Origin of the sequence: Haloferax gibbonsii ATCC 33959 (genome assembly GCF_000336775.1) — an archaeon.
Taxonomy (GTDB): Archaea; Halobacteriota; Halobacteria; order Halobacteriales; family Haloferacaceae; genus Haloferax; species Haloferax gibbonsii.
The window spans coordinates 115344-172696 of the sequence record NZ_AOLJ01000005.1 but is presented as its reverse complement, the minus strand read 5'-3'; the positions used below and the strand labels follow the sequence as shown (position 1 = coordinate 172696).

Sequence of the window (57353 nt, the reverse complement as noted above, 5' to 3'; positions counted from 1 at the left end):
GTTCGGAGCGTCGCGCTCGCGGCGAACGCCGAGGTGACGCCGGGGACGAGATACGTCGGAACGCCCGCCTCGGCCAGCGCGTCCATCTGCTCCAAGGCGGCCCCGTAAATCGCCGGGTCGCCGCTGTGGAGTCGGACGACGGTTCGGCCCGACTCGTAGGCGTCGGCCATCAGCGGAATCAGCTCTTCGAGGTCCTTGCCGACGCTGTTGACTCGCTCGGCGTCGGCGCAGAACTCGTCTAAGAGTTCGCTGTTGACGAGCGACCCCGCGTGAACCACGAGGTCGGCGTCCTCGACGAGCTTTCTTCCGGCGACGGTGAGCAGGTCCGGGTCGCCCGGTCCCGCGCCGACGAAGGGAATCCCCTCCTCGTCGGTGAAGCCGGTGTCCGCGTCGCCGTCGGCGCTCACGCCGACCCCCCCGATTCGACGCCGTCGAACGCGGCGGTCGCCACGTCGCGCTCGACGCCCTCGCGCTCCGCGTAGGCCAGCGTGTAGTAGTCGCGCTCCGCGAGTTCGTCGGGGTCGTCGGTGACGACCGTCTCGCCCTGCTCCATGAACAGGCGGCGGCCGAACCGAACGTCGTAGCCCGCCTCGGTCAGTTTCTCGTGGGTCGCCGGCGCGTCGGTGACCTTGAACAGCACCATGCGGTCGGGGCCGGTCGGCGCGGAGCCGTTCGCGGCCTCGCGGAGCGCGAGCCCGGTTCCGGACTCGATTTCGACGCCGAGCGCGGTCGTGAAGGCTGTCATCGCGCTCACGCCGGGGACGACTTCGAGGTCCACCTCGGGGTGGAACGCGTCGAGGGTGCGGCGGAGGTGTCCGAACGTCGAGTAGACGTTGGGGTCGCCGAGGGTCACGAACGCCACGTCCTCCGTGTCGGCGCGGGCGGCCACCTCGGCGGCGGCCTCCTTCCACGCGCGGCGGAGTTCGTCGGGGTCGCGCGTCATCGGGAAGTCGAGGTCGCCGATGCGCTCCTCGGGGACGTGGTTCAGCGCGACCGTCCGCGAGAGTCGGCCGGGCGAGTAGACCACCGCCGCCGATTCGAGCAGGCGTTTCCCCTTGACGGTCACGAGGTCGGCGTCGCCGGGGCCGAGGCCGATGCCGTAGACGGTCATAGCCCCTCCGCGCCCCGCCGACCGACGACGACGTAGACCGGGTTGTTCGACCGGAAACTCGTCGCGCCGGCGAGTTCGTAGCCGTGGCTCACCTGCAACTGGACGACCTCCGAGAGCAGGTCGCGCTCGCGGAACGCCTCGATGGCGTCGCCGGCTGGTTCGACCCGCGAGACGTTCATCACGACTCGGTCCACGCCGGTCTCGACGGCGTGGTCGAGGACGGCCTCGAAGTTCCGGCTCCCGCCGACGAACATCGCGTCGGCGTCGGCCGGAAGCCCCTCGGGGGCCTCCGCCTCGCGGAGCGTCACGTCGGCGTCGTAGTCGTTCGCCCCGAGGTTCTTCCGCGTCACGTCCAGCCGCTTCGGTTTCCGTTCGACGGCGGTCACGCGCTCGGCCCGCCGGGCCGCCTCGATGGTGACCGAGCCGGTACAGGAGCCGACGTCGACGAAGTGGTCCGTCGGCCGCAAGCCGAGTTTGTCGAGCGTGACCGCTCTCACCTCCGGTTTCGTGGGTCCCGCCTTGGCGTCGTGCGGGAGCGTTACCTGTGACATTCGACTCGACAATCCGGGCGCGGTTTGAAAACAATTGTGCTTGGAGTACAGCAAATCAACTTTCATAAAATCGACCCGCCGAGTTATTAAATTTCAGTTGCTGAAACACAATCTGGCTTGTCTTCGAAAGTTTTACAATCAAACTTGGTTTTCATCAATCTGAGTTTACCATGGCTACGGCGAACACCGTCAACGGTCGAATCGAACGCGCCCGAACCGAACTGGCTCCCACGCAGATGGCCGCGGGAGCCCTCTTCATCGCCGCGCTGGGCTTTACGCTCCTGTTCGTGCAGGACCCGCTCGTCCACGACTCGCTGCACAACTTCCGCCACGCGGCCGGTATCGCCTGCCACTGACGATGTTCGCCGAGTACCTGACGCGGGGAGTGAAGGCGGGGCTGGTCGCCGGACTGGTGTTCGGCCTGTTCATGGCCGTCGTCGCCAACCCCCTCGTCGCCTACGCGGACGAACTGAACCACGCCGCCGTCGAGGAGAGCGGTCACGGTCACGAGGCGGAGAGCGCCCACAGCCACGATTCGGAGGGGGCTCACAGCCACGAGACCGACGGCGCTCACAGCCACGACTCCGGTGACTCGCACGCCGGCGAAGGCGGCGGCCATCACGACACCGCGGTGTCGATGGCGGTCACGAAGGCCGTGAGCGTCGCGGCCGGCGGGCTGTGGGGCGTCGTGCTCGGCGGCGCGTTCTTCGGGGTCGCGTTCTTCTTCCTCGAACCGGCGATTCCCGGTCCAGACGCCACGAGGAGCTACCTGATGGGGCTCGCGGGGTTCGTCACCGTCTCGGGCGCGCCGTGGCTGGTCCTCCCGCCGGCCGCGCCGGGCGCGGAGCAGTCGCTTTCGGTGGCGACGCGGCTCCCGCTCTACGCCGGGATGATGCTCGCCGGGGCGCTCGCCTGTCTCTCGGCCGGTTACGCCTACGCCCGCCTGCGCGAGTCGAGCGGCCTCGTCGCGGCCGTCGTCGGTGCGGTCGTTCCGTTCGGTCTGCTCGCGGCCGTCGCCGTCGTCGCCCCCGAAAACGCGGTTCACGGGGCGCTGTCGCCGACGCTCGAAACCGGACTCGCCGGACTGTTCGCGTTCGGACAGCTCCTCCTGTGGCTGGTTCTCGCGGCGGCGCACGCCCAGTTTCGGTCGGCGGGCGAGTCCGAGTCGGCGACCCCGATTGCGGGCCGGGACTCGGCTCCCGCGGCCGACTGATGCGCGACCGAACCGACGAGGTCCGCGAGCACGGCTTCACCGACCACGTGCTGGTCTGCACGAACAGCCGAGAGTCCGACTACGCCGACTGCGCCGAGGCCGACGGCACGGCGGTGTACGACGCGGTGACCTCGTGGTTGCGCGACCGTGGCGTCTTCTGGTCGCGGGTCCACGTCGCCGAAACGAGTTGTCTCGGACTCTGTAGCGCCGAGGGGGCCGCGGTCGCCATCCACCCGCGAAACCGGTGGTACTCGGACGTTCGTCCGGACGACGTACCGGCGCTGTTGGCCGACGAGTTCGGTCCCGACGCGTCGAACCTCGGCGTTCGACCCGACCGCTGACCGCCTCGGCGACGACCTCCGGCGTCTGCGCCGCGCCCTTCTCACCGCCGTCTTGCCGCTATCTCCGTGACGAAGCGGGGATTGGACGCAGAACAATAATATCGTTGCACTTCTGATTACGGTTCATGGACGAGAAGGACCTTCGAATCCTCAAGGCCATCGGGACGCTCGAATCGGGGAGTCCCGACCGGATAACCGAGGAGACCGGCATCCCGAAGTCGACCGTTCACTACCGCCTCGAACGGCTCCAAGAACAGGGCATCATCAAGAACGACATCTTCGACATCGACTTCGAGAAGGCCGGGCTGAACCTCACGCTCATCACCGAGGTCTGGGCGGAGTACGGCTCGGAGTACCACAAGGAGGTCGGCGACAAACTCGGCGAGGTGCCCGGCGTCAACCAGGTGTACTTCACGCTCGGCGACACCGACTTCGTCCTGATTTCGCACCTCGCCTCGCGCGGGATGGTCGAGGACCTCATCTCGGAGTTCGAGGAGATAGACGAGATTTCGCGGACGAGTTCGACGTTCGTCATCACGACCATCAAAGACGAGCCGAACCCGCTGAACGACTACGAACTCGAAGAACTGAAAGACGCGCTGCTTCCCGACGTGTCGTAACGCGGTTCTCGTCGGCTCCGCGAACGGATTAGTCTTCGAGCTGCTGGGCGCTCAGGTGCGCTTTCGCCTCCGTCCGGGTCGGGAGCCCGCCGGCGACGGCCAGCAGGACGACGCCGAGCAGGCACCAGCCGCCGACCATCGCCCACTCGTAGGGCCACGCCAGCGCCGAGGGCGAACCGGGGAGGTAGAGCCCGACGAAGAACACCGTCAGCAGTAGGCCGAGCGCGCCGACCGCGTATCCCGCCGGGAGCTTGAACGGCCGGTCGAAGTCGGGGTCGCGGTACCGGAGCACGAGGAACGAGACGACGACGAGGAGCCACGCCGTCACCATGCCGAGGCCGCCGGCGTTGACGACCCACACGAGCATCTGCTCGCCGAACAGGGGTGCGAGCGCCGCGAGGCCGCCGACGAGCACGATTGCGGTCGACGGCGTGTCGTGGTCGTCGTGAATCGTCGCGAGCGTCTCGGGGAGCATGTTCGAGTCGGCCATCGCGTAGATGGCGCGACTGGCTCCGAGGACGAAGCCGTTCCAGCTCGTGAGGATGCCCGCGAGGCCGGCCAGCGCCATGATGCGGCCGATGGTCACGCTGTCGAACGCGATTTCCATCGCCGTCGCCGCGGGGAGCGAGCTCTCGACGAGCGTCGCGCCCGTGGCGACCTGTCCGGCCGCCCAGATGACGGCGATGTAGAACGCGGCGGCGCAGGCGACCGAGAGCCCGATGAGTCCGCCGAGGACCTTCGGCGACACGTCGGCCTCGCCCGCGGCCTGCGGAATCACGTCGAAGCCCACGAACATGAACGGCGTCATGATGGCGACCGTGAACACGCCGCCGATGCCGGCTCCCGCGAGCGGCGGCGACGACGGCGAGGTGCCGTTGAACAGCGCGCCGAGGAGGAGCGTCAGGCCGGACAGCGTGATGACGAGCGCGAGAATCGCCTGGAACTGCGCGGCCGGGCGGACCCCCCGGTAATTGAGGTACGTGATGACCACGGAGCCGATGACGCCCGTCGCCACCCACGTGCCGTAGACCGGCTGGCCGGCGACCGTCCAGAGTTCGAACACGTTGAAGCCGGGGACGATGTACGCGAGGGCGCTCGGGAGCGCAACCGCCTCGAACGCGACGACGCTGATGTAGCCGAAGATTATCGCCCACGTGCAGACGAACGAGCCGGCCGGCCCCAACGCCCGCATGCTGTAGACGTGTTCGCCGCCGACGAAGGGCATCGCCGAGGCGAGTTCGCCGTAGATGAGCGAGACGACGGACACCATGAACCCGCCGAGGATGAACGCCGAAATCGCGCCGGTGACCCCGCTCTGGTCGATGAAGTACCCCGTCTGTACGATCCAACCCCATCCGATCATCGCCCCGAGTGCGAGCACGAACACGTCGCGCTTCGAGAGGACGCGTGAGAGTTCTCCTGTCATGGTTATGATTGACATCACCACATTCTAACTTACCCACTATATATCTTACTGTGTTCAATTTTTAGAGGAAATAAGGAACACAGTTCAATAAGGAATCATGGTCTGGGACGACAAACTGGCCGCCGATTCACCGGAAAATCGCCAAACGGCCGGCGGTTCGAACGGTAGTCAACTCGCAGAACCGAAAAAAAGCGTCCGCGCTCGATTCGCCTTCCGGGTATCGTCGCAGGTGTCGTCGCGGTCGTTGCGCCGGGGACTGGGCCGGTTACTCGTCGGCGGGCGCGTCCTCGACCCAGACCGTCTTCGTGTTGACGAACTCCCGAATCCCGTGTCGGGAGAGTTCCGTCCCGTAGCCCGAATCTTTCGTCCCGCTGAAGGGGACTCGCGGGTCCGACGCGACGATGTGGTTGACGGCGACGTTACCCGCGGTGAGCTTCGTCGTGAGCGCCTCGCCGCGTTCGGCGTCGGCCGTCCAGACGCTCGCGCCGAGGCCGTAGGGCGTGTCGTTCGCCACGCGAATCGCCTCCGTCTCGTCTTCGACTTCGATGACGGTGGCGACGGGACCGAACAGTTCCTCGGTCCTCGCGGGCGCGTCGTCGGGCACGTCGGTCAGCACCGTCGGCGGGTAGTAGTGGCCGGGTCGGTCCAGCGGTTCGCCGCCGAGTCGGAGCGTCGCGCCGGCCTCGACGGACGCCGTGACCTGCTCGTGGAGCGTCTCCATGAGGTCCGCCCGCGCCTGTGGCCCCACGTCAGTTCCGGGGTCCGTCGGGTCGCCGACGGTCAGCGCGCGCATCTCCTCGGTGAAGCGTTCGACGAACTCGTCGTAGACTCCCTCGTGGACGAGAAAGCGCTTCGCGGCGATGCAGGACTGGCCGTTGTTCTGCGTTCGCGCCCGCGCGGCCTGCTTCGCGGTCGCTTCGAGCGGCGCGTCGTCGAGGACGATGAACGGGTCGCTCCCGCCGAGTTCGAGCACCGTCGGCTTGAGTTCGCGGCCGCTCGTCTCCGCGACGGCCCGTCCAGCGCGGGTGCTTCCGGTCAGACTCACGCCCCGAACCCGGTCGTCTTCGATGACGCCGGCGACGCGCTCGGCGGGAATCTGCAGCGAGGTGAACACGTCGTCGGGATAGCCCGCCCGCTCGAAGACGGAGGCGATGGCGTCGGCACAGCCGAAGACGTTCGGCGCGTGCTTGAGCACGGCGACGTTGCCGGCGGTGATGTGCGGGGCCGCGAACCGGAACACCTGCCAGAACGGGAAGTTCCACGGCATCACCGCGAGCACCGGGCCGATGGGCTCGTAGGAGACGTACGTTTTCGACCCCGGCACGGTGCCGATGTGCTCGTCCTGCAGGAACTCCGAGGCGTGTTCGGCGTAGTAGTCGCAGACCCACGCGCACTTTTCGACCTCGGAGACCGCCTGCTCTATGGGCTTGCCCATCTCTTCTGTCATCAGGCTCGCGTACTCCTCGCTGTGCTCGCGCAGCACGTCGGCCGCGGACGCGAGCAACTTCTCGCGCCGCGAAATCGGGGTCTCGCGCCACGATTCGAACCGGTCCCACGCGGCGTCCAAGCGCGCGTCGACCGTCGCCTCGTCGTGTTCCTCGTGCGTCTCGATGACTTCCTCGGTTGCGGGGTTGATGGATTTCATGGTCGGCTCTCGGGAGCGCGGCGGTCGCTCGCGACTCCCGCTTGCCCCGACTGTCGTCCCAGATGTTGATAAATGTTCCAGTAGGGTGAGATTATTTGGACTGTGTTCAACACGCCATCGGTGGCGAACGGAGTCGAGTACGAGGTATCCAGCCACGTTCGAGTTCCGTGCGACCGTCTTGCGACCGAAGATGATGTCTAAATTTGGACTTTGTCCTACACAGTATAATTTATTAGGATTCAGTTTAGAACTTGTGTTCATGAGAGAACGGACGACGAACTCGTCGGTCGAGGCGGCGTACGACGACTACCTCATGCCGATTTGGAAATCGCTGAACGTCCCGGTCGAACGGGCGTCCGGTTGCACCCTCGAGGACTTCGACGGCAACGAGTACCTCGACGTGTTCTCCGGCATCTCGGTGACGAACGTCGGACACAACAACGAGGCCGTCGTCGAGGCCGCGACCGAGCAGTTAGAGGAGTTCGTCCACGGCTGTTCGTACGTCCACCCCAACCGGCCGGTGGCCGACCTCGCGGAGACCATCGCCGAGGTGACGCCGGGCGACCTCCAGAAGTCCTTCTTCTGTAACTCCGGCACCGAGGCGGTCGAGGGGGCCATCAAGCTCGCCCGGAAGTACACCGGCTCCAAGGAGGTCATCTCGCTGGAGATGGGCTTCCACGGCCGCACCCTCGGAAGCCTCGCGCTCACCGGCAACAGGGCCTACAAGCAGGACATGGCCCCGACGATTAACGACGTGGCTCACACCGCGCCGCCGTACGCTTACCGCTGTCCCCGCTGCGACGGCGACACCTGCGGCGCGGACTGCGCTGACGCGCTCGAACGGGTCATCGGCTCGCACACCAGCGGCGACCTCGCGGCGGTCGTCGTCGAACCCGTCATGGGCGAGGCCGGCATCGTCGTCCCCTCGGAGGCGTGGCTCAAGCGCGTCCGGGACATCGCCCACGACCACGGCGCGCTCCTCATCGCCGACGAGGTCCAGACCGGCTACGGCCGCACCGGCGAACTGTTTGCCAGCGAGCACTTCGGCGTCGAACCGGACATCCTGACGCAGGCGAAGGGCATCGCCAACGGACTACCCCTCGGCGCGTTCACGGCCCCCGCGGAAATCGCCGACGCGTTTGGTTCCGGCGACCACCTCTCGACGTTCGGCGGCAACCCCGTCGCCTGCGCGGCCGCACTGGCGACTATCGAGGAACTGCAGAACGGTATCATCGACAACGCCCGCGAGAACGGCGAGTGGCTCTCGGCCGAACTCGCCACGCTCGAATCCGACTACGACGTGGTCGGTGAGGCCCGCGGCCTCGGACTGATGCAGGGAATCGAACTCGTCGACCCGGGGACGACCGGCCCGCAGCACGTCGCCCCCGCGCCCGACAAGGAACTCGCGGCCGCGGTCGGCGAGCACCTCCGCGAGGAGTCCAACGTCGTCATGGGCGTCGGCGGCTACTACAAGAACGTCATGCGCTTCCAGCCGCCGCTGACGATTTCGCAGGCGCAACTCGGCGAGGCCGTCGACGCGCTCCGAGTCGCGCTGGACGACCTGACCTGAACAGGAGTCCTCCTTACCGCGCACTCGACCGATTCAGGGGCGGTCCAGCTCTTTGTCCCACGCCTTCCACGTCTTCAGAAGCGGGATGATGGTGTAGTCGTCGACGATTTCCTCGCCGTCGAAGAGGTCCCAGATGTACTCCTTCAGCGCGTTCAGGTCGGTGTGCCACGCGCTGAAGACGAGGTCGTACTCGCCGAGACAGGAACTCGTGTTGTAGACGAGTCCCTCGTCGATGAGCATCGTGATGAACTCGGTCCGCACGTCGGAAGAGACGTGCTGATTGAACGAGACGAGCACCTGCGCGTCGGCGAGGTCGGCCTCCTGGAGGACGATGACCGCGAGGATTTCGAGCACGTCGCTCTCCTGAAGCTTCTCGCGGCGGCGACGAACCGCGGTCCGGGAGAGACCGACGCGCTCGGCGAGCTCCGTGTCTGAGATGCGGCCGTTCTCGTTGAGCGCGCGGAATATCTCGTAGTCGTGCTCGTCGAGGTAGTTTTCGAGGACCGCCTCCGGCGTGTTCGGGTCGGACGGGGCGTCGGCGGACGTGAGGTCGGGGTTTTCCATGGTCGGATGTATTCGGGGGTTCGATTTGAAACTGCTGGTGACGTAAACGAATCAAAACGACACGTGAATTGTGCCGAATTGGCTAGTCAACGCGTCGGGGCGGGGTGGTGGTACGAGTTGGTTCGGTCGCGGGACGCCGCGCGAAACGCGGCGCCGAGGGCGATTCAGCGGTTAGGGCGGCGGTGGGACCGCGGCGACCGCGGCGTCACCACCCGGTCTCGTCCCGCGGGAGCGGGTCGTAGGGGATGTCGTAGCCGAACGCTTCGGGGCCGATGACGTCGAGCGCCTCGGGCGTCGTGAGCAGTTCGGGCGCGGGCACGCCGAGGACGCGGACGCGCTGGCCGTACCGCAGGGCGTCGGTCATGACCGGCGCGCCGGTGTCGGTGTCGACGAGGCAGATGAGGTCGGGGACGGTCGTGAGAAGCTCGCCGTCGTCGTCCCGCGCGACGAGGAACTCGTTTTGGAACTCGATTTCGAGAGTCGCGTCCTCGTCCAACCCAGTGAGCGTGACGCTCCCGAGAGCGAAGCCGTCGCGGTTGCGCCGGTGTACGTCCACGATTTTGCCGGCGAACAGCTCCTCGCCGCCGAGGAGTTCGCGGCCGGCGTCGACGGGGTCGGTGCCGGCGTCGCGGGCGCGTTCGACCGCCCGCCCGAGTTCGGTGGCGAGCGAGACGGTGTGGGGGACCGCGTACTCCGAGACGAACTCGCCGGTCATGAGCGGGAAGGCGTAGCCCGAGCGGCCGCCCATCTGGACGGTGATGGCCCGCGCGAGGTCTTCGAGGCGCTTGGCCGAGTCGATGTCCCGGTAGACGACCTGATTGCCGCGCTCGTCGGTCGTCGCCGCGTAGTTCACGGGCGTGCCGTAGATGAAGAACGTGTCCATCTGCAGCTCGGGGAACGCCCGACCCATGCCGTCGGCGTCGACCACGGGGAGGTCGGTCATCGCCGCCACGCACAGCGGGGCCATGCTGTTCGCGCCGCCGATTTCGCCGGGGATGAGCGCGTCGACCGTCTCGCCGGAGAGCTCCTCGATGGCCCGAAGCGACTGCACCTCCTCGTCGCCGCCGGCGAACTTCTCGACGCTGATGGTGGGCGCGCCCATCCCGCCGACGCTCGCCACGGTGGCGTCGGCCGGCAGGTCCCGCGGGTCGACCAGTTCGACCGAGTCGGGGTAGGCGTCGTCTTCGAGGAGCGTCTGGAGTCGCAGGCGGCCGAGGCGGGGGTTGCCGCCCCCGCCGGTGCCGAGGATTCCCGCGCCGGTGCCGAGCGCTTCGAGGTCGTCGAGCGTTACCTCCGTCAGGTGTGGGATGTCGAAACTCATGTGTGGTCCGCGAGTGGTTCGTAGGTCGCTTCGAGGCCGAACGACGCCGGCCCCCACACGTCGAGCGCGGCCGGCGTCCGCATTATCTCGGGCGTCCGGATGCCGAGCACGCGGACCCGCGCCCCGTACCGGAGGCTCTCGGTCGGAATCGGACCGCCCGTCTCGCGGTCGAGGACGGTGATGAGGTCGGGGACGGTCGCCACGTAGCTCCCGTCGACCGCCGCGCCGAGGTTCTCGTTTTGGAACTCGATGCGCATCGTCGAGCCCTCGTCGCCGTCGAGGCCGTCGATATCGACGTGGCCGAAGACGAACCCGCGCTCGGTGCGGCGCTGGACGTCCACGATTTTCCCCTCGAACAGCGACCGCGCCTCGCCGTAAATCGACTCGCGGGTCACCTCGCGGATGGCGCTCATCGCGTCGTCCTCGGCGAGTCGGAGCGCGCGGCCGAGGTTCTTCGCGAGCGACATCGTGCCGGGGATGGCGGTCTCTTTGACCTGCGTCCCGGTCATCGGGTAGTCCGAGACGTAGGCGACGCCGCCCATCCTGACGGTGACGCCGCGGGCCAGCCACTCCAACTGGTCGTTGTCCTCGGTCTCGATGAGGCAGGTGCTCCCCTGCTCGTCGCTGACGGCCGCGGGCGTCCCGCTGACGCCGTAGATGTTGAACGTCTCGTGTTGGAGTTCGGGGAAGGCGCGTCCCATGCCGTCGGCGTCCACCACGGGAAGGCCGCGGCGGGCCGCGACGGCGAAGGGGAACGTCGAGTTGATGCCGCCGCACTCGATCGGCATCGTCGCGTCGGCGGTCTTCCCGAGTTCGCGCTCGATTCGCTCCATCGAAGTGACGGCTTCCCGCCCGCTGGGGAGCTTCTCGACCGAGACGGTCGGCGCGCCCATCTGGGCGGTCGGGATGACGAAGTCGTCCGCGTCCAGTTCGTCCGGGGGGAGAAGTTCGACGGGGCCGAACTCCTCGATGGCCTGCTTCGCCACGAGCTTGCCGACGTGGGGGTCGCCCCCGCCGCCGGTCCCGAGGACGGTCGCGCCGAGCGCGATGTCCTCTATCTCCTCGACGCCGATTTCGACCGTCATCAGTGGTCGAGCGCCCCGGCGGCCTTCACCTTGATTCGCACCGCGTTGCCGGGCAGGTACGAAAGCGGGACCTCCTCGACGTCGACGATGTCAACGCTGTCGGGGTCCGCACCGGCCGCAAGCGCGTTGTCGGTGGCCTCGTCTTTCGCGTGCTGGATGGCCTCCTCGCGGTCCATCTCGTCGAGGCTGTAGATGCGGTCGACCTCGCCGGAGACCTGCGCGATGGCGACGCCGACGGCGTTCGCGACCTCGTAGTGGTCGGGCTTGTGGACCTCGCTCGCGCCCGCGATGTCGTCGGGGACGAGGATGCTCCCGCCGCCGACGATGACCACGGGGACCGGCTCGGCGCTCGTCTTCATTCGGTCGACCTCGCGCTCGACGCGCTCTCTGACGTACTCGCGGGCGGCCTCGACGATTTCACCGTCGACGTCCGGCGTCTCGGAGCCGATGTCGATGGTGCCCGCGGCGACTTCGAGGTCGGTCGCGGTCAGCGTCTCCCCGCCGAAACACTTCGCCTCCTCGGTCAGCTTGTAGCCGACGCTCTGGGGGCCGACGGTGACGCCGCCGTCGGTCGAGACGATGGAGCCGCCGCCGATGCCGATGGCGATGATGTCGGGCATGCGGAAGTTGGTCTTCACCTCGCCGATTTCGACGGCGACGCTGCTCTCGCGGGGGAAGCCCTCGGTGACCGCGCCCACGTCGGTGGTCGTGCCGCCGACGTCGACGATGATGCCGTTTTCGACCGCCGAAAGGTACGCCGCGCCGCGAACCGAGTTCGAGGGGCCGCTGGCGACCGTGAAGATGGGGTAGCGGATGGCGTAGTCGACGCTCATCAGCGTCCCGTCGTTCTGGCCGAAGTAGAGGTTCGCGTCGATGCCGCGTTCGTTCATCGCGTCGACGAAGGCGTTCGCGGCCTCCGAGGCGACGCTGGTGAGCGCGGCGTTGAGCGCCGTCGCGTTCTCGCGTTCGAGCAGGCCGACGCTCCCGATTTCGTTCGAGACGGAGATGGGCACGTCGTCGCCGACCTCCTCGCGGATGAGTTCGGCGACCCGCGTCTCGTGGTCGTCGCGGACGGGCGAGAAGACGCTCGTCACGGCGAAGGCGTCCACGTCGGCGAACTCGCGAACCTGCGCTCTGACCTGCTCCTCGTCGAGGTCGTTGAGGAGTCGGCCGTCGAACTCGTGGCCGCCGTCGAGGATGGCGACGTTGTTGCCGATTGCCTCGGCGAGGTCGTCGGGCCACTCGAGGAGCGGGCGGATGCTCTGGGTCGCGGGCGCGCCGATGCGGATGACGCCGACCTCGTTGAGGCCGCGGCGCTCCGTGATGGCGTTCGTCGCGTGGGTGGTGCCGAGCATCACGTAGTCGAGTTCGTCCTCGGAGACGCCGCTGTCGTCGAGGACCACGTCGAGGGCGTTGAGGATGCCCGACGTGATGTCTTCCGTGGTGGGGGTCTTCGTCTTCGCGAGGAGGTTGTCGTCGCCGTCCATGACGACGGCGTCCGTGTTGGTGCCGCCGACGTCGATTCCGATTCGGTAGTCAGTCATGTTTGGGTTGCTGGAGAGTTTCGATTGGTTCGTAGTCGATGCTGTAGTCGAAGTACCCCGGCCCGACGAGGTCGAGTCCCTCGTCGGTTCGCCACTTCGGCGAACACGGCATCCCGATGACCCGCACCCGGTGGCCGTAGGCGAGTCGCTCGGTGGTGACGGGGTCGCCCGTCTCGGCGTCCAGGACGGTAATCAGGTCGGGGGTGCTCGCCACGACGCCGCGCTCCGAGTCGCGGGCGACGAGGTTCTCGTTCTGGAAGTCGAGGGTGAACGTCCGGCCCTCGCAGTCGTCGATGCCGTCGAGGGTCGCCTCCCCGACCGCGAAGCCGCCTTCGGTTCGGCGCTCCACGTCGGTTATCTTCCCCGCGAACAGCTCGTAGCCGTCGGTGAGGTCGAGAACCGCCTCGACGGGGTCCTGCGAGCGGTGCTTGGCGGTGCGAATCGACTCGCCGATGTCGTGGGCGAGGGACATCGAGTCGAGAATCGCGTGCTCGCGGACCTCCGAGCCGGAGAGCGCGTAGGTGCCTATCATGCACGCACCGCCCATCTCGATGCTCGTCACGCGGGCGAACGCCTCGGCGTACTCGTTGCTGACGGTGTTCACGAGAAGCGAGTTGCCCTTCTCGTCGGCGATGCTCATCGGGGTGGCGCTGACGCCGCCCATCGTGAGCGTCACCATCTGCACCTCGGGGAACGCCCGGCCCATGCCGTCGGCGTCCACGAGGGGGAGTCCGAGCGCGGCGGCGACGGCGATGGGGACGGTGCTGTTCAGCCCGCCCGCCTCGATGCTCATCGTCGCGTAGGCCTCCTGTCCGAGGTGCGTTTCGAGCGCCTCGAAGGCGGAAAGCGCCTCGGTTCCCTTCGGCATCTTCTCGACCATCACGGTCGGCGCGCCGAGCATCGCGCTCGGGATGACGAGCGCGTCGTCGGGAACGTCGCGCGGGTCGATGAGGTCGACGGGGCCGTGCTCTTCGATTGCCTGCTGTGCCATCAGCTTCCCGATGTAGGGGTCGCCCCCGCCGCCGGTCCCGAGGACGGTCGCGCCGGTGGCGAAGTCGTCGATGTTGTCTGTGGTTATCTTCATGGTTCGTGGGTGTTCGATGCGACTGTCTCGTCGGCGACCGCCGCGACGGCCACCTCGGGCACGTCGTCGAACGCGTCGGCGTACGCCTCGTCGTAGATGTGACACCGGACGCTGGGGCCGGCGTCGACCGCGACGAACTGCGGTTCGTCGGTCGAACACGCGTCCGTCGCGTAGGGACACCGCGTGTGGAACCGACAGCCCGCGGGCACGTCCCGCGGGCTCGGAATTTCGCCCCGGAGCGGTTCGTGCCGCGGCTTGTACGCCTCTTCCTCGTCGGTCGTGACGGGAATCGCGGAGAGAAGCGCCCGCGAGTAGGGGTGTCGCGGCCGCTGGAAGACCTCCTCCGTGGGGCCGCGTTCCTGAATCTCGCCGAGGTACATCACGGCCGTCTCGTCGGCGAAGTTGCGGACCAACGAGAGGTCGTGGGTGATAAAGAGGTAGGTGAGCCCGAACTCCTCCTGTAAGTCCTCGAGGAGCGCGATAATCTTCGCCTGCACGCTCACGTCGAGGGCGCTCGTCGGCTCGTCGAGCAAGAGCAGTTCCGGCTCGACCGCGAGCGCGCGGGCGATGTTCACCCGCTGTTTCTGGCCGCCGGAGAGCTCGTGGGGGTACTTGTTCCAGTACTCGTCGTTCAACTCGACGCGTTCGAGCAGGTCGACCACGCGTTCCCGGAGGTCGGACTTCGCCACGCCGCGGGCCTTCAGCGGGACCGCGAGCGACTTGCCGATGGTCCGCCGTGGGTTCAGACTCGACGTGGGGTCCTGAAACACCATCTGGACGCGCGACCGGAGGCGAGCCAGTTGCTCGTCGGTCGCGTTCGTGATGTCCTCGCCGTCGAACCTGACGGTCCCGCCGGTCGCGCCGGTCAGACCGATAATCGTCCGGGCGACGGTGCTCTTTCCGGACCCGGACTCGCCGATGAGCGCGAGGGTTTCGCCGCGCTCGATGTCGAACGAGACGCCGTCGACCGCCTTCACGTAGTCTGACGTGCGCTTGATGATGCCGCTTTTGACGGGGAAGTACTTCTCGAGGTCGTCGACTTCGAGCAGGGGTTCGGACACGTCAGTCACCCCCCGTCTGCTTGCCCGGTCGCCGGGTCATGTGGCTCCGGGTCTCTTCGACGGTCGGCCGCTCGGACGCCGGGACGGCCTCGTCGTAGAGGACGCACTCGACGCCGGTCTGCGGGCCGCGCTCGTACATCTCCGGGCGGGCCTGCTCGCACTCGGCGGTGGCGTAGGGACACCGCGGCGCGAACCGACAGCCCGGCGGCGGGTCGAGGTACTCGGGAATCGAGCCGTCGATACCGGTCGCCATCTCGTCGCCCGTCAGGCGCGGAATGGACGCGATGAGCCCCTGCGTGTAGGGGTGTTTCGGATTCTCGAACAGCTCGTCTGTCGGCGCGGTTTCGACGATGCGGCCGCCGTACATGACGTACACGCGGTCGCTCACCTGTCGGGCGACGCCGAGGTTGTGGGTGATCATCAGGACGCTCAGGTCGTGGTTCTCGATGAGGTCCTTCAGCAGGTCGAGAATCTGGTCGTGAATCGTCACGTCCAGCGCGGTGCCGATCTCGTCGGCGATGAGCAGGTCCGGCTCGTTCAGCAGGGCCTGCGCGATGAGCGCGCGCTGACGCATCCCGCCGGACAGCTGCGACGGGTACGAGTCCATGATGTTCTCGGGGTCCGGCATCTGGACCTCGCGGAGCATCTCCAAGACGCGCTCGCGCGCCTCGTCGCGCTCGCCGCTGAAGCGGCGGCGGAAGAACTCCACGACGCCCGTGTCGCTGTCGCCGCCGAACTGCGCGGTGTCGGTGAGCTGTTCCCCGATGGTGAACGTCGGGTTCAGACTCGACATCGGGTCCTGGAAGACGAGGCTCATCCGCTGGCCCTTGACGCGCTCGAACTCGCGGTCCGAAAGCGACAGCAGCTCCGTCCCGTCGAACGTGATTTCGCCGTTCACGCGGGCGGGCGGCTGGTTGAGCAGGCGGAGGATGGACTTCATCGTCACCGACTTACCGCAGCCGGTCTCGCCGGCGATGGTGACGACCTCGCCCTTGCCGATAGAGAGGTTGACGCCGTCGATGACCTCCGCGAAGCCGTCGAACGACTCGAAGCCGACTTCGAGGTTCTCGACGGTCAAAAGCGGGTTCTCGGCGACCGGCTCGTCGAGTTTCATCGGTTCACCTCCACGTCGAAGAGGTCGCGAAGCCCGTCGCCGAGCATGTTGAACCCCATCACGAGGACGAAGATGGCGAGCCCGGCGAAGACGCTCACCCACCACGAGTCGGGCAGGTAAGACGTTCCTTGACTGACCATCGTGCCGAGGCCGGGCTGGGGCGGCTGGACGCCGACGCCGATGAACGACAGGCCCGCGCCGATGAGGATGACGAAGCCCGCGTCGAGGGTCACCTTGACCAGAATCGGCGACAGCGTGTTCGGGAGAATCTCCCGGAAGAGGATGTGCGGCGTGCTCGCACCGGCGAGCTTCGCGGCCTGCACGTACTCCTCGCCGCGCTCGCTGGCGACGATGCTCTGGACGAGGCGGGCGTGCCACGTCCACCACAGCGCCGCGATGGCTATCATCGCGTTCGTCAGCGTCGGCTCTAAGGCCGAGGTGATTGCCAACGCCATCACGAGCGGCGGTAAGGCGAGCGCCGTGTCGGTCGCCCGCATGATAATCGTCTCAGTCCAGCCGCCGTAGTAGCCGGCGACGAGGCCGAGTAGCACGCCAACGGGGACGCCGAAGCCGAGGACGACGCCCACGAGCATGAGCGACAGTCGGTAGCCGAAGAGGATGCGCGAGAGCACGTCGCGGCCGACGTGGTCGGTCCCCAGCGGGTGGTCGAGGCTCGGCGGCTGGAGCGTGTTCGAGAAGTCGGTGAACTTCCCGGCGTGTTCGGGGTACGGCGCGACGACGGGTGCGAAGACGGCGAGCAAGATGATGGCGATGATGATTCCGAGACCGATGACGCTCATCGGCCTACTCGTAAAGCGCTTCCACGACCGCTGCCAGAGTTCGCGGCGCTCGGCCGAGACGAACCGGTCGAGGACGCCCGCTGACTCGGCGCTCATGTCGCCTCCTCCATCGCCAGTCTGATGCGCGGGTCAACGCGACCCAAGAGCACGTCGACGAGGAAGTTGATGCTCACGAACGCGACGCCGATGGTCATCGTGACGCCGACGACGGCGTTGAAGTCGTTGTTCAGCACCGCGGTGACGCCGTAGGACGCGAGGCCGGGCCACGAGTAGACGAGTTCGATGAGGAACGCGTTCCCCAGAAGCGAGGCGTACAGCAGCCCCAGAATCGTGAGCGTCGGAATGAACGCGTTCTTGAGCGTGTACTTGTACGTGACGAGCCACGAGGGGAGGCCGAAGCCGCGCTCGGCCTCGACGTAGTCCTGGTCTTTCACGTCAATCATGCTCGACCGGGTGATGCGCATCACCTGTCCGATGCCGGCGAGCGAGAGCGCGAGCGCCGGGAGGATGATGTGCGCCCACGCGTCGACGTGGGCCGCGAGGTTCCCGGACAGCAGGGTGTCCACGAGCAGGAAGCCCGTGAACCGCGAGACGCCCGAGCCGAACTCCGAGCCGAGCCGCCCCGTGATGGGGAGCCACTCGAGGAGGTAGCCGAACAGCAGCTGGAACATGATTGCGATGAAGAAGCCGGGCACGCTCACGCTGAAGAACGCGACGAGTCGCGTCGCGTTGTCGGTGAGCCCGTCTTTGTTCTGCGCGGCGACGACGCCGAGCGGAATTCCGATGACGACGGTGAGGAACATCGACACCGTGATGAGTTCGAGCGTCGCCGGCAGGTAGTAGACGATGTCGGTGCTGACCGCGCGCTTGGTCTCGAGACTCGTCCCGAGGTCGCCGACGAGCAGCCCCCGCATGTAGTCGAGGTACTGCAGGGGAATCGGCTTGTTCAGTCCCATCTCGGCGGCGAGCGCCTGCACCTGTTCTTCCGACGCGAGCGCGCCGAGGGCCATCCGCGCGGGGTTCCCGGGGAGCACTCGTGACGTGGTGAAGATGATTATCGACAGGCCGATGAGACTCACGAGGATGCCCGCGAGCCGGCGCACGAGGTACTGCCAGTACTTCATTCTTGGTAGAAGTCGGGGAACCAGTAGTCGAAACTCATCGACGGCCGGAACGTGTAGCCCTTCACGTCGTCCGCGAAGGCGTGTTTCTTCGACTGGACGAAGATGAACAGGGCGGGGAACTGGTTCGCGATGCGCTCTTGGACTTCGGCGTACAGTTCGGCGCGGGCGTCGGCGTCGACCGTCGAGCGCGCCTCGTCGATGAGGGAGTCGACCGCCTCGTCTTCGAGGTGTTCCATGCTCATCCACGTCGAGGCGGCTTCAGAGTGGTACTGGTTGTAGAACACCGTGTCCGGCGAGGGATACACCGGGCCGTAGAACACCTGGTTGATGTGCGGCGTCCCCTCGACGCTCGTCGCGAGCTCGGTCATCGTCCCCCACGTCTGGGGGTTCAACTCGACGTTGATGCCGATTTCGTCCATGTTCTGCTGGAAGAGCAGGCCCATCTTCTCTTCGAGGCCGTAGTCCTTCACGTAGGTGTTCTGGACGGTGATGTCGCCCTCCTCGTAGCCGGCGTCGGCGAGAATCTGCCGCGCCTTCTCGGGGTCGTAGGTCGGCTGGACGATGTCGTCGTTGTGGACGCCGAACGAGGTCGGGAGCGGCCCCTGCGCGGGGAGCGACCCCGGCGCGATTTCGTTGCGCGCCGTCTCGTAGTCGAAGCCGTAGGCCATCGCCTCGCGGACGGCGGGGTCGTCGGTCGGGGCCTTCTGGGTGTTGATTTTGAAGTAGAACGTCGTCACCGTCGGGACCGACTCGACGCGGATGTCGTCTTCGGCCGCGAGGGCCTCGTAGGTCTCCTCGCTTTGGTACTGGCTCGACATGTCGAGTTCGCCCGTCTTCATCAGCGAGCGAACCGTCGGGTCGTTGGTGATGATCTGGACGACGACGTTGTCGTACGCGCCGTCTTTGAACGAGCCCCAGTAGTCGGCGTAGCGGCTGAACGAAATCTGCGCCTGCCGCTCGAAGCCCGCGAGCTCGTACGGGCCGGAGCCGGCGTCGTTGTCGTTGAGGAACGACTGGGCGTAGTCGCCGCGGTCGCCGAAGTCGCCGTCCTCGGCGTTGTCGAGGACCTGCTGTTTGTCGACGACGAACAGTAACACGAGCGTCGCGAGGAACGGCGAGTGGACGCGGTCGAGCGTGAACGACACGGTCCGCTCGTCCTCGACGGTCACGTTCTCCTTCGAGAGCACGTTCCCGAGCAGCGACGAGTAACCCTGGTTGATATCGAGGAACCGCTCGGCAGAGAACTGCACGTCCTCCGCCGTGACGGGGTTGCCGCTGTGGAACGTCGCGCCCTCGCGGAGCGTGAACGTGTAGGTCTGGTTGTCGTCCGAGACGGTCCAGTCCTCGGCGAGGTGTCCCTGTAGGTTCCCCTCCGTGTCGGGGAACACGAGCGGGTCGTAGAGGTTGACCAGCGCGAGCACCTGCGTGTAGTCCGTCCCCTTCGCGGGGTCGACCGTCCCGAAGCGCTGGGTCGCGCTCATGCGGAGCGTCGAACTCCCGGAGTCGCCGCCGGACGACGTCTCCGTCTCCGTCCCCTCGCCGTCGCCGCCCGAGGCCGTCGTCTGCTCTTCACCGTTGTAGCTCTCACCGCCGCCGGAACAGCCGGCGAGACCGGCGATGCCGGCCGTCCCGAGGACCTTGAGGAAGTTCCGACGACTCGCCGCGTCTCCGAACCGAGCGCGGATTGACTCCGATTTCGACCCCACCTGCGACCGCGTCTGTGTGATGTCTTTTCTCGACATACGTTACTCATTCTCACAGAGTTGCAATGGCACATAAAGATACCGTATAGTAACCTAAAACAATATTCTCGGTTCAAAGTGGAATGCTGTATGAACAATATGGAACAACGTGGTTGTGTGTCTTCTAGCACACCACTCGGTTTGCAGTGGTAATCGACCGACGCCGCCCTCCTCTACGGAACCACGTCCTGTCGCGGGTAACGACCGGGGTCGGTTTCTCCGCCGTCGACTGCTCTCTCACGCGCGCATCCGCGACTCATCGTTTGTCTCCGCGACGAGTCGCGATTCCCGGGGATACCGTTATCGGTTGGTTTCTCACGAAGAGTTATCAAAATAGTATATATAAATTCTAGTTGATATTTCTAAACGAGATATACCTGAATTAGAATAAATACTTGAAAAACAGTACATTTAGAATCTATATCCGACTAAATATGGACAAAATTATTCAATTAGGGTATGTATTTGAGCAAAGTATTCTAAAATATATTCTTCTCGGAAACTCAATATGACATTTCGAACGTTGCTTACTCAAACTATCAAAATAATTTTATACTTCTTCTCGGATTCTGTTCTGTGCCGAGTCCGTAATTCGGACAGTGCTGTGTCGCTTCCGTTGGACAACGTCCCTCCCTATCTTGTTTCTAAAATTGGAATTGCAATTGACAAAACGGAATCTCACGACCGAGCGACCGACTCCGAGCCCGTCGGACGACGTTTAAGTCCCCGTGGAAAGAACGACCACTCGATGGCATGGGAGTTCGAGCGAGTCGCGGGTCCGTTCCGGGCGACTGAGGGCCCGATTTGGACCGGCGACGCGGTTCGATTCACGGAGATAACGGAGCATCGGGTCCTCGAATACGACCCCGAGACGGGGGAGACCGGCGTCTACATCGACTCGACCGCCGGCGCGGTCGGGCTTCACGAGGGCCTCGACGGCGAGCTGTACGCCTGTGAGGCCGAGGGCCACCGCATCGCCGCGCTCACCCCGGACGAGCCCGCGTCGGTCGTCGTCGACGAGTTCGAGGGGACGCCGCTCAACGGGCCGAACGACCTCGAAATCGACCGAGACGGCGACGTCTGGTTCACCGACCCCGACGACAAGGACCGGGGGTTGCTCGGCCACACCTCCGTCTTCCGGGCCGAGCGAGCGGACCCGAGAGACGACTGGCGACTCGTCCAGCTCACCGACGAGATGGACCGGCCGAACGGCATCCTCCTCTCGCCGGACGAGACGCGACTGTACGTCGCGGAATGCACCTACGGCCCGGACCAAGAGACCGACCTGCGAGCCTACCCAATTCGGGACGACGGGTCGCTCGGCCCCCGCGAGATACTGCACGACTTCGGCGACCACCGCGGCATCGACGGCATGACGCTCACGGAGTCGGGCGAAATCGTCGCCTGCGCCGGGTGGGAAAAGGGCGGACCGGGGCCGTCGATTTACGTCTTCTCCCCGTCGGGCGAGGTGCTGGAACGCCACCCGTTCCCCGAGAACCGCCCGACGAACTGCACGCTCGGCGGGCCGGACGGCTCGACGCTCTACGTCGCGGACATGACGGGGTGCCTCTACGCGGCCGAGACCGACCGCTCGGCGTACGTCCGCTTCTGACCGAAAAGGGACCGTGAGGACAGGTACGCTGGATTGGGTGTCGTCGGAACCGAACCCGAACTCGGCGACTCCGACGCGGGCGTCTCAGCGGAGCGGTTCGAACGCCTCGAGCCCCGCCTGGGACGCTTCCATGTCCTCGGACACCGCGCCGCCGCTCGCGCCGACCGCGCCGACGACGACGCCGTCGTGTTCGACCGGGAACCCGCCGCCGAAGACGACGACGCGACCGTTGTCGGTGGTGTGGAGGCCGTACACGTCGCCGCCGGGTTCGGCTCCTTCCTTCAGTTCGTGGGTCGGCTTCTTGACCGCGGCCGCGGTGTAGGCCTTGTTCTGTGCGATGTTGCTCGCGACGAGCTTCGCGCCGTCCATCCGGCGGAACCCGAGGAGGTTCCCCTCGCTGTTCGTCACCGCGAGGTTCAGCGGGACGCCGAGTTCTTCGGCTTTCTCCTCCGCCGCGTCGAGAATCGTCTTGGCTTCGGCTAGCGTTAGCTCTTGAACCATCGACTCGACCGTCGACCGCTCGGGAGAAAAAACCACCGTTCACGGGGAGAACAGCCGTCTTAGCGGACATAGCCGGCGATACGGCTATCCGAACCGAATCGAACGCCGCGCGCTCGACTGCGCGTTTTCGCGTTCGTCTGTCGTTGTCGCGTCGGCTTGAACGTACGGGTTACCGCGGGAGGGCGTTCCCCGACCGCTCGAACGACTCCACGTCGCCGGCGTCGGCGGCGTCGATGAGGTCGTTGTTCACGAACAGGCGTTCGCCGTCCGTGTTCGAAAGCGAGAGGAACGTCCCCGTGCCCGCTGTCGCCCGGGAGTTCCGAACCGTGATGTCCGTCGTGTCGACGAGCGAAATCGCCGCCGCGTCGTCGTCCCGGTGGGCCTGTCGGCCGACGAAGCCGTCGACGAGCAGGCCGTCAACGTCCTCGCAGGCCAGTCCGCTCCGGTAGTAGTCTGGCAGGTCGTCGGTGTCGTCCCACTCGACGGTCACGTCGCGCATCGTCACGTCGCGGGCGTTCTCGACGTGGACGCCGGCGATGTCGTTGGCGAAGATGGGCGTGACGACCGAACTCGGCTGGAGGTCGAAGTTGCCGCCCACCTCGTCGGCGTGCTCGCTCCCGGTGAGTTCGATGCGGACGTTGTCGAACTCCACGGTCTCGATGTCGGAGTCCTCGGAGCCGTAGACGAGCGCCCCGTTCTCGCTGCGCGCGACGATGTTCGAAAAGCGCACGTTCCGAATCCCGCCGAGGTCGGTGTCGTCGTCCCGCGGGACCGACGTGACGTAGATGGGTTCGCCCTTGCCCCACCACGGGCCGGGGAGCATGTTGGAGTTGACGACGATGTCGGTGAAAAGCACGTTCTCGACGACGCCCGAGTCGCGGTGCTGGATGCCGAGGCCGCGGTTCGACTCCTGGACGACGATATTCTGGAACAGGCAGTCGCGAATCGTGTCGTCGGTGCCCGAGCCGAACTTGATTGCGCAGGCGCTCGACCGGAGCGTGCAGTTCGTCACGACGATGCCCTCGCAGGTCACCGGCTCGTCGGGTCGCGCGCCGAAGGTGATGCTGTCGTCGCACGACTGGATGGTGCAGTCGGAGATGTGGACGTTCTTCGTGTCGCCGAGCGCGATGCCGTCGCAGTTCGGGATGAGCAGGTGGTTGAGGATGTCGACCCCGCGGATGTCGACCTCCTCGGTCCCGTGGAACGACAGCGTCCACGCGGGCATGTCGCGGATGGTCACGTCGCGGATGCGGACGTTCGTACAGTTGTTGAACCGGAACATCGGACCGGGGCGGAAGTCGGGCTTCGCGACGGGCCAGCCCTCGGTCCCCTTCGTCCGCGAGAGGTAGGCGTCGCCCTGTCGCGCCTCGTGGGGGCCGTTCGAGATGAGCGGGTGCGACGCGCTCTCGTTGGAGTGGCCCTGAATGGGCGTGTCCATCCGCATGAACTCGGTTCCGAGGCCGTCGAACTCGCCCTCGCCGGCGATGGTGACGTTCTCGACGTCCTCGGCGAGGAAGAAGATGCGCTCGTTGTCGGGGCCGATGAACTTGTCCGTGTACTCGGCTTCGTCCTTCGCGGGGCTGACGACCGCGCCGGCCTCCAGATAGAGCGTCACGTTACTTCGGAGATGGACGGTTCCGACGGTGTACGTCCCGCTGGGGACGGTGACGGTTCCGCCGCCGGACTCCGAGCAGTCGTCGATGGCCGTCTGGAACGCCTCGGTCTGGAGGTCGTCGGTCGAGTCGGCGTAGGCTGTCACGTCGAAGGCACTCGCTGCGGGTGGCATGTACCCGTACCGTCGCGGTGGCCTATCTTTATACTACTGGTGGTCGGAGTTCGGCCGTGAGTGATGCTCGCCCAAACGTCCTGTTCGTGATGACTGACCAGCAACGGTCGGACACGATTCAGGCGCTCGGAAACAGTCGAATCCACACCCCGAACATCGACCGACTCGTCGACCGCGGCGTCTCCTTCACCAACGCCTACTCGCCCGACCCAATCTGCATTCCGGCGCGACACACCATCCGAACCGGCTGCGAGGCCGTCTCGACGGGCTACCTCGGGAACGAAAAGCGCGACGCGCGACATCTCGAAGACCGGTGCGGCCCCTTCCTCGCTCGGAGCATGCGCGAGCGTGGCTACCGGACGTTCCTCGTCGGGAAGTATCACGCCCACCCCCGCGACATCGACCTCGGCTACGACCACCACCTGAGCTTCGAGGCGTTCCGCGAGGAGACCGGCCACGAGGTCAAGACGACCGCCCGGCAGGGCGCGATGGTCCACCTCCCCCAACAGAACCGACTCCCGCCGGACGACAACTACGAGGCGTGGATGACCGACCGCGCGGTCGACCTCGTCGGCCGCGACACCGACGAGCCGTTTTTCGGCCTCGTCTCGTACGAACCGCCGCACCCGCCGTTCGCGCCGTCACCGCCCTTCGACCGGATGTACGACCCCGAGCGGCTCGGAAACCCGGTGAAAGGCGACATCGAAACCGACCACATGGACGAGAAGATACCCGCCCAGAACCACCACTTCTGGACGACCCGCGAGGGCGGAATCGACGACACCACCGTCCGGGTCATCAAGGCGTACTACTACGGGATGATTTCGGAGGTCGACCGGCGCATCGGTCGCCTGCTCGACGCGGTCGAGGCCCGCGACGACGCCGACAACACCCTCATCTGTTTCTTTTCGGACCACGGCGAACTCCTCGGCGACCACCGAGGCTGGGAGAAGTCGTCGTTCTTCGAGTCGTCGTGTCGCGTCCCGTTCCTCGTGAGCTGGCCCGCGGAGCTTCCGGAGGGCGACCGCCGCGACGACCTCGTGGCGCTGACCGACCTGTTCGGCATCGCGACGACCGCCGCGGGCGACCAGGAGCTCCGCGACGGCGTCGACGTGCTCGGGACGATTCGGGGCGACGCGGAGCCCCGCGAGCGGCTGTTCGGCTACCACCGGACGCCGCGGCTCCCGCCGAACTTCACCGGGATGGTCCGCGAGGGCCGCTGGAAGTACGTGTTCATGCGCAACAGCGGCCGCGAACAGCTGTTCGACCTCGCGGCCGACCCGAACGAACTCGACGAGTGCGCCGCCGACAACCCCGAGGTCGTCGCCGAACTCCGCGACGCGCTGGCGGAGAAGCTGACCGACGCGGGAGCGGACGAGTTCGTCGAGAACGGGACGCTCCGGCGCGCGCCGTACCAGGAAATCGACATGGGTCGGCTCGTCCGCGAGCCGTACCCCGAGGAGCCGGCCGACGTGCTGGACTGACCGACCGGCGTCACCGGGTTCTTTCCCCCGCTCTCCCCGGGTTCTCTCCCCCGCACTCCTCGCCGTCCGGTCCCCGAAATCGCCGGTCCCGCCGTACTTTTATGAGCGTTCCGCGTAACCGACTACCACGAATGGAGATCAGCGACATCCGTACCATCCGGTTCAGCTGTGAGTCCCACATCGACCCCGACGAGAAGGGCCACGGCCACCCCGGCGAGCCGAGGGAGTCGACGCGGACCATCACGCACGTCGTCGTCGACGGCGGCCCCGACGGCTACTGCCGCGGCGGTCACGAGGCGGCCAACGAGTTCGCGAAAAAGCACCTCGTCGGCGAGAACCCGCTGTACCGCGAGAAGCTCTGGCAACTGCTCTGTCGGGCCGAGCGACTGAACAAGGGAACGCTCACAGACAAGCGCGTCGCCCCCATCGACTGCGCGCTCTGGGACGTCGCCGGCAAGGACGCCGGCCTCCCGGTCTACCAACTCATCGGCGCGGCCCGGGACTCGGTCCCGGCCTACGGCAGCACGATGGTCGGCGACGACGACCCCGACGGACTCGGCTCGCCCGAGGCGTACGCCGATTTCGCCGAGGAACTCGTCGAGGAGGGCTATCAGGCCGTCAAGCTCCACACGTGGATGCCGCCGTTCGGCGACGACCCCGAACAGGACATCGCCGCCTGCCGGGCGGTCCGCGAGCGCGTCGGCGACGACATCGACCTCATGCTCGACGCCCACCACTTCTACAGCCGAAGCGAGGCCAAGAAAATCGGGAAGGCGCTCGAAGACCTCGACTTCCGCTGGATTGAGGAGCCGATGGACGAACACTCGATGTCCTCCTACGAGTGGCTCTCGAACGAACTCGACATCGCCGTCGTCGGCCCCGAGACCGCCGAGGGTCGGATGCACACCCGCGCCGAGTGGATAAAGCGGGACATCGCCGACATCATCCGCGTCGGCGTCTACGACGTGGGCGGCATCACGCCGGCGCTGAAGGCGGTCGGCCTCTGCGAGTCGTTCAACATCGAGTGCGAGATTCACGGCCGCGACGCGCCCAACCTCCAACTGCTCGGGACGATGGCGTTCCCCGGCCGGTACTACGAGCGCGGCCTCCTGCACCCGAAACACGACTACGAGACGTACTTCCCCGGCCTCGAACACCCGCCGGACGAAATCGACGAGAACGGCGTGGTCGAACTCCCGCAGACGCCCGGCCTCGGCTACGCGTTCGACTGGGACTACATCGACGCCAACCGCGTCGAGTAACCGCGCGAGAACGCGCGGCGAAACGGAGTACGGAACAACTGACGAGGGCCGCTACGAAACAGAATCGACTGCGGTCGCTGGCGCGGCGTTGCGCGCTGCTTTTCGGTTCGGTGTGTTAGTTCGACGTTCGGTGCCGGTGACTGAGCTCCGCGGTCAATTGTACGAGCCCCAGAGTCGGAGCAGCAGGTAGCCGCCGATGCCGACGCCGACGAGCGAGATGCCCCAGACGCCGAACATGCCCGCGAGCGTCCCGCCGAGGACGAAGCGCGCGAGCAGAATCATGAAGACGCCGGAGAGCACGGTCATGATGAAGTTCCGGTTCGACGACGCGGCCTTCCGGAGCGAAGGCACGCGCGATGCGTTGACTGACATACGTACTCACACGGTAGCTCTCCGCACACAAATAGATACTGTTCGCGGGCACGTCGTTCGACCGGCTCGAACGGCTCTGCGGGTCGAAAACGGATAGTTGAAAACTGGGTCTGGGTCGCGGCGTCCCGAGCGGCTGGCTCAGTCGTCGACGATGCTCGGACTGTCCCAGTACTCGTGGGTGTCGTCGGCGCGGAAGCACCGCGCGGCGTGGCCGTCCTCGTCTTCGAACGCGCCCGGGTCGTCGGTCTCACAGACCTCACGCGCCTTCGGACAGCGCGGGTGGAAGTGACAGCCGCTCGGCCGGTTCGTCGGGTCGGGGATGTCGATTTTCCGAATCGGGAGGTCGTCGTCTCCCTCTCCCTCGTAGAGGTTCGGCGTCGCCCACTTCAGCGCCTGCGTGTAGGGGTGCTGGGGGTTGCCGATGACCTGCTCTATCGGCCCGACTTCGACGATGCGGCCGAGGTACATGACGGCGATGCGGCCGCCGGACTTCTCGGCGATGTACCGGGCGTTCGAGAGGTCGTGGCTGATGAAGACGTAGGAGGTGTTGAACAGGTCCTGCAGTTCGAGCATCAGGTCCATCATCTCCACCCGGAGGCTCACGTCGAGGGCGCTGATGGCCTCGTCGGCGAGGATGACGTCCGGGTTCAAGAGCAGCGACCGAACGAGTACGACGCGCTGTTTCTCGCCGCCCGAGAGCTGGTGGGGGAACCGCTCGACGAAGTCCTCGGCGGGCGTGAGCCCGACGCGTTCGAGGAGCGCGTAGACGCGCTTTCTGCGCTCTTCCTCGCCGAGGTTCGGGTTCCACTTCTTCAGCGGGAGCATCAGCGAGGTGAGGATGCGCTGGTTCGGGTTCAGCGCGCTGCCGGGGTCCTGGTGAATAATCTGGAGGGACCGCCGAATCTCCGAGAACGGGATGTCCGGGTCGCGGCTGTTTTTCGCCTCCCAGATGTCCTGTCCTCGGAAGGTAATCGACCCGTGAGTCGGCTCTTGTGCGCCGATGATGGTCTTTCCGAGCGTCGACTTGCCGCAGCCGGACTCGCCGATGAGCGTGACCACGTCGTTCTCGCCGATGTCGAGCGAGATGCCGTCGACGGCGCGGACCGTCTGCCGCTCGCCGAACAGGCCGAGGAAGCCGCTGCTGTCGGTGAAGTGGACCGACACGTCGTCCACCGAGAGGATGGAGTTATCGACGCTCATTCGCCCTCACCGCCCTCTTCGGCCGCTTCCATCGCGGGAATCGGGATTTCGTCGGACACGTCGTCGTGGTAGAAACACGCGGTTCGGTGGCCGTTGCCGCGGTCCGCCATCGGCGGTTCCGCCTCCGCGCAGGACTCGTCGGCCATCGGGCACCGCGGCCGGTACGAACAGCCGGGGATGTTGGTCACCGGGTCGGGCTTCGAGCCCGAAATCGACTGCATCTCCTCGATGGGCGCGTTCAGGTCCGGGGTCGCGTTGAGGAGCGACCGCGTGTACGGGTGCGCCGCGTCGTAGAGAATCTCTTCGGTCGAGCCGACCTCGACGATGTCGAACGCGTACATCACGACGAGCCGGTCCGCGAGCTTAGTGAGAAGCGGCAGGTCGTGCGTGATGAAGATGATGGTCAGGTCGTACTCCTCTTTGAGGTCCTTGAGCAGCGACACGATAGAGCGCTGCATCAGGAGGTCGAGCGCGGCGGTCGGCTCGTCCATCACGAGCACCTCCGGTTCGAGGATGAGCGCGAGCGCGACGAGCGCGCGCTGTTTCATCCCGCCGGACAGCTCGTAGGGATACGAGTCGAGGACGCGGTCGGGGTCCAAGTAGAGGTCGCCCAGAATCTGGTGAGCCCGTTCGAGCCCCGCCTCGACGTCGCGGTTGTGGTCTTCGAGGGTCTCCTTGAAGTGGCCGCGGACCTTCTTGACGGGGTTGAACGAACTCATCGCGCCCTGGAACACCATGGCGACTTCGCCCCAGCGGAACTTCCGAAGCTCCTCTTCGTCGAGTTCGAGCACGGAAATCGGCTCGCCGCCGTCGGGCGGGTAGTAGGTGACCTCACCAGAGGTCTCGCCCGGGCTGACGACCGCGTTCATCAACGCGGACGAGGTCATCGACTTCCCGCTGCCGCTTTCGCCGACCATGCCGAGCGTCTCGTTGCGGTAGATGTCGAAGTCGACGTTGCGGACGACTCTCGATTCGCCTCGGTTGGTCCCGAAGGTGACCTCCAGGTCGCGGACTTCGAACACGACGTCTTGGTCCGGGTTCGAGTCGTTCTGATTCGACGTTCGCATTGTTTGGTTGGTAGTCATCGTCTGGTAATAGGTGTTGGCACGGGGTCAGTCCCCGCCGGTCGCCTGCGATTGGTTGTTCTTCGAGGTGCCTTTCTTCTTCGAGGTTTTCGCGTGGCGTGCCCGGAGACGGACGTTGAACAGGCTGTCGAGCCCCTGCGATAGCAGGACGAGTCCGAACGACAGCAGGAAGATACAGACCATGGGCGCGACCATCCACGGGAGCATGTCCGGTCGGGTGAGTGCGTTGCCCTCGTACGCGAGGTTCATCATCACGCCCCAGTTGAACGTGGTGAAGGGCAGGATGCCGAGGAAGTACAGACCCACGGACTCGAAGATGATGCGTCGAGAGGTGAGCGCCCCGTTAATCATCACGTACGGCATGAGCTGCGAGAGGATGTCCCGCCGGAGAATCGACGACAGCGGGATGCCCATGATTTCGGACGCCTCGACGTAGGACTCCTCGCGGATGCTCAGCACCTGCGAGCGGACGGTCCGCGCCAGTCCCGGCCAGTTGTCGATGCCGAGGAACACCCCGACGATGTAGGGGTTCTCGGGCTGGAAGATAGCCGTGATGACGATGATGAGCGGCAGCCCCGGAATCGTGATGACGACGTCGGTGATGGTCATCAGGAACGAGTCGATGCGAGTGCCGTGTTCGAAGCCGGCGACGACGCCCACGAGGGCGGCGAAGCCGACGCTCACGACCGCGCCCGCGAAGATCATCTTGAACATGCCCGGCGTCGCGTGGATGAGTTGGGCGTGAATCGGCTGGCCGAACACGTCGGTGCCGAGCGGGTACGCGAGCGATTCGAACGGCGCGGCGAGGACGGGGGCGTCACCGCTTGTCGGCCGCTCGACGAGCCAGACGCCGACGGTTCCCATGAGGAGGAAGAACGCGAGAATCGCGCCGCCGACGAGCGCGCGCCAGTCGTCGACCGCGATGCGCGCGGGGGCGACGATATTCATTTCGAGGAATCGCTTTGCGCGGTCGGCCCGCGATTCCGGGTCCGGGTCGATGTCTTCGTCGTAGAGGTCCTTCAGGTCGAACGAGTCGGAATGTGCTTCGCTCATAGTTACTCCTCACCCACCGAGATGCGCGGGTCGATGAGCGTGTACGTGAGGTCGGCGATGAAGATGGCGGTCAGCGAAATCGCCGTGAACACGATGAGCGTGCCCATCAACAGCGGGTAGTCTTGCGTCTTGACCGCCTCGAACATCAGGAGACCCATGCCCGGGTACGCGAAGACCTCCTCGACGATGACGGCGCTGCTGAAGACGCCGGCGATGCCGATCATGAACTGCGTGTACATCGGGAGGATGGAGTTGTGCCCGAGGTACTGCGTGGCGATGCGGGTCTCGCGGAGCCCGCGGAGCTGCGCCACGCGGATGTAGTCCTCGCCGAGGACGCGAATCGCGTTGCCGCGCATGGCGAGCGCCCCGGAGGTCGCGAGCGCGCCCATCGAAATCGCCGGGAGCGCCGCGTGCTTCACGAGGCTGAGCATGAACTCGGGGTTGTACCCCGCCACGATTCCCGAGCCGATGCGGCCGCCCGTCGGGAAGTAGTTGTTCTGGATGGCGAGGAAGTAGATGAGCACGACACCGACGATGTAGTACGGAATCGAGTTGAGTCCGATGATGAGAGATGACACCGTGGAGTCGAACCGCGACTTCTCGCGGTAGGCCGTCATCACGCCGAGGAAGATACTCAGCGAGTAGCCCAGCGCGAGCGCGTAGACGCTGATGAACATCGACCACGGGATGCGCTGCATGATGAGCGTCGTGACCTTCTCGTTCTTGAAGAACGAAGTGCCCAGGTCCTGCCGGAGAATCACGTCAGACGCGTAGTTGAAGTACTGTACGTGCATCGGCTGGTCCGGATTCACGTTCGTGTAGAGCTGTATCATCCTGTTCAGTCGGTCGATGTCGACGCTCCCGCCGCTCTGCGAGAGAATCACGCTCCGCATCGCCTCCGTCGGACCACCCGGCATGGCTTGGTACAGCAGAAACGAGACCGTCATCGTGACGAGAAACGTCAGTATCGCTTGCCCGAGACGTTTCAACAAATACTTTGGTGTCATTATTAATAGTTTGGCTTCTAGCGTGAGAGGGCTTAATTGTGGTGGTTAAGCCCGTTGGGGGTGCCGTCTGACCTTACTCCGAGTTCGAGCTAATCCATCCGTTCTTGAACGAGAACTCGCCCGGCCGGTTCGTGTTGAGTTCGTAGTCGTCGCCCGTCGGCATGGAGAAGTCCTGCGTGTCGCCCCAGTAGCCGGAGTCTTCCTCGACGAAGACGAAGTCCGGAAGCGCGTAGTTGAACCACTGGACGAGGTCGCGGGTCCGCTCTTTGACCTGTTCTGCCGACTCGGAGTTCGGCAGGTCGTTCATGAGCTGTGCGGGCTGGATCTCCTTGCCGCTGCCCGAAACCTCGGTCGCGCCGACCTCGCTCGGGATGGTCGTCGTGAAGGGCTTGCCCGTCGGGCCGGTCTCGTTCCCGCTGGACGGGTCGCCGACCTCGATGCCGTAGAAGTTGTTCGAGAAGTACGCCGTCGGGTGCCAAAGCGCCTTCGCGACGTGCCATATCCAGAAGATGTCCGCCTCGTACGTTTGGAGGCGCTGGTAGTAGTCGGTCGAGCTGACCGTGCTAATCTTCGTCTGGATGCCGAACGCGTTGAGCTGGTCGTTGAAGACCTTCGTCGCCTGCACCTGGGTGTTGTTGTTCTGCGTGAGGACGGTGAACGTGAAGGACTCGCCGTCGGGGTCGACCCACGTCCCGTTCTCCTTGGTGTAGCCGGCGTCTTCGAGCAGCTGCGTCGCGGTTTCGAGGTCCTTGCCGACCGGGTAGTCGATGAGCTGGTCGACGAAGTCCGAACCGAGGTACTCCTCGTGAATCGTCGAGCGCAGCGCCGTCTGGTTCTCGGCGGGCGCGCCGACGGTTCCGGCCTGCCGCATCGCGGCGACCATCGATTCGAAGTCCACCGCGTTGACGATGGCGCGTCGGACGGGGAGCCTCGCGATGTGCTCGTTCTTGAAGTTGAACGTGAACTTCTGGGTGCGGAACCAGTTGAGCCGGTAGACGTTCTCGATGTTGTCCGGGTACCGGGACTGCTGGGACTCCGACATGAGCACGTCGGGGTTCATGTCGAGTTGGTCGTTCACCGACAGCGACTCCACGTCGGAGGTCGTCTCGGGGATGATGCGGACGTTCGGGATGTCCGTGCGACTCGCGTACGGGTGGTCTTCGAACTTCTCGAGGATGGTCTCCGAGGAGTTGAAGCCGGTGACGCGGTACAGCGCGTTGCCGAGTCCCTCGTCGATGAGCTGTTGGGTCGTGATGCTCATGTCGAGGAGGTCGCTCGTCACGCTCTCGCGCTCGCTGTCACTCGATGCTTCCTCGTAGCGCGTGAGGTATTCGCGGTAGACCGACCGCGGGGTGTTGACGAACGTCTCGGCGACGTTCGCCTTCATGAGGTTGGGCGAGACGGCCGTCTTGAACGTCCGCTCGATGGTGTAGTCGTCCACGAGCGTGTTGCTCTCGATGGGCGACTGCTCGGGCGACTGCAGGCGGTCGATTTCGAGGCCGATGTAGTAGTCCTCGGCCGTCAGGTCGTCGCCGTTCCACCACTTGAACCCCTCGGGGAACGTCAGCGTGAGGGTCCGCCCGTCGACGGTCATGTCTTCGAGCAGGTCGGGTCGGACCGTCCCGTCGGCGTAGCCGCGCGCGACTTCCTCGAACAGTTGGTCCTGCAGGGTGTGCGCGTAGTTGCCGAGACTGTAACGGTTGAACTGCACGTCCGTCGCGGGTCGGCCCGCGGGGTAGTCGAGGGTGTCGTCGGCGATGGTCGCGCCGCCCTCGGTGCTCGTACCGCCGTCCGTGCCGCCTTCGGTGCCCTCTTCCGTCGTCGTCTGCCCCGAGCTATCGAAACAGCCTGCCAGACCCGCTGTGCCAGCGACTGCCCCGTATTTGATAAGGTCTCGTCTACTCCAGTTGGTTGAACGCTTTCCAGCCATGCGGTATCATCTATCATGATACTCCCGGTTAATATAGATACTGGATTTGTCCATACTGGCCGTGCCAGAGAAAATAACTATCATAGTTGTGATTCCTGACTGTCAGGGTTCGATGAACGTCTCTCACGCGCTTCTGGCCGTCCACAGGAGGAGTCCGAGCATCAGGACCGCCAACCCGCCGAACGTCGTCAGCTGGAGGTAGACGAGCGCGTGGGTCGTCGTTCCCGGCTCGATAGACGGGAGCGAGATGAGTAGCAGGACGATAGAGGCCAGCGAGATGACGAGGACGAACTTCATCCGGGTCTCGTAGTCGCGGAGCACGTCGGCGAGACTCGTTTCGGGCATGCCTACGTAGAGTACCGCGGTGTATTTCAGTATACTGCCCCGCCGGGCGACGAGTCGCGCGTCGCACGCGAGTGAGAAGAGCGCGGTCCGGTGGCTCGCACTCCCGCCGACCCCGCCCGCGCCGTCCGTTCCTGCGGTAGACTTAGATAAGACGAGACGAAATGCAGGTGCATGGACAGAGGATTAGTACTCATCGAGAACACCGACTTACACGCGGACCTCCTCCGGGAGGCCAGAGAACACGCGCTCGGCGCGGACGCCGACCTCGTCCTCCTCGTCACGCTCACCGAAGACGAGTTCGAGGAGACTCAGGAGGTCCTCGACACCATCGGCGACGTCGAGCACACGTCGTACACGGAACAGGACGCGTTCAAGGGCGCGATGAACGACGCCGAGGAAGTCGCCCGAGAGGTCTTCGGGACCGACGACGAGGTGTCCTACGAAATCGTCCCGCGAATCGCCAGTGAGAAAGAGCGCGCCGAGACGGTCATCGAAGTCGCAGAAGAGGAGGGCGCAGACCACGTGTTCATCCTCGGTCGGAACCGCTCGCCGACCGGGAAGGCGCTGTTCGGCGACCTCGCGCAGTTCGTGATTCTCAACTTCGACGGCTACGTGACGCTTCACACCGAGTGAGCGTCGCCGCGGCGGTCTGAACCGTCACCTGTTTTTCGGACTCATCGACCGCGCAGTCGTTCGTCATCAGCCGTCGGCAATCGTCCACGTCGGCAGTCGTCCACGTCGGCCGTCAGCCGCCGGGTGCGACGGCCGCTTCAGCGCGTCTTGTCCACGACGTAGTCGAGCGGCACGTCGACGCCGGGGTCGGTGCGCCACTCGAAGACGAGGTCCCAACTCCCGGCGGAGCCGTTCCATTCCACGTAGCTCTCCCACGCGTACGTCTCCGACGACCCCGTGGTCGCGGGCTTCGCGCGGACCGAGAGCGCCGACGCCTCGAAGTCCTCCGGTTCGTCGACGCTCCCCGGGATGGTCACGTCGGGGAACTCGCTGATTCCCTCGACGCGGGCCGCGGGCGACTCGCCGGCCGAGAGCGTCACCTCGCCGTCGGCGAAGCCGCCGCCGACGTTGTCCCGCACGACCGTGGTGTTCGAGAAAATCCCGATGTTCCGGGTCGTTCCGCCGCCCCGCACGTCGTTGTTGACGATGCGGTTGTGGTTGCACGCCGGGCCGGTTTCGAGGATTCCCCACGTCTGTTTCGGCTCGTCGCGGTCGTCGTAGACCCGGAGGTTGCTGATGGAGATGCCCTCCGCGGGAAGCTGTTCGCCGTCGTTCCGCGAGTCGATGCGGACGCCGTCGCCGTTCGTGTTCTTGACGACGCCGCCCTGCACGGTGAAGTCCCGGCAGTTCTGGATGAGAATACCCTGGTCCTCCGCGCCCTCGATGTTGACGTGGCCGATGGTGATGTCGTAACACTCGGAGACGCCGAAGACGCCTCGATTGCCGCCGCGGCTGACGACCTCGCCGACCGTCACGTCGTGCGCGCCGTTGGCGACGCGGAACGTCGCGTAGCCCGCGGGGCCGCCGGGTTCGAGGCCGACGACGCTGTTCACCGTCGCGTCGACGGTGTCGTTGAGGAGGACGACGCAGCTCGCGGGGTCGTTGCCGACGACCTGCTCGATTTGGATGCGGTCGACGCCGTAGGTCTCGACGCCGTGGTGGCCGTTCCCCTCGATGTATATCTGTCCCATCTGGATGTCGGTCGACCGGGGCGCGTCGCCCCGCCCGTCGATGCGGATGCCGTCGCTCGTCACGCCCGTGATGCGGATGTCGCCGAGACGGACGTTCGAACAACTGGTGAGCCGGACACCCATCGCCGCGGGCCCGTCGACGACGAGGGACTCTACCTCGACGTGTTCCGCGCCGACGGCCCGGACGACCGGCGGCACCGACTCCCCGTCCGGAATCGAGAGCGTCACCGGCGCGTCGAGAGTCGTGTAACTCGGGAGTTCGAGGTTGCCGTCCGCGCCGGTAATCTCGCCGGGCGAGGCGATGAGCACCTTCTCGTTCCACGTCCGCCCCTCGGTGAGGCTGTCGACGGCCGCCTGCGCGACCGGTACGACGCCGTCGCCCGACGCGACTTCGCCGTCCGCGCCGTCCGCGTGGAACGTCCCGTCGTCGTCCTTCCAGACGATGACGTCGGCGTCGCGCGCCGAGGTGTAGAGGTGGTCCACGTCGAGCGACGCGAGGTTATACAGGCTGTTCCCGTTCGCGTCGACGTCTCGATTCCACGGCTTTCCGTCGGTTCCGCGACCGTTCCCGCGACTCTCGTCGCCCTCGCGTTCGTCGTCGGACTGGGCGGCCGCGGTGCCGGACAGCGCCGCGACACCCGTGCCCCCGAGGAGCGCGAGCGCGGTTCGTCTGGTGAGCGAGGCTCGGTTCGAATCGCTGGCTGTGGGTGTGTCTTTCATACCCACGAACCCGTTTTTAACAAATACACATAAAGTTAATTGCAGAATCAGGTCGGCTTGCGTCAGCGACGACGCGTCGGCAGAAGAATCGAAAATGGGACAGACGGGACAGACAGCGGGACGTGGCTCGGACGTTCGGGACTACTCCGGCGGGCTATCCCACTCCTCGCCGTCGTCCTGCGGGTGGTACCCGATCTGCGAGCGGGCGTGTTCGAGGTCGTACCACCGGCGCTGGTTGTCGCTCACGCCGCTGAAGATACCGAACTCGACGTTGTCGTCCTGCAGACAGCAGTCGATTTCGTGGGCGAAGTCGCGGCGGGACTGCCACATCGCCTTCATGCGCCCGACGGTCTCTTCGTACTCGGCGCTCCCGCGCTCGAACTCGCCGTTCTCGACGGCCTGCTCGGCGTCGCCGTAGGGGTGGTCGTACTCCGGCATCCGGACGCTGCATACCCGGAGGGCGTAGAACTGCTTGGGGTATTCGTAGTTCTCGACGTAGTATCGGCCCATGTCCTCGCCGTAGGCCTTCGACGCGCCGTAGAACGAGTCGGGGCGGACGGGGTCGTCGTGGCCGACGACGAGGCCGTGACCCGGCTCGTAAATCTCGGGGGAGAACTCGTCCTCGTAGCCGCCCATGACGTGGTTGGTCGAGAGGAAGACGAACGACTCGATTTCGTTCTCGCGGGCGACTTCGAGCGCGTTGTACATCCCGATGATGTTGGGCTCGAAGATGTCCTCCCACGTGCCGTCGGTGTAGGGGTACGCCGCCATGTGGATCATGGCGTCCTGTCCCTCCGCGGCGTCGTTGAGGGCGTCGTAGTCGGACACGTCGCCGACGACGGTGTCGTAGCCACCGTAGGGGTGGTCGTCGGGACGGTCGGAGCGGTTGAAGTACGTGAAGTCGTAGTCGTCGTCGTCGTGCAGGTGGTCTATGACTGCGGTGCCGCACCGGCCATAGACGCCGGTCATCAAGACGTCCATACGAATCCACTCTGACCAAATCGTAATAAATTGATGGGTGACCGCGAAATCCGACTTCGCGCCGGCGTCGCTCGTCGGCCGGGAATCGACCCCCCGACCGTTTCGATAGTTCACAAAGCCTGACTGTTGATTCGCGGATGGGCCACTCGCGGGCGCTCTCGCGCGCGAACACCGGATTCAGGGGTTGACGATGCCTTTATCACGGTTGACTCAGATTGACTGTACCATGCCACTCGCAGACGACCGTGTACGTAGTCGTCTCCGTGGCGTCGCCGTCGGCTTGCTCACGCCGTTCGACGACGACCTGGAGATCGAACACGACAAACTCGAAGCTAACGCGAAGTCGCTTTCCGGCGACGGTATCTCGTCGTTCCTCGCGGCCGCGAACATCAGCGAATATCACTCGCTGACCCAACAGGAGCGCGTCGACGTGACGGAGACGAGCGTCGAAGCGCTCCCCGACAGCGCCTGCGTCCTCGCCGGCGTCGGCGGGTCGACGAAGGCCGCGACCGACCTGATGGAAGCCTACGACCGCATCGGCGTGGACGCGATGATGGTCATGCCGCCGGACCACACCTACGTCCACGAGCGCGGACTGCTCCGCTACTACGAGAAGCTCGACGCCGCGACCGACACGCCGCTCGTTCCCTACGTCCGCGGCTTCGACCCCTCGGTCTCCTTCCTCCGCGACCTCTCGCGCATCGAGGGCGTCGTCGGCGTCAAGTACGCCATCGAGGACCCGGTCAAACTCGGCTCCGCCGTCGCCGCCGCGGACGACGACGTGGTCTGGGTGGACGGCCTCGCCGAACCCTTCGCCGTCTCGTTCTGGAACGAGGGTATCGAGGGATTCTCCGCGGGCGTCAGTAACTTCCGCCCGGAAATCGGCCTCGCGCTGTTCGAGGCGCTCACCGAGGAGAACTGGGAGCACGCCCGCGAGATTCGCGACCTGACGCTTCCCTTCCAGGACTTCCGCGGCGAGACGGGCGAGGACAACGACCTGCCCGGCGCGATCAGCGTCTCCGCGGTGAAGAAAGGCCTCGAACTGGCCGGCCTGCACGGCGGGAACGTCCGCGAGCCGATTCGGTCGCTGTCGGCCGCCGACGAGCGCCGCGCCGAGGAACTGTACGAGGAACTCGACGACGGCATCGCCCGCGTCATCGACTGAACCGACGACTGCGACCGGAGCGCGAACCGACGGCTCCGACCGCAGCGACACCGACTGACCACGCTCACCACACCTGTCTGACGCCACCCGGCCGCATCGGTCGGACGCGCCCCACCACCGCTTTTCGTCGTCTCGCCGTCCTCACTCCGTTGCCGAGCCGTTGTCTCATCGGTCCGTTTGTAACCCATCGGCTCTCGACCCGTGACAACTGCGTTACTCCTCACTTCGGGCAGCCGAGCGGACAGCCCTCCGGAGACTGAGCGCCGCGCGGTCCGCGTACCACCCGATTTTGTTCGCCACTAGCGAACGAACAATCGCCGAATTGTGCCTCATTGTTCACTCTCGATGGGTTTCCCGTTCCCTGCTTGCGAACGGGTCGTTTCGAGCCTCTAACTGCGTTGAATCGGGGGTTTAGCTGGTTTGAGGTTCTTTTTGGCTCGCCGCTCCGAACGGCGAACGCGCGAATTCGGCGCTATAGCCGCCGACAAATTACAAACATATGTCTGTAATTTTCCCGCCTCGGGAACCCGACTGCCGGACGAGGGCTCGTCTCGCGCCGAATCTCGCCGCGCTCGCCGCCGCGCGTCGGTCGCTGGAGGTAGCGATAAGTAGGTGCGGCGTGTGCGAGACTCACACGGTATGCAGCACGACGATATCCAGCACGACGACATTCAGTTCCACAACGTCAGGGCGCTCCAACGGGTTCGGCCCCGCGAGGGACTTCGATTGCTCCGCGTTCCGGAGGCGGTCAGGAGCGGCCTGAACACCGGCGCGCAGACGCGGATGTCTCACCCGGCGGGGACCGAGATACGGTTCGTCCCGGAGGAGACGGTTCGTATCACGCTCTCCTCCGAGGAGCGAAACAGCCTCGTTCGTCCGTTCTGGGGGGACTTTCAGGCGACAGGCGAGGAGTTCACGCTCGGGCCGGAACCGAAGACGGTCGAACTATCTCCCCCGGAGTCGCTTTCCGACCTCGACCCCGAAGCGACCGGCGAGATGCGCTACGCGCCCGACGTGTGTCGACTCGTCTTCCCCGGCGACCACCGCGGCGGCCACATCTACTACCACGACGTCGAGGGCGCGCGGCGGCCGCCGACCGCCGACGAGGTGCCGAGCCTCCGATACCTCGCGTACGGCACGTCGATTACCGAGGGCGAGGCCCCGTCGGCGGAGATGCTCACGTACGTCAACCAGACGGCGCGGCGACTCGGCGCGGACCCGATAAACCTCGGCTCCTGCGGGACCGCCTACTGCGACCCCGCGATGGCCGAGCACATCGCCGCCCGCGACGACTGGGACGTGGCGACGCTCTCGCTTTCGGTGAACATGGTCGGTCGGTTCTCGCCCGACGAGTTCCGCGACCGGGCCGCGGACATGGTCGAGACCGTCGCCGCGGCGAACCCGACGAAACCCGTCGCCTGCATCACGCTGTTCCCGCACGTGCGCGAATACAAACGAGACCACGAGGAAGCGACGCTCTCCGAGACGTTCCGCCAGCACCTCCGCGACGTGGTCGCCGAGTGCGGCTACGACAACGTCCACCTCGTGGAGGGTCCCGACCTCCTGCCGACCGCCAGCGGGATGACGACCGACCTCGTTCACCCCGGCGACGACGCGATGGTTCGCATCGGCGAGCGCCTCGCGCGCGAGCTCGAATCTCTCATGGACGATTGACCGGGATGTGCGCGACTCAGACGCTCTCGTAGTCGAATTTTCCGAACGAAATCTCCGCGAGCGTAACACGGAAGGACCCCCCTGTTCGATGGGAGGGTATGACCGTCGCCGCAAATCTGGGCTACATGCTCGGGGTGCTCTGCCTCGGGGCGCTAGCGAAGCGTCTCGGCCTCCTCGACAGTAGCCGCCGCGACAAGCTCACGTTCTTCGCGTTCGCCTTCGCGCTCCCCGCGCTCGTGTTCACCTCGACGTACGACCAACCGATTCGCGAGGTCATCGAGCCGACGCTCCTTCTGGGCTTCTGGCTCGTCCTCTTCACCATGCTCGCCGTCGGCTGGGTCGTCCACCGCCGGGTGTCGCCGGACTCGGTTCGGAGCGTCGCCATCGTCCAGTCGTACTACTCCAACCTCGGTTTCCTCGGCCTCCCGCTCGTCGCTTCGACGTTCGGCTCGCTCACGACGGCGAAGGCGAGCGTCATCCTCGGCGTCGGCGCGCTCACCCACGTCCCGCTCACCATCACCGTTCTCGTCCTCGTCAACGGCGCTGACGTGTCGTTCAAAGAGGAGTTCATCGGCGTGCTCAAGACGCCGGTCATCCCGGCGCTCGTGTTGGGGCTCTCCTTTTCCGGGCTCGGCCTCGGCGTCCCCGGGGTTCTCGTGACGGGCCTCGACGCGCTCGCCTCGCTCGCGCTCCCCGTGGCGCTGCTCTCCATCGGCGCGTCGCTCACCGTCTCCGCCGAGTCGCTCGACCTCCGCACCGTCGGGGCCGTCGTCGGTAGCAAGGTCATCTTGATGCCGCTCGTCGCCTTCGCGGTGTTCTCGACGCTCGCGTCGAGTTGGACGACGGTCCAAGCCGGCGTGACGATGCTCGCGACGCCGACCGCCGTCTCGTCGTTCATCTACGCGAACGAACTCGGCGGCGACGCCGACCTCGCGTCGATAAACGTGTTCGCCACCACCGCCGTCTCGGTCGTGACGCTCTTCGTCGTCCTCCAGTTCCTTCTCTGAGGCGGCGGCTCGTCGGCAGTTCTCCCAACGCCCGAATTCGATTCTCTCGCGCCTTGTGACGGTCACGAACGCGTGGCGGCCACCGCCGCCGGCATGAGAAGCTTACTTAGTGATGGGTGTGCATGGCTAGGTCGAATGTCGAGAACTTACGGTAACTTCATCGACGGCGAATGGACAGACTCCCAGTCGGGAGAGACGTTCGAAGTCACGAACCCCGCGGCGGCCGGCGAAGTCGTCAGCGTCCACCCGGCGTCCTCCGAAGCGGACGTCGAGGCGGCGCTCGACGCGGCCGTCGCCGCACAGGACGAGTGGGCGTCGACGCCCGGCCCGTCCCGCGGCGCGATTCTCCGCGAGGCCGGCAACAACCTCGAAGCGCGCAAGGAAGAGGCGACCGAGGTGCTCGTCCGCGAGGAGGGCAAGACGCGCTCCGAGGCGGGCGGCGAGGTACAGCGCGCCATCGACATCTTCCACTACTACGGCGCGAAGGCGCGGGACTTCGGCGGCACCGTCAAGTCCGCAAGCGCCCCCGGAAAGGACCTCTACACGAAGCACGAACCCCTCGGGACGGTCGCGCTCATCACGCCGTGGAACTACCCCATCGCCATCCCGGTCTGGAAGCTCGCCCCGGCGCTCGCCGCCGGTAACACCGTCGTCCTCAAGCCGGCGTCCGAAGCTCCGGCCGTCGTCTCCATCGTCCTCGAATGCCTCGACGACGCGGGACTCCCGGCCGGCGTGGCGAACACCATCACCGGCTCCGGCAGCGAGGTCGGCGGTCCGCTCATCGAGAGCGAACGCATCGACGGCGTCTCCTTCACCGGCAGCACCGCCGTGGGGACGATGGTCGCCGAGACGGCCGCGGTCGACCTCAAGCGCGTCCAGTGTGAGATGGGCGGCAAGAACCCGACCGTCGTGATGCCCAGCGCGGACATCGAGGCGGCCGCCGAGACCGTCGGCGTCGGCGCGTTCGGCACGACCGGCCAGTCGTGTACGGCCACCTCGCGCGCCATCGTCCACGAGGACGTGTACGACGAGTTCGTCGCGGCCATCGCCGACTACGCCGAGTCGCTCGTCGTCGGCGACGGGCTCGACGACCCCGACATGGGCCCGCACGTCTCCGAGAACGAACTGTCCTCGACGCTCGAATACATCGACATCGGCTCCTCGGAGGGCGCGACGCTCGAAGCCGGCGGAAGCCGGCTCTCCGGCGACGACTACGACGACGGCTACTTCGTCGAGCCGACCGTGTTCTCCGGCGTCGGAAACGACGCCCGCATCGCCCAAGAGGAGATTTTCGGCCCCGTGCTGGCGGTCGTCGAGGCCGACTCGTTCGAGAACGCGCTCGACCTCGCCAACGACGTTGACTACGGCCTGTCGGCCAGCATCGTCACGCAGGACCTCAGCGAGGGCAAGCGCTTCGTCAACGAGGTCGAAGCGGGCGTCGCGAAAATCAACGAGAAGACGACCGGTCTCGAACTCCACGTCCCCTTCGGCGGCTACAAGGACTCCTCGACCAACACGTACCGCGAGCAGGGCGACGCCGGCCTCGACTTCTTCTCGTCGGTGAAGACCATCTACGAGAACTACTGAGCCGCGGGCCCCCGCGCGCTCAGGAGAACTTCGTGTTCAGTTCGATGACGTTCGCGGCGCTCCGGACGTAGTCTGCGAGTTCGCCGTGCAGGCGGTCCTCGGTGAACCGGCTCGACGGGCCGGTGATGCTAATCGCGCCGAGGATTGTCTCGTCGTTCTTGACCGGCGCGGAGACACAACGCAGGCCGTTGATGTTCTCCTCGTCGTCGATGCCGTACCCCTGCTCGCGGATGGTTTCGAGTTCCTCGAACAGCTCCTCGGGCCCGGTGATGGTGTTCGCCGTCTTGGGCTCGTACTCCATCGCCGCCGCGATCTCCTCGATGCGCTCGGGGGGAAGGTACGCGAGAATCGTCTTGCCGAGCGACGTGGAGTACATCGGCTGTTGGGTTCCCACCCGCGACAGCGTCTCGACGGCGTGTTCGCCCTGCGCCTTGTGGAGGTACGAGACCATTCCGTACTCCTCGACGCCGAACTGGACGATTTCACCCGTCTCCTCGGCCAGCGAGTCGACCTCCTTCTGGACGATGTCGAAGTTGCCTATCTGGTCGCGGACGTGCGAGGCGACGTCGAGGAAGCGCAGGCCGAGGCGGTAACCGTCGCCCTCGCGCACGATGATGCGCCGCTCTTCGAGCGTTCGGAGGTGGCTGTGGACCGTGCTCTTCGAGTGGCCGAGTTCGTCGGCGATTCGTGTCACCCCGATGCCCGCCTCCTCCTGCAGGAGGTCGATGATATTGAACGCTATCTGGACCGAGCGGATTGTTCGGCCGGGGCGTTTGTTCGGTTGGGGGCTCATGGTGTGACAGTCGAACCCGAGCCGTATATATCTGTTCCCGCCTGGGGAACGTGTCTGTTGTGACGAACGAGCGCTTCTCGGTTTCGGACTGGCTGACCGACCGGCGCGCACGGCCGCCGTCCGGTGGTGGCGCGACGCCATGGGATACATTTTTCATCCTCGCACGTATTCGTGTGGGTACTGTACCCATGCCAGCAGACGAGCTTACACCAGTCCAGCGCGCCGCGTCGTATCTCCGGTCGTTGGACATCGACGGTCAATCGTGGATCACCGGCGTCGCCATCAACGGCCTGCTCGCCGAGGGCGGAGACGAGTCGGTCGAGCGCGCGAAGCACTTCGTCGACACCGCGGTGGCGACCCAGAACGACGCCGGGCAGTTGAGCTACGGCCCGAGCTACCCGATCGAGGTCTTCAGCCACGGCCGCGAGTACGAGGCGAGCTGGGAGCTGACCGTCAAGAAGTGCATGAACACGAACAACAGCACCGCCATCGGCCACGGCGTCCTCGACTTCTACGACCGCACGGGCGAGGACCGCTACCTCGACGCGGCCGAGCGCGCCTACGAATCGCTGCTCTCCTTCGAGCGGACCGAAGACGGCGGCATCCCCCACCACGACCCCGAACTCGCGGGCATCAAGTCGCTGTGGATCGACTCCGTCTACATGATGTGCCCGTTCCTCGCGCGCTACGGCGCGGCCGCGGGCGACGACGACGCCTTCGACGAGGCGGTCGAGCAGATTCTGATTCACGCGGCGCACCTCCGCGACAGTCACACGGGCCTGTTCCGACACATCTGGGTCGAACAGCCGAACCACTACCCGCAGGGCGCGTTCTGGGCGCGCGGCAACGGCTGGGCCGCCTCCGCGTCGGCTGACGTGCTCGAACGGCTCCCCGAGGACCACCCGAAGCGCGACGACCTCCTCGACCTGTTCCGGTCGCACTGCGAGGCGCTCCTCCCGCTGCAGGACGGCAGCGGCTTCTGGCACAACCTCGTCGACGACCCCCACACGCCGCTGGAGTCGTCGGGGACGCTCATGTTCGCCTACGCCTTCGCCCGCGGCATCGACCTCGGCATCCTCGACGAGGAGACCTACCGCCAACCCGCCGAAGACGGGCTTGCGGCCGTCTCCCGCGTCGTCGGCGAAGCGGGCGCGGTCAACCGCGTCGCAGGGCCGCCGGGCGGTCCCGAAGCACCCCTGACGGACACGCCTTACGGGCAGGGCTGGTTCCTCATGGCCGCGGCCGCGCTCGACTGAACCTCTCGACCCCCGGTATCCTTCTCGGCGCTTTCGGAGCCGGCACCACAGTTATGCGCTCCGGCGAACATTGACGAACGAACGCGAGCGACAGAAGACACCATGACCTACCACGCAGGCATCATCGGCACGGGCGGCATCGCAGGGATGGGCATCCTCGGCATGCACGACGAGGAGGCCATCGGCAGAGAGAAAATCGACGCGAGCCACGCGGGCGGGTACGCCGCGACCGACGACATCGAACTCGTCGCCGTCGCCGACGTGGACGAGGCGAAACTGGACACCTTCGGCGAGGCGTGGGACATCCCCGCGGACCGCCGGTACGTCGGCCACGAGGCGATGCTCGAGGCCGAGGACCTCGACGCCGTGTCGGTCTGCACGCCGTCGTTCCTCCACCGCGACCACGTCGTCGACGCCGCGCGCTCCGCGGCCGACCCCTCGGTCATCTGGTGCGAGAAGCCCATCGCGTCGTCCGTCAGCGACGCCGAGGAGATGGTCGCCGTCTGCGAGGAGGCCGACACGGAACTCGTCATCAACCACTCCTTCCGGTTCACGGACAAGCTTCGCCGACTCCGCGACCTCGTCCGCGAGGAGGGCATCCTCGGCGAGGTGAAGTCCGTGAGCGCGCAGTACCGCATGGAACTCATGCGGAACTCCACGCACGTCCTCGACACGCTCGTCTACCTCCTCGACGCGCGGGCGTCGCGGGTGAGCGGCCACATCACCGGCGAGAACGAGGCGCTCGACGCGCTGGACGCCACGGAGTCGGTCGTCGACGCCGGCGGCGGCGGACACGTCGTCATGGACGACGGCACGTTCGTCACGGTAGACTGCACGATTCCGCGCGATATCTCGTCGATGACGCTGAGCTTCATCGGCACCGAGGGCAAGCTCTACATGAACAACGACGACGGCGAGTGGCGCTACTGGTCGCTCGAAGACGGCGAACACGTCGAGCGACCGCTCCCCGGCATCGAGGGCGCGTGGACGTGGGAATCGGACTACAAGGGGTCGTTCGCCAACGCGGCGGCCCACGTGCAGGACCTCCTCGACGGGACGGCGGAGAACTACTCGCCCGGCGTCGCGGCGACCCGCTCGCTCGAAATCATCGTCGGGTTCTACCTCTCGCACTACACCGATTCGACGGTCGATATCCCGCTTCCAGGGCCGCTCCGGGAGGTCCCAATCACGTCGTGGTGAGGCGCGGTCGGTCGGTCAGTCGCTCACGCCGGAATGACTTCCGGTATGGCCGGATGGTTTCTTGACACCGGTTCTCGAACTGAACCGGGCGTATATTGCGGATAGAGGCCCACATAGTGAAGTATCGCGTTTTCCATTGCTCTCTCCCGCGTTGGTCTTCTCGTCCGGCCGGTCGAATCTGCGCTTCGGGATATATCCGCGTCACTCCGCGTAGAAACAATACCAAATTACAATTCTATGGTAGTAATGATTAGGGGCGTACAACCCGTTTGGACGGCAATCGCGTACATCGAGCCGTCGTACCACTCGGTTAGCGGGTGACGCTCCACGGTCGATTCGAGCCGCGCCGATTTTCCGCCAGTGGCGGATACGTATCCGGAAGGACCGGAGCGAACGGTTATCCCGGGAAACGGCTATTTGTGCGCCGCTACTCCGCGGTAAATGCGACTTTGGGGTAATTCGTCCAGTACTGTTCCCGGTGAGAAATTCATCGCTGATGGCGGACGCTCCGCCATGGCCGGACAACTGTCCCCTTCGAGCGTCAGATCATCCGATAGACTTCGTCCATCCAACTGTCGTCGGTCTCGACGGTGATGCCGCTCATGAGCTCCGCCCAGTCGGCTTGCGCCTCGCTGTTGTCCATCACCTCTTGGATGGCCTCCGGGTCGTCGACTTCCATGAAGCCGAAGACGTGGCCGTCCTTCTCGAAGACGCTGTAGGTCTGTAGCCCGGCGTCGGAGTCCAGGTAGGCGGATTCGAGCGCCTCGGGGACGTTCTCGTGTTTCGTTCGGTACTCCTCTCGCTTGCCGTCCTTTATCTCAAGGTGGAACGCGATTCGCGCCATACGACCCCCGATTCGACGGCACCCGTCTTAGCTCTTCGGCGGGTAAGATTTAGTACGTGGTCGCCCGTCATCGACTGTAATGATAGATACCCACACCCACGCGTGGGGAGCCGCGAGCCCGGAGCATCCGTGGACCAACGGCCCCATCTTGGACCTCGTGGACAGCTTCGACGTGCACACCGTCTACACCGCCGAGCGCCTGCTCGCCGACATGGACCGAAACGGCGTGGACGAGGCGGTCGTCGTGGGCTACCCGATCTGCGACTGGACGGACAACTGGTACACCCGACGGGTCGCCGCCAAGTACGACCGGCTCCACGGCATCGTGATGCTCGACCCGTTCGCCGACGACGCCGTCGAGCGCCTCGACCGCTGCATGGAGACCGACGGCGTCCTCGGCTTCCGACTCGGCGCTGCCTGCCCGTACGACCGGATGTGGGAGACGTTCGACCCGAGCGTGACGTGGCTCCGAGAGAGCATCGAGGAGACCGCCTTCTGGGAGGCCGCGGTCGAACACGACGCCGCCGTCCAGATTCTCTGCGACCACGGCCAACTCGACCAGGCGCTCGACCTCGTCGAGGCGTATCCCGAACTCACCTACCTGTTCGACCACTTCGCTCACGCCGGCCCCGAGACGCCCACCGACGAGGGCACGTTCAGCCGGTTCGCCGACCTCGCGGAACACGACTCGGTCGCGGTGAAGGTCTCGGAAATCGTCCACATGTCGGACTCGGCGTTCCCCTACGTCGACATGCACGACCACGTCCGGTGGCTCCTCGACACCTTCGGGCGCGAGCGGGTCGTCTGGGGCTCGGACTACCCCAACGTCAGCGACGTCGCCAGCTACGCCGAGGCGTGCAACTGGCTCAAGCAGGTCGACTCGCTGTCGGAGGCCGACCGGTCGTGGCTGACCGGGAAGTCGTTCCGGCGGCACGTCGACCTCGGGTGAGCCGCCGTCTTATGGTTCGTGCTGGCGGACGCGGGGCGTGTCGCCGGATATAGCCGACAGCTCGCCCCGTGTAGCCGCGGCTTCAGCCGCGCTATCACCGAAATTCTCCGCCCGCACCCAAACATATTAATCGGTGTGTTCACATGGTGTAAACGAGACGAACCCACACGGTTATTCGCAACTATGAAAGCCATTATTCAGACCGGGCCGCGCTCGGTAGAGACACAGGAGCGAGAGGTCCCCACCCCCAGTGCAGACGAACTGCTCATCAAGGTCCACACGGCGGGCCTCTGCGGCAGCGACGCCCACGCCTACAAGTACGACGGCGGCTACGAGTGGATTCCCATCCCGCGTATCATGGGCCACGAGTACTCCGGGACGGTCGCCGAGGTCGGCGGGAACGTCGAGACGTTCGAGGTCGGCGACAAGGTCGTCGAGGAGCCGATTCACGACTGCGGTCACTGCTTCCAGTGTCAGAACGGCCAGCCCAACGTCTGCCAGAACTTCTCCATCACGGGCATGCACCGCGACGGCGCGTACACGGAGTACGTCACCGTCGCGCCCGAGCACGTCCACGCGGTGCCCGAGGGCGTTCCCCTCCGGCACGCCGCCATCACCGAGCCGACGAGCATCGCCACGCGCGCGGTCCTCGACCAGTCGGTGACGACCCCCGGCGACAACGTCCTCGTCGAGGGGCCGGGCCCCATCGGCATGCTCGTCGCCGCCGTCGCCGACTCCCTCGGCGCGAACGTCGTCGTCTCCGGGCTCGGACAGGACGCGGCGTATCGCCTCCCGCTGCTCGAAGACCTCGGTATCGACACGGTGAACCTCCAGGAGGAAGACGGCCTCGACGAGCGGGTCGAGAGCCAGACCGACGGCATCGGTTTCGACGTGGTCTTCGACGCGACGGGCCACCACAGCGGCGTCGTCTCCGGGAACGACGTGGTCCGCAAGGGCGGCCAAATCGTCGTCGTCGGCATCCCGAACTCCCCGAGCGAACTCAGCCTCACGTCGACCGTGCGCGGCGAAGTCGACATCAACACCTCCTACGGCTCGACGTGGACCAACTTCGAGCAGGCGCTTCGCCTGATGGAGCGCGGCGAAATCGCGGTCGACAAGATTCTCGACACCTCCTACAGCGTCGACGACCCGGCCGAGGCGTTCGAGGCGTTCCTCGACTCGGAGACCTGCAAGCCGGTCTTCCAGTTCGACGGCTGAAGCGACACGACAACAGGCACCCCACCGAGGCGGCGCCGCCGCGTCACCGACTGATTCGAGTCTCTGACCGACTGACGGCGGGCCGACCGACCGACGAACCAGCGACCTCTCCGGGCCACAGGTCGCCCAACGACAGAAACTATTTTACCCGTGCCGATTGGATGTGAGGTCGTACCAAACAAATCATGGAGATTACAGACATCTCAGCGACGAAAATCAGTAACGAGTCGTGGGGCGAGTTCATCGAATTCCCGCTCGTCACCATCATGTCGAAGTACGACGAGTACCGCAACGTCGACGGCGAGAACCCGCAGGCCCGCCGCAAGTGGATGGGCCCCGTGGGCGACGTGGTCGTCGAGGTCGAGACGGACGCGGGCATCACCGGCGTCGGCGTCGGCAACTGGGGAACCGGTGCCATCGCCACCGTCGTCGAGGAGACGCTCTCGAAAATCGTCGTCGGCGAGGACCCGATGCAGCGCGAACTGCTCTGGGAACAGATGTACCGCGCCACGCTCCCGTTCGGTCGGAAGGGCGTCGCCGTCATGGCCATCAGCGCGGTCGACCAGGCGCTGTGGGACATCGCCGGGAAGGACGCCGGCAAGCCGGTGTACGAACTGCTCGGCGGCCCCACTAAAGACGAGATTCCCGCCTACGCGTCGAACCTCCACCCCGTCGACATGGAGAAACTCGAGCGCGAGGCCATCCAGTACGTCGAGGAGGGCTTCGACGCGATGAAGCTCCGCTTCCTCCACGGCCCCGAGGACGGCCGCGCGGGCATGAAGAAGAACGAGGAAATCGTCGCGACGGTCCGCGACGCCGTCGGCGACGAAATCGAAATCGCGGGCGACGCCTACATGGGCTGGTCGGTCAAGTACGCCAAGGAGATGACCCAGCGCCTCGGCAAGTACGACATGGCGTGGGTCGAGGAGCCGGTCATCGCCGACGACATCTCCGGCTACGCCGAGGTCCGCGAGGCCGCGCCGATGCCGATTTCGGGCGGCGAACACGAGTTCACCCGCTGGGGCCACGAGGACCTCCTCGAGGAGGGCGCGGTCGACATCCTCCAGCCCGACGTGGGTCGCGTCGGCGGTATCACGGAGCTGCAGAAAGTCGCCGACATGGCCGAAGTCCACGACGTGCCCGTCATCCCGCACGCCGGCACGAACCCGACGCTTCACGCCATCGCCGGGCACACGAACATGCCGATGGCGGAGTACTTCCCGACCCCCGAGTGGTTCGAGGAGCGCCAGGAGAAACGCGAGTCGACCTACGCCGACGCCATCTTCCAGAACCCGCCGTCGCCCGAAAACGGGTCGATTCCGCTCCCTGACGAACCCGGTGTCAGCACCCAACTGAACCGCGAGGCGCTCGAACACTTCGCCATCGAGTAACGATGTCTGACATCAGCTTCGAGTACAACGTCCCCGTCTTCGCCGGCGCGCCCGACGAGGGGACCGAGCCGACGCACCGCGACACCCCGGAGTACGAGGCGCTCGACTGGGAGACGACCAAGATGGGCGTCCAGAAGGCGGAGGAACTCGGCTTCGACGCGGTGTGGGCACCCGACCACCTGCTGTTGGGCCGCGACCACGCCGAGTACGAGTGCTGGACGCTGCTGTCGGCCATCGCCGGTTTCACCGAGGACATCAACCTCGGCTCGCTCGTCCTCTGTAACGACTACCGCAACCCGGCGCTCGTCGCCAAGATGGCGGCCACGCTCGACGTGATTTCCGACGGGCGGCTGGAACTCGGCCTCGGCGCGGGCTGGCACGAGCCGGAGTACGACGCCTACGGCTGGGAGTACCGCGACGGCTTCGAGCGCCTGATGCGCCTCGACGAGTCCATCCGCCTCATGAAGCGCATGTGGGCCGCCGGGACCGACGGTGCGAGCTTCGACGGGAAGCACTACCAGATAGAGGACGCTTACTGCGTCCCCGGGCCCGTACAGGACCCCCACCCGCCCATCCTCGTCGGCGGGCAGGGCGAGGAGGTCACGCTCAAACTCGTCGCCAAGCACGCCGACGTGTGGAACACCGACGTGTTCAACGGCGACGTGGAGACGCTCGAACACAAAATCGGCGTCATCGAAGACCACTGCGAGACCGTCGGCCGCGACCCCGACGAAATCGAGTACTCGTGGGACGGCCACGTCATCTGCACGCGCGACGAGGAGAAGTTCGACCGCCTGCTCGACCTGATGACGCCCATCCAGTTCGAAGAGGAGTATCAGGACCAAGCGCCCATCGTGACCGAGGAAGACGCCCGGGAGTACTTCATCATGGGGACGCCCGAGGAGTGCGCGGAGGCCATCGAGCGCCGCATCGACGCGGGCGTGACGAAGTTCCAAGGCTGGTTCATCGACTTCCCCGACACCGACGGGATGGAACTGTTCGCGGACGAAGTCATCCCGCAGTTCAGCTGAGACGCCCCCGCGGGTCGAGCGCGTCGCGCTCGCGTCTCCCCCGGGCACTCGTTTTCTTTTTTGCCACCCTCGCGTCATACGTCTACTTGAATACCCCAAACTATCTGGATTATTTGAATTATTTAGGTACTCTCAAACCCGGCTCGTCGCTCGTGACACCTCCATCATTTCCGGCCATAGCGGAAAGACATTTGAGGGATGAGGATTCATAACCAACTATGGCGAAGGACGTTCCGGTCAACGCGGTCAAAATCTCGCTCGAACTCGTCGACCTCCTGCGGGAACTCGACGGGGCGGGCGTCTCGGAGGTAGCCAAGCGGCTCGATAAGCCGACCAGCACGATTCACGACCACCTGCGGACGCTGGAGCAACAGGAGTACCTCGTCAAGGAGGGCGACACGTACTACGTCAGCACGCGGTTCCTCCAGTTGGGCGCTCACGCGCGGTCCCGCCAGAAGGTGTTCAAAATCGCCCGTCCCGAGATAAACGAGCTCGCGCAGGTGACCGGCGAGCACGCGAACCTGATGATAGAGGAACACGGCGTCGGCGTCTTCCTGTACCGGTCTCGGGGGCCCGACGCCGTCCGGCTGGACACCCATTCGGGGATGCGTGTTCCTCTGCAGACGACGGCCCTCGGAAAGTCTATCATGGCGAACCGGCCGCGAGAGGAAGTCGAGCGAATCCTCGACCGCCACGGGTTAGAGGCGGTGACGGACCGCTCCATCACGGACCGCGAGGAGCTGTTCGACGTGCTGGAGCAGGTCCGCGAGCGCGGCTACTCGTACGACGACGAAGAGCGCGTCAAGGGCATGCGCTGTGTGGCCGCGCCGATACTCAACGAGGACGACTACGCCATCGCCGCCGTGAGCGTCTCGGGGCCGAAAAGCCGGATGCGCGAGGAGCGGTTCACCGAGGAACTGCCGAACCAGATTCTCAAGAGCGCGAACGTCATCGAGGTGAACCTGACGTACTCGTAGTCGGCGGGCCGCGGACCTATCCCCGCCGTCGCAATGCTGCGTAGAGCGCAACAGTTACGTATCACGGTGTGGCATCGTGTAACGATGCAACTCGTTCGATACACCGCAGGCGGCGCCCCGGAGTGGGGTGCCCATCGCGACGGCGAGGTCGTCCCGCTTTCCGGCCTCCGCGAAGACGTCACCGTCCAGAACCTGAACAGCCCCGGCTTCCTCACCGTCGTCGAGGACGCCGCGGACGCCGCCGAGGACCAGTCGGTCCCCGTCGAGGACGTGAAGCTCCTCGCGCCCGTCCCGCGCCCCGGCAAAATCGTCTGCGTCGGGCTCAACTATCACGACCACGCCGAAGAACAGGACGAAGAGGTGCCCGAACGTCCGCTTCTGTTCGGTAAGGCCGGCACGTCCGTCACGAACCCCGGCGACCCCATCGTTCACCCGGCGGCCATCGACGAGGTCGACTACGAGGTCGAACTCGGCGTCGTCATCGGCCAGACGGCCAAGAACGTGGACGCCGAGGACGCCTTCGACTACGTCGCGGGCTACACCGCCATCAACGACGTGAGCGGCCGCGACGCCCAGTTCGACGACGGCCAGTTCTTCCGCGGCAAGAGCTACGACACGTTCGCCCCGATGGGGCCGACGTTCGTCCCCGAGGCAGACCTCGACCCGCACAACCTCGACGTCGCCTGCCGCGTCAACGGCGAGACGAAACAGGAGTCCAACACCTCCGAGTTCATCTTCGGCGTCGACGAGGTCGTCGAGTATATCAGCAACATCACCACGCTCCGACCCGGCGACGTCATCTCCACCGGCACGCCCGGCGGCGTCGGCATCTTCCGCGACCCGCCGGAACTGCTCGCGCCGGGCGACAGCGTCGACGTGGAAATCGAGGGCATCGGCACGCTCACCAACCCGGTCGTCGCCGAGCGCGACGAGTAACCGGCCGCCGTACAGCGCAATTATTTATACGATATCCCGGTACTACCGACTATGAGCACGCACACAGACACCCGATTGAGAGACAGGCATATCGTCGTCACCGGCGGCGCGCGCGGCATCGGCCGCGGCATCGCGGTCCGCTGCGCCCGCGCGGGAGCCGACGTATCGATTTTCGACACGAAGCCCGAGGTGGCCGCGGAGACGGCCGAACTCGTCCGCGAGGAGGGCGGCGAGGCCGAGGTGTACGAGGTCGACGTGACCGACGCCGAGGGCGTCGAAACCGCCGTCGACGCCGCGGTGGAGTCGCTCGGCGACATCCACGGCCTCGTGAACAACGCGGGCGTTCAGCAGGCCATCCCGCTTCTCGAAACGACCGAAGACGACTGGGACCTCCACTTCGAGGTGAACGCCAAGGGGACGTTCCTCGTCTCCAAGGCCGTCGCCGCTCGGATGGTCGACCGCGAAATCGAGGGGAGCATCGTCAACATCTCGTCGGTCGGCGCGGAGCGGCCGTTCGCCGGACAGGGGGCGTACGGCGCGTCCAAGGCGGCCGTCCTCGCCTTCACGACCGTGCTGGCGAAGGAACTGAGCGACCACGGCATCACCGTCAACGCGCTCAAGCCCGGAACCGTCGAGACGCCGATGGTCGAGGCGTGGCTCGACGAACACGCCGAACAGTCGGGCAAGTCGCCGGACGAAATCCTCGCGGAGACGCTCGACGCGCACATTCTCGACCGAATCGGCCAACCCGAGGAAGTTGGTCACGTCGCGGTCCTCCTGCTCTCCGAGGAGGGTGACTGGATAACCGGCGAGTCAATCGCCGTCGACGGCGGCTACCTCAAGCAATAGCCCGCATTTCGACGGGCTTCCAGACGTTTTACCGCCACCACCATCGCCCGCGTCCCGTTTTCCTCGCGTCGGTACGTCCCCCTCGTCGACTGCTGTCCGACACTGATACGGCCGAAATCGGTGCTTTAGCTTTCAATACGTCGGTTTCGCATCGACGCTCACTGCGGACGATTCTCATCCGGCATCGTCGGACATATTTTTGCGTAGTACCCCGGGAGTCAGTCGGTCCGGAGGCTCGACGCGAACTGACGCGACGGCGCGGAGCCGGAGTGCTCGAGATATCGGTGCCGAGCAGTATCGACCCGCCCGCGGAACGTCGCCGACGCCGCGGTGTCTCCCGGTCGCCTTCGGGTATCGGCGTCGAACCTGCGGATTCGGGCGGGGATTCGCACCCGACTCACAACGGTTGCCAAGTACATAATTATTATATAGGTGTGATTCATAGTAGCACATGGTCGGAGCAATCTGACCCATGTGTGATCAGCATCCCGTGCGACCAGCACGATAGCCATCAGTACGTCAGTCATACTGTACGCGTGGTAGCCCCCACCGAGTACGCCTGCCCAACTGGTACTCATGAACGCGTGGGGTGACTACCTCATCGAGCACAACGTCCCATTGATGCTCCATTTTTCGGCTGTTTCCCGTCCGCTACGTAGCATCTGCGTTCTCGACTCACGTTTCGCGCTACTGCTCGGTCTCGCGTGAGCCGCCCAATCCGATTCCATCTCATCCGATATTACCGGACATGGCCGGCTCAATTCTGACGAACGCGCCTCGCCGGGTGTGACGAATCGCTCTCCAAACCTGAAGATATTTTACGTTACCGTGTGAATCACGGGTAATGGGTACCGACCAAAGCACGAACCGTCGCCTAAGCAAGGTAGAACGGGTCATCGAGACGTACGACTTGGACGGATTCGGCGAGCAGCTCGCCGACCGCTGGACGGCTCCCGAGGACAGCGACAGCCTCCGTGACCTCGCGGACCTGATGAACGAGAAGGTGCTCGACGCCGCGCTCCGCGAGGCGGGCGAGGACGTTCTCGAAGGCGAAGTAGAGAACCTCTACACGCTCCTCACCGGAGACGAGACCACCGAGGGGATGCGCGTTCAGGCGAAGAACACACTCCAATCTCGCGGCGTCGACGTCGACCAACTGCTCTCCGATTTCGTCTCTCACCAGGCGGTCTACACCTATCTGACGGAGATTCGCGGCGTCTCGAAAGAGTCCTCCTCCGGGAACAGAATCGACAACGTCGTCGAGTCCATCCAGCGACTCCGCGGTCGACTGGTCGCGGTCATCGAACAGAGTCTGAGTTCGCTCCGCAACACGAGCAAACTCCGGCTCGGCGACTTCGACGTCCTCGTGGACACGCAGGTGTACTGCCGCGACTGCGGGACGCAGTACGAGGTCATCGAACTGCTCCGGCGGGGCGGTTGCGACTGCGACGAGGACGTGTCGAACTAGCGGCTTACATAATTAGTTCTGTCACATTCTGTTCGATTCAACGGATGATTTTATATTGGTGTACCTATTGGGTCATGGTATGAGTTCAGAACAAGTGTCGAAATCCAAAGTCCACCTTTCGGTCGAAAACATTGGTGGCATCGACAACCTGTCAACGTCGTTCGAGCCGGGCGTGACGGTTTTGGCGGGACGGAACGCCACGAACCGAACGTCGCTTTTGCGGTCCATCATGGCCGCCCACGGGAGCGACGACGTGGCGCTCAAGGGCGACGCCGACGAGGGTTCGGTCGAGCTCACCATCGGCGACGAGACGTACACCCGGACGTTCGAGCGACAGGGCGACACGGTCATCTCCGGCGGAAACCCCGTCCTCGACGACCCGGACCTCGCGGACCTCTTCGCGTTCCTGCTCGAGACGAACGACGCCCGACAGGCGGTCGCACGCGGTGACGACCTCCGCGACCTCATCATGCGTCCGGTGGACGTCGAGTCCATCAACGAGCAGATCGAGTCGCTCCAGCAGGAGAAACGCGACATCGCCGACGAGCTCTCGACGCTCAGCAACCTCTCGGACCGCCTGCCGCAGCTCGAACGCCGGCGGACGAAACTCGAAGACCAAATCGAGGAGAAGGAAGACGAACTCGCCGAGAAAGAACAGGAAGTCGAAGAGTACGACGCCAGCGTGAGCGAGCGGCAGGAAGTCGAAAGCGAGCTCGAATCCAAGCTCGGCGACCTCCGGAGCAAGCGCCGCGACATCAACGACGTGGACCGCCGCATCGAGACGGAGAAACAGAGCCTCGACGCCCTCGAATCCGAGGAGGACGAACTCGAGGACGACGCCGAGGACCTCCCCGAAGTCGCGGGCGGCAGAATCGACGAAATCGAGTCCGAAATCAGCCGGCTCCGGACGCGACGCCAGCAGATTCAGTCGACCGTCAACGAGCTCCAGTCCGTGATTCAGTTCAACGAGGAGATGCTCTCTGGCACCTCCTCTGACGTCGTGGACGCGCTCCGGGACGCCGACGACTCCGGCGGCAGCGTCACCGACCAACTGCTCGGCGACGACCAGGTCGTCTGCTGGACGTGCGGTTCCGAGGTCGATAAGTCCGAAATCGAGGGCACGCTCGAACGCCTCCGGACGCTCCGCGAGGACAAGCTCGAGGACAACCGCGCACACCGGGAACAGCTCTCCGAACTCGAAGACGAGAAGTCCACCTACGAGCGCCGCCAGCGCGAGCGCGACCGCATCGAGCGCCGCCTGTCCGAAATCGAAAGCGAGCGCGAGACGCGCCAAGAGCGCATCGAGGAGCTCAAATCCGACCGCTCGGACCTCGAAGACGAAATCGACTCGCTCGAACAGACCGTCGACGAACTCGAAAGCGAGGAACACGGCGACCTGCTCGACCTCCACCGCGAGGCGAACCAGCTCGAATACGACCTCGGCCGCCTCCGCAGCGACCTCGAGGACGTCGAAGACGAAATCGCCGACATCGAGCGCAAACTCGACGAGCGCGACGAACTCGAAGCGGCCCGCGAGGACATCGAAGACGAACTCGCGGAGCTTCGGACGCGCATCAAGCGCCTCGAATCCGAGGCCGTCGAGGAGTTCAACACCCACATGGACGACGTGCTCGACGTGCTCGAATACGACAACCTCGACCGCATCTGGATCGAACGCACCGAAAAGCGGGTTCGGGAGGGCCGAAAGAAGGTCACGAAGTCGGTGTTCGACCTCCACGTCATCCGGACGAACGAAGACGGCGTGAGCTACGAGGACTCCGTCGCCCACCTTTCGGAGTCCGAGCGCGAGGTGACCGGCCTCGTGTTCGCGCTCGCGGGCTACCTCATCCACGACGTCTACGAGACGGTTCCGTTCATGGTCCTCGACTCGCTGGAGGCCATCGACTCGAACCGCATCTCGCGGCTCGTCGACTACTTCGCGGACTACGCCGACTACCTCGCCGTCGCCCTCCTCGAAGAGGACGCGCAGGCCGTCGACAGCGACTACCCGCGCTACTCGCCGGCGTAACGCCGCCGCCGACGGGTTCATC

At 65.5% G+C, this 57353-nt stretch carries 52 protein-coding genes (1 of these 52 only partly in view); 24 read left to right on the top strand and 28 right to left on the bottom strand.

Going from position 1 to position 57353, the window contains the following annotated elements:
* The 3 genes in view from cobM to cbiT are tightly spaced (each overlapping or abutting the next) and all read right to left on the bottom strand, a layout consistent with a single transcriptional unit that may run on beyond the window.
* Positions 1-407, bottom strand: the beginning of a protein-coding gene (cobM, locus tag C454_RS02040; RefSeq protein ID WP_004972125.1) for a precorrin-4 C(11)-methyltransferase. 445 nt of this gene lie to the left of the window's left edge; 407 of the gene's 852 nt are visible here — the first part of the coding sequence; it begins with the start codon at positions 405-407; its stop codon lies off the left edge, out of view.
* Positions 404-1111 carry a cobalt-factor II C(20)-methyltransferase gene (locus tag C454_RS02035; RefSeq protein ID WP_004972123.1) on the bottom strand — a complete coding sequence of 236 codons (708 nt, stop codon included), beginning with the start codon at positions 1109-1111 and terminating at the stop codon, positions 404-406. The genes cobM and C454_RS02035 overlap by 4 nt, the downstream gene beginning before the upstream one ends.
* A complete protein-coding gene (gene cbiT, locus C454_RS02030; protein WP_004972122.1) occupies positions 1108-1662 on the bottom strand; it encodes a precorrin-6Y C5,15-methyltransferase (decarboxylating) subunit CbiT in 555 nt (184 codons plus the stop codon). Before cbiT ends, C454_RS02035 begins: the two co-directional genes overlap by 4 nt.
* A gap of 170 nt (positions 1663-1832) precedes the next feature.
* On the opposite strand from cbiT, the gene C454_RS02025 reads away from it, so the two are divergent.
* The 4 genes from C454_RS02025 to C454_RS02010 all read left to right on the top strand — a co-directional run bounded on the left by C454_RS02025 (position 1833) and on the right by C454_RS02010 (position 3836).
* Positions 1833-2018, top strand: a complete 186-nt coding sequence (locus tag C454_RS02025) for a CbtB domain-containing protein (RefSeq protein WP_004972120.1) — start codon at positions 1833-1835, stop codon at positions 2016-2018.
* A gap of 2 nt (positions 2019-2020) precedes the next feature.
* The gene (locus C454_RS02020; RefSeq protein ID WP_004972118.1) at positions 2021-2875 is read left to right on the top strand and encodes a CbtA family protein; all 855 of its coding nucleotides are present in this window, start codon (positions 2021-2023) and stop codon (positions 2873-2875) included.
* The gene (locus tag C454_RS02015) at positions 2875-3216 is read left to right on the top strand and encodes a (2Fe-2S) ferredoxin domain-containing protein (RefSeq protein WP_004972116.1); all 342 of its coding nucleotides are present in this window, start codon (positions 2875-2877) and stop codon (positions 3214-3216) included. Before C454_RS02020 ends, C454_RS02015 begins: the two co-directional genes overlap by 1 nt.
* Before the next feature lie 125 nt (positions 3217-3341).
* Positions 3342-3836: an Lrp/AsnC family transcriptional regulator gene (locus tag C454_RS02010; RefSeq protein WP_004972114.1), complete on the top strand. Its 495-nt coding sequence runs from the start codon at positions 3342-3344 to the stop codon at positions 3834-3836.
* A 28-nt stretch (positions 3837-3864) separates the two neighbouring features.
* On the opposite strand, the gene C454_RS02005 is transcribed toward C454_RS02010, so the two are convergent.
* On the bottom strand, positions 3865-5277 hold the full coding sequence (locus C454_RS02005) for an APC family permease (protein WP_004972113.1): 1413 nt from the start codon (positions 5275-5277) through the stop codon (positions 3865-3867).
* A 250-nt stretch (positions 5278-5527) separates the two neighbouring features.
* Complete coding sequence (locus C454_RS02000; RefSeq protein WP_004972110.1) at positions 5528-6907, bottom strand: NAD-dependent succinate-semialdehyde dehydrogenase; 1380 nt, start codon at positions 6905-6907, stop codon at positions 5528-5530.
* Between the two features lie 259 nt (positions 6908-7166).
* On the opposite strand from C454_RS02000, the gene C454_RS01995 reads away from it, so the two are divergent.
* Complete coding sequence (locus C454_RS01995; protein WP_004972107.1) at positions 7167-8477, top strand: aspartate aminotransferase family protein; 1311 nt, start codon at positions 7167-7169, stop codon at positions 8475-8477.
* Positions 8478-8510: 33 nt separating this feature from the next.
* Here the strand turns inward: C454_RS01995 and C454_RS01990 are convergent, their stop codons facing one another.
* The 10 genes from C454_RS01990 to C454_RS01945 all read right to left on the bottom strand — a co-directional run bounded on the left by C454_RS01990 (position 8511) and on the right by C454_RS01945 (position 19916).
* Complete coding sequence (locus C454_RS01990) at positions 8511-9041, bottom strand: Lrp/AsnC family transcriptional regulator (protein WP_004972105.1); 531 nt, start codon at positions 9039-9041, stop codon at positions 8511-8513.
* Between the two features lie 205 nt (positions 9042-9246).
* A complete protein-coding gene (locus C454_RS01985) occupies positions 9247-10362 on the bottom strand; it encodes a DUF917 domain-containing protein (protein ID WP_004972102.1) in 1116 nt (371 codons plus the stop codon).
* Positions 10359-11447: a DUF917 domain-containing protein gene (locus C454_RS01980; RefSeq protein ID WP_004972100.1), complete on the bottom strand. Its 1089-nt coding sequence runs from the start codon at positions 11445-11447 to the stop codon at positions 10359-10361. Before C454_RS01980 ends, C454_RS01985 begins: the two co-directional genes overlap by 4 nt.
* Positions 11447-12991, bottom strand: coding sequence for a hydantoinase/oxoprolinase N-terminal domain-containing protein (locus C454_RS01975; protein ID WP_004972098.1), 1545 nt, complete (start codon positions 12989-12991; stop codon positions 11447-11449). The genes C454_RS01980 and C454_RS01975 overlap by 1 nt, the downstream gene beginning before the upstream one ends.
* Complete coding sequence (locus C454_RS01970) at positions 12984-14075, bottom strand: DUF917 domain-containing protein (RefSeq protein ID WP_004972097.1); 1092 nt, start codon at positions 14073-14075, stop codon at positions 12984-12986. Before C454_RS01970 ends, C454_RS01975 begins: the two co-directional genes overlap by 8 nt.
* On the bottom strand, positions 14072-15145 hold the full coding sequence (locus tag C454_RS01965) for an ABC transporter ATP-binding protein (RefSeq protein ID WP_004972095.1): 1074 nt from the start codon (positions 15143-15145) through the stop codon (positions 14072-14074). Before C454_RS01965 ends, C454_RS01970 begins: the two co-directional genes overlap by 4 nt.
* The gene (locus C454_RS01960) at positions 15138-16250 is read right to left on the bottom strand and encodes an ABC transporter ATP-binding protein (protein WP_004972093.1); all 1113 of its coding nucleotides are present in this window, start codon (positions 16248-16250) and stop codon (positions 15138-15140) included. The genes C454_RS01965 and C454_RS01960 overlap by 8 nt, the downstream gene beginning before the upstream one ends.
* Positions 16247-17146, bottom strand: coding sequence for an ABC transporter permease (locus C454_RS01955; RefSeq protein WP_004972091.1), 900 nt, complete (start codon positions 17144-17146; stop codon positions 16247-16249). The genes C454_RS01960 and C454_RS01955 overlap by 4 nt, the downstream gene beginning before the upstream one ends.
* Positions 17143-18174, bottom strand: coding sequence for an ABC transporter permease (locus C454_RS01950; RefSeq protein ID WP_004972089.1), 1032 nt, complete (start codon positions 18172-18174; stop codon positions 17143-17145). Before C454_RS01950 ends, C454_RS01955 begins: the two co-directional genes overlap by 4 nt.
* The gene (locus C454_RS01945) at positions 18171-19916 is read right to left on the bottom strand and encodes an ABC transporter substrate-binding protein (protein WP_004972087.1); all 1746 of its coding nucleotides are present in this window, start codon (positions 19914-19916) and stop codon (positions 18171-18173) included. Before C454_RS01945 ends, C454_RS01950 begins: the two co-directional genes overlap by 4 nt.
* A 748-nt stretch (positions 19917-20664) precedes the next feature.
* Here C454_RS01945 and C454_RS01940 point away from each other — a divergent pair.
* On the top strand, positions 20665-21528 hold the full coding sequence (locus tag C454_RS01940; RefSeq protein WP_004972084.1) for an SMP-30/gluconolactonase/LRE family protein: 864 nt from the start codon (positions 20665-20667) through the stop codon (positions 21526-21528).
* An 84-nt stretch (positions 21529-21612) separates the two neighbouring features.
* Here C454_RS01940 and C454_RS01935 read toward each other — a convergent pair whose 3' ends face one another.
* A complete protein-coding gene (locus tag C454_RS01935; RefSeq protein WP_004972082.1) occupies positions 21613-22029 on the bottom strand; it encodes a GlcG/HbpS family heme-binding protein in 417 nt (138 codons plus the stop codon).
* Positions 22030-22198: 169 nt separating this feature from the next.
* Positions 22199-23815, bottom strand: coding sequence for a glycosyl hydrolase family 28 protein (locus C454_RS01930; protein WP_338072488.1), 1617 nt, complete (start codon positions 23813-23815; stop codon positions 22199-22201).
* Between the two features lie 56 nt (positions 23816-23871).
* On the opposite strand from C454_RS01930, the gene C454_RS01925 reads away from it, so the two are divergent.
* Together C454_RS01925 and C454_RS01920 are read left to right on the top strand one after the other, a co-directional pair.
* Entirely contained in the window at positions 23872-25299 is a 1428-nt protein-coding gene (locus C454_RS01925) for a sulfatase family protein (protein ID WP_081605175.1), read from the top strand.
* 131 nt (positions 25300-25430) lie between these two features.
* On the top strand, positions 25431-26561 hold the full coding sequence (locus C454_RS01920; RefSeq protein ID WP_004972077.1) for an enolase C-terminal domain-like protein: 1131 nt from the start codon (positions 25431-25433) through the stop codon (positions 26559-26561).
* Positions 26562-26714: 153 nt separating this feature from the next.
* On the opposite strand, the gene C454_RS01915 is transcribed toward C454_RS01920, so the two are convergent.
* The 7 genes from C454_RS01915 to C454_RS01885 form a co-directional block, all read right to left on the bottom strand.
* Positions 26715-26933, bottom strand: a complete 219-nt coding sequence (locus C454_RS01915) for a hypothetical protein (protein WP_049904912.1) — start codon at positions 26931-26933, stop codon at positions 26715-26717.
* Between the two features lie 138 nt (positions 26934-27071).
* Complete coding sequence (locus C454_RS01910) at positions 27072-28133, bottom strand: ABC transporter ATP-binding protein (protein ID WP_004972073.1); 1062 nt, start codon at positions 28131-28133, stop codon at positions 27072-27074.
* Positions 28130-29200: an ABC transporter ATP-binding protein gene (locus C454_RS01905; RefSeq protein WP_004972071.1), complete on the bottom strand. Its 1071-nt coding sequence runs from the start codon at positions 29198-29200 to the stop codon at positions 28130-28132. Before C454_RS01905 ends, C454_RS01910 begins: the two co-directional genes overlap by 4 nt.
* Positions 29201-29245: 45 nt before the next feature.
* Complete coding sequence (locus C454_RS01900) at positions 29246-30271, bottom strand: ABC transporter permease (protein ID WP_004972068.1); 1026 nt, start codon at positions 30269-30271, stop codon at positions 29246-29248.
* Between the two features lie 2 nt (positions 30272-30273).
* Entirely contained in the window at positions 30274-31278 is a 1005-nt protein-coding gene (locus C454_RS01895) for an ABC transporter permease (protein ID WP_233516863.1), read from the bottom strand.
* Positions 31279-31351: 73 nt separating this feature from the next.
* Positions 31352-33208, bottom strand: a complete 1857-nt coding sequence (locus tag C454_RS01890) for an ABC transporter substrate-binding protein (RefSeq protein ID WP_004972063.1) — start codon at positions 33206-33208, stop codon at positions 31352-31354.
* 123 nt (positions 33209-33331) lie between these two features.
* Positions 33332-33553, bottom strand: coding sequence for a hypothetical protein (locus tag C454_RS01885; protein ID WP_004041061.1), 222 nt, complete (start codon positions 33551-33553; stop codon positions 33332-33334).
* A 171-nt stretch (positions 33554-33724) separates the two neighbouring features.
* Between C454_RS01885 and C454_RS01880 the strand changes: the two genes are divergently transcribed.
* The gene (locus C454_RS01880; protein ID WP_004972061.1) at positions 33725-34186 is read left to right on the top strand and encodes a universal stress protein; all 462 of its coding nucleotides are present in this window, start codon (positions 33725-33727) and stop codon (positions 34184-34186) included.
* Between the two features lie 137 nt (positions 34187-34323).
* On the opposite strand, the gene C454_RS01875 is transcribed toward C454_RS01880, so the two are convergent.
* A complete protein-coding gene (locus tag C454_RS01875) occupies positions 34324-35976 on the bottom strand; it encodes a right-handed parallel beta-helix repeat-containing protein (protein WP_004972059.1) in 1653 nt (550 codons plus the stop codon).
* 141 nt (positions 35977-36117) lie between these two features.
* Positions 36118-36957 carry an NAD-dependent epimerase/dehydratase family protein gene (locus C454_RS01870; protein ID WP_004972056.1) on the bottom strand — a complete coding sequence of 280 codons (840 nt, stop codon included), beginning with the start codon at positions 36955-36957 and terminating at the stop codon, positions 36118-36120.
* A gap of 226 nt (positions 36958-37183) precedes the next feature.
* Between C454_RS01870 and C454_RS01865 the strand changes: the two genes are divergently transcribed.
* The 4 genes from C454_RS01865 to xacF all read left to right on the top strand — a co-directional run bounded on the left by C454_RS01865 (position 37184) and on the right by xacF (position 42390).
* A complete protein-coding gene (locus tag C454_RS01865) occupies positions 37184-38122 on the top strand; it encodes a dihydrodipicolinate synthase family protein (protein WP_081605174.1) in 939 nt (312 codons plus the stop codon).
* Positions 38123-38761: 639 nt separating this feature from the next.
* Positions 38762-39796: an SGNH/GDSL hydrolase family protein gene (locus tag C454_RS01860; protein WP_004972051.1), complete on the top strand. Its 1035-nt coding sequence runs from the start codon at positions 38762-38764 to the stop codon at positions 39794-39796.
* 98 nt (positions 39797-39894) lie between these two features.
* A complete protein-coding gene (locus tag C454_RS01855; RefSeq protein ID WP_004972049.1) occupies positions 39895-40803 on the top strand; it encodes an AEC family transporter in 909 nt (302 codons plus the stop codon).
* 135 nt (positions 40804-40938) lie between these two features.
* Positions 40939-42390 (top strand): 2,5-dioxovalerate dehydrogenase, encoded by a 1452-nt coding sequence (xacF, locus tag C454_RS01850; RefSeq protein WP_004972046.1) that lies wholly within the window; start codon positions 40939-40941, stop codon positions 42388-42390.
* 19 nt (positions 42391-42409) lie between these two features.
* On the opposite strand, the gene C454_RS01845 is transcribed toward xacF, so the two are convergent.
* Entirely contained in the window at positions 42410-43183 is a 774-nt protein-coding gene (locus tag C454_RS01845) for an IclR family transcriptional regulator (protein ID WP_004972043.1), read from the bottom strand.
* A 188-nt stretch (positions 43184-43371) separates the two neighbouring features.
* On the opposite strand from C454_RS01845, the gene C454_RS01840 reads away from it, so the two are divergent.
* Positions 43372-44439 carry a glycoside hydrolase family 88/105 protein gene (locus tag C454_RS01840; RefSeq protein ID WP_049904911.1) on the top strand — a complete coding sequence of 356 codons (1068 nt, stop codon included), beginning with the start codon at positions 43372-43374 and terminating at the stop codon, positions 44437-44439.
* A 102-nt stretch (positions 44440-44541) separates the two neighbouring features.
* Positions 44542-45639, top strand: a complete 1098-nt coding sequence (locus tag C454_RS01835) for a Gfo/Idh/MocA family protein (RefSeq protein ID WP_004972036.1) — start codon at positions 44542-44544, stop codon at positions 45637-45639.
* A gap of 541 nt (positions 45640-46180) precedes the next feature.
* Here the strand turns inward: C454_RS01835 and C454_RS01830 are convergent.
* The gene (locus C454_RS01830; protein WP_004972034.1) at positions 46181-46483 is read right to left on the bottom strand and encodes an L-rhamnose mutarotase; all 303 of its coding nucleotides are present in this window, start codon (positions 46481-46483) and stop codon (positions 46181-46183) included.
* A gap of 79 nt (positions 46484-46562) precedes the next feature.
* Between C454_RS01830 and rhcC the strand changes: the two genes are divergently transcribed.
* The 9 genes from rhcC (at position 46563) to C454_RS01785 (ending at position 57331) form a co-directional block, all read left to right on the top strand.
* A complete protein-coding gene (gene rhcC / locus C454_RS01825) occupies positions 46563-47432 on the top strand; it encodes an L-rhamnono-1,4-lactonase (protein WP_049904910.1) in 870 nt (289 codons plus the stop codon).
* Positions 47433-47615: 183 nt separating this feature from the next.
* A complete protein-coding gene (gene rhcE / locus C454_RS01820) occupies positions 47616-48650 on the top strand; it encodes a 2-keto-3-deoxy-L-rhamnonate dehydrogenase (RefSeq protein ID WP_004972030.1) in 1035 nt (344 codons plus the stop codon).
* Positions 48651-48835: 185 nt separating this feature from the next.
* Positions 48836-50041 (top strand): L-rhamnonate dehydratase, encoded by a 1206-nt coding sequence (gene rhcD / locus C454_RS01815; RefSeq protein WP_004972028.1) that lies wholly within the window; start codon positions 48836-48838, stop codon positions 50039-50041.
* Positions 50042-50043: 2 nt separating this feature from the next.
* Entirely contained in the window at positions 50044-51072 is a 1029-nt protein-coding gene (locus C454_RS01810) for a TIGR03560 family F420-dependent LLM class oxidoreductase (protein ID WP_004972027.1), read from the top strand.
* Positions 51073-51290: 218 nt separating this feature from the next.
* Positions 51291-52049, top strand: coding sequence for an IclR family transcriptional regulator (locus C454_RS01805; RefSeq protein ID WP_004972025.1), 759 nt, complete (start codon positions 51291-51293; stop codon positions 52047-52049).
* Between the two features lie 84 nt (positions 52050-52133).
* Positions 52134-52985, top strand: coding sequence for a 2,4-diketo-3-deoxy-L-rhamnonate hydrolase (rhcF, locus tag C454_RS01800; protein WP_004972023.1), 852 nt, complete (start codon positions 52134-52136; stop codon positions 52983-52985).
* Positions 52986-53036: 51 nt separating this feature from the next.
* Entirely contained in the window at positions 53037-53834 is a 798-nt protein-coding gene (gene rhcB / locus C454_RS01795; RefSeq protein WP_004972021.1) for an L-rhamnose 1-dehydrogenase, read from the top strand.
* A gap of 844 nt (positions 53835-54678) precedes the next feature.
* Entirely contained in the window at positions 54679-55302 is a 624-nt protein-coding gene (gene rdfA / locus C454_RS01790; protein WP_004972018.1) for a rod-determining factor RdfA, read from the top strand.
* A gap of 79 nt (positions 55303-55381) precedes the next feature.
* Positions 55382-57331, top strand: a complete 1950-nt coding sequence (locus C454_RS01785; RefSeq protein WP_049904909.1) for an archaea-specific SMC-related protein — start codon at positions 55382-55384, stop codon at positions 57329-57331.
* Positions 57332-57353 lie beyond the last annotated feature (22 nt).

Coding starts and splice junctions, on each gene's coding strand:
- C454_RS01985 (WP_004972102.1), bottom strand. CDS start 10,362: ATGAGTTTCGACATCCCACACCTGACGGAGGTAACGCTCGACGACCTC.
- C454_RS01880 (WP_004972061.1), top strand. CDS start 33,725: ATGGACAGAGGATTAGTACTCATCGAGAACACCGACTTACACGCGGAC.
- C454_RS01785 (WP_049904909.1), top strand. CDS start 55,382: ATGAGTTCAGAACAAGTGTCGAAATCCAAAGTCCACCTTTCGGTCGAA.
- C454_RS01835 (WP_004972036.1), top strand. CDS start 44,542: ATGACCTACCACGCAGGCATCATCGGCACGGGCGGCATCGCAGGGATG.
- C454_RS01970 (WP_004972097.1), bottom strand. CDS start 14,075: ATGAAGATAACCACAGACAACATCGACGACTTCGCCACCGGCGCGACC.
- C454_RS02010 (WP_004972114.1), top strand. CDS start 3,342: ATGGACGAGAAGGACCTTCGAATCCTCAAGGCCATCGGGACGCTCGAA.
- rhcE (WP_004972030.1), top strand. CDS start 47,616: ATGAAAGCCATTATTCAGACCGGGCCGCGCTCGGTAGAGACACAGGAG.
- C454_RS01980 (WP_004972100.1), bottom strand. CDS start 11,447: ATGACGGTCGAAATCGGCGTCGAGGAGATAGAGGACATCGCGCTCGGC.
- xacF (WP_004972046.1), top strand. CDS start 40,939: ATGTCGAGAACTTACGGTAACTTCATCGACGGCGAATGGACAGACTCC.
- C454_RS01870 (WP_004972056.1), bottom strand. CDS start 36,957: ATGGACGTCTTGATGACCGGCGTCTATGGCCGGTGCGGCACCGCAGTC.
- C454_RS01805 (WP_004972025.1), top strand. CDS start 51,291: ATGGCGAAGGACGTTCCGGTCAACGCGGTCAAAATCTCGCTCGAACTC.
- C454_RS01990 (WP_004972105.1), bottom strand. CDS start 9,041: ATGGAAAACCCCGACCTCACGTCCGCCGACGCCCCGTCCGACCCGAAC.
- rhcF (WP_004972023.1), top strand. CDS start 52,134: ATGCAACTCGTTCGATACACCGCAGGCGGCGCCCCGGAGTGGGGTGCC.
- rhcD (WP_004972028.1), top strand. CDS start 48,836: ATGGAGATTACAGACATCTCAGCGACGAAAATCAGTAACGAGTCGTGG.
- C454_RS01875 (WP_004972059.1), bottom strand. CDS start 35,976: ATGAAAGACACACCCACAGCCAGCGATTCGAACCGAGCCTCGCTCACC.
- C454_RS01860 (WP_004972051.1), top strand. CDS start 38,762: ATGCAGCACGACGATATCCAGCACGACGACATTCAGTTCCACAACGTC.
- C454_RS01890 (WP_004972063.1), bottom strand. CDS start 33,208: ATGGCTGGAAAGCGTTCAACCAACTGGAGTAGACGAGACCTTATCAAA.
- C454_RS01810 (WP_004972027.1), top strand. CDS start 50,044: ATGTCTGACATCAGCTTCGAGTACAACGTCCCCGTCTTCGCCGGCGCG.
- C454_RS01855 (WP_004972049.1), top strand. CDS start 39,895: ATGACCGTCGCCGCAAATCTGGGCTACATGCTCGGGGTGCTCTGCCTC.
- C454_RS01995 (WP_004972107.1), top strand. CDS start 7,167: ATGAGAGAACGGACGACGAACTCGTCGGTCGAGGCGGCGTACGACGAC.
- C454_RS02025 (WP_004972120.1), top strand. CDS start 1,833: ATGGCTACGGCGAACACCGTCAACGGTCGAATCGAACGCGCCCGAACC.
- C454_RS01910 (WP_004972073.1), bottom strand. CDS start 28,133: ATGAGCGTCGATAACTCCATCCTCTCGGTGGACGACGTGTCGGTCCAC.
- C454_RS01905 (WP_004972071.1), bottom strand. CDS start 29,200: ATGCGAACGTCGAATCAGAACGACTCGAACCCGGACCAAGACGTCGTG.
- C454_RS01960 (WP_004972093.1), bottom strand. CDS start 16,250: ATGAAACTCGACGAGCCGGTCGCCGAGAACCCGCTTTTGACCGTCGAG.
- C454_RS01865 (WP_081605174.1), top strand. CDS start 37,184: ATGCCACTCGCAGACGACCGTGTACGTAGTCGTCTCCGTGGCGTCGCC.
- rhcC (WP_049904910.1), top strand. CDS start 46,563: ATGATAGATACCCACACCCACGCGTGGGGAGCCGCGAGCCCGGAGCAT.
- C454_RS01900 (WP_004972068.1), bottom strand. CDS start 30,271: ATGAGCGAAGCACATTCCGACTCGTTCGACCTGAAGGACCTCTACGAC.
- C454_RS02005 (WP_004972113.1), bottom strand. CDS start 5,277: ATGTCAATCATAACCATGACAGGAGAACTCTCACGCGTCCTCTCGAAG.
- C454_RS02020 (WP_004972118.1), top strand. CDS start 2,021: ATGTTCGCCGAGTACCTGACGCGGGGAGTGAAGGCGGGGCTGGTCGCC.
- C454_RS02035 (WP_004972123.1), bottom strand. CDS start 1,111: ATGACCGTCTACGGCATCGGCCTCGGCCCCGGCGACGCCGACCTCGTG.
- rhcB (WP_004972021.1), top strand. CDS start 53,037: ATGAGCACGCACACAGACACCCGATTGAGAGACAGGCATATCGTCGTC.
- C454_RS02000 (WP_004972110.1), bottom strand. CDS start 6,907: ATGAAATCCATCAACCCCGCAACCGAGGAAGTCATCGAGACGCACGAG.
- C454_RS02015 (WP_004972116.1), top strand. CDS start 2,875: ATGCGCGACCGAACCGACGAGGTCCGCGAGCACGGCTTCACCGACCAC.
- rdfA (WP_004972018.1), top strand. CDS start 54,679: ATGGGTACCGACCAAAGCACGAACCGTCGCCTAAGCAAGGTAGAACGG.
- C454_RS01845 (WP_004972043.1), bottom strand. CDS start 43,183: ATGAGCCCCCAACCGAACAAACGCCCCGGCCGAACAATCCGCTCGGTC.
- C454_RS01975 (WP_004972098.1), bottom strand. CDS start 12,991: ATGACTGACTACCGAATCGGAATCGACGTCGGCGGCACCAACACGGAC.
- C454_RS01885 (WP_004041061.1), bottom strand. CDS start 33,553: ATGCCCGAAACGAGTCTCGCCGACGTGCTCCGCGACTACGAGACCCGG.
- C454_RS01840 (WP_049904911.1), top strand. CDS start 43,372: ATGCCAGCAGACGAGCTTACACCAGTCCAGCGCGCCGCGTCGTATCTC.
- C454_RS01935 (WP_004972082.1), bottom strand. CDS start 22,029: ATGGTTCAAGAGCTAACGCTAGCCGAAGCCAAGACGATTCTCGACGCG.
- C454_RS01915 (WP_049904912.1), bottom strand. CDS start 26,933: ATGTCAGTCAACGCATCGCGCGTGCCTTCGCTCCGGAAGGCCGCGTCG.
- C454_RS01895 (WP_233516863.1), bottom strand. CDS start 31,278: ATGACACCAAAGTATTTGTTGAAACGTCTCGGGCAAGCGATACTGACG.
- C454_RS01930 (WP_338072488.1), bottom strand. CDS start 23,815: ATGCCACCCGCAGCGAGTGCCTTCGACGTGACAGCCTACGCCGACTCG.
- C454_RS01940 (WP_004972084.1), top strand. CDS start 20,665: ATGGCATGGGAGTTCGAGCGAGTCGCGGGTCCGTTCCGGGCGACTGAG.
- C454_RS01830 (WP_004972034.1), bottom strand. CDS start 46,483: ATGGCGCGAATCGCGTTCCACCTTGAGATAAAGGACGGCAAGCGAGAG.
- C454_RS01955 (WP_004972091.1), bottom strand. CDS start 17,146: ATGAGCGCCGAGTCAGCGGGCGTCCTCGACCGGTTCGTCTCGGCCGAG.
- C454_RS01920 (WP_004972077.1), top strand. CDS start 25,431: ATGGAGATCAGCGACATCCGTACCATCCGGTTCAGCTGTGAGTCCCAC.
- C454_RS01945 (WP_004972087.1), bottom strand. CDS start 19,916: ATGTCGAGAAAAGACATCACACAGACGCGGTCGCAGGTGGGGTCGAAA.
- C454_RS01950 (WP_004972089.1), bottom strand. CDS start 18,174: ATGAAGTACTGGCAGTACCTCGTGCGCCGGCTCGCGGGCATCCTCGTG.
- cbiT (WP_004972122.1), bottom strand. CDS start 1,662: ATGTCACAGGTAACGCTCCCGCACGACGCCAAGGCGGGACCCACGAAA.